This window comes from Paenibacillus sp. Dod16 (assembly GCF_049893405.1).
In the GTDB taxonomy this organism is placed as follows: Bacteria; Bacillota; Bacilli; order Paenibacillales; family Paenibacillaceae; genus Paenibacillus_AQ.
Map to the genome: position 1 here is coordinate 1 of NZ_JBNDYG010000023.1, position 57,671 is coordinate 57,671.

Below are 57,671 nucleotides of genomic sequence, written 5' to 3' on the forward strand. Positions count from 1 at the left end.
CGGCTTCTTTCTTCGTTTCTTCGCTATATCGATTAAAGGTTTGGCCTTTCTTCGCTGACATAACAAAAATCCCCTCCGGTATCCAGTATTTGAGTTCATTGTAACATGTCCTCTTTTTTCACTGTCTACCATGAGGGGATAATACCAGCGTGCTTCCTGTTTTTAGGTTGACACGGAGCAACTTTACTCTGGCGGAGCGAAGGGTTGAGGTGGAATATGAATCATTTATGACTTTACTTGTCATCGCATTTATGTGATAATATTCACAAATGGTGGCGATGTTTAGATGTCGATGTTGTCTTTCCAAGTAAAGGAGCGTTATTCATGAGGAATAATGGGAATTGTGTCAGCTGCGGCGGCGAGGTATACCCTGCCTCTAACAGATGCGCTCAATGCGGAATGCTGCAGACGTCCGGTCCAACCAAGCACACATTCATGCTGCAGGTCGCTTCGATGATTGGTGCCGGGTTGCTTATTTTTGCAGTCCCGGTGATCCTGCTGATGATGTGGAGATATTAGAATCGAAGCGAATCAACATTTGTATAAATCCCCCACTGGAAGACTGATTGAAGCGTTCTACAAGTGATGAGGGGGATTATTTCATTATATTGATCTTGTACCGAGACTCTCATTCAGGATGCATGGTAAAATACCCCTAACTAGAAAAGGATGGGGTTCGCGATGATACATATAATAGAGGAATTTGCTTCCAGTATTCGTTTTTCGGGTACTGTGCTCGTAACCGACGAAAATGACAACATCGTATGGAACGGTGCCTACGGTTATTCAAACCGGGCCGATCAGATCCCGAATCAAGCAGACACCAGGTTTGGCATTGCCTCAGGCTGTAAGCTGTTCACCGCGATTGCGGTTTGTCAGCTTATCGAGCAGGGTAAGCTGTCGCTGGACAGCAAGCTAAGCGATTGTCTGGATATTCCGCTGCCTAATTTTAGCCCGGATATTACCGTTTTTCATTTGTTGAGTCACAGCTCGGGTATCCCGGATTACTTTGATGAAGAGGTTATGGACGACTTTGAGGATCTGTGGAAGACAATTCCTATGTATACACTCCGTAACGGAAGGGATTTCCTTCCTCTGTTCCAGGATGAGCGTATGAAATTTCAGCCCGGTGAAAGATTTCATTACAACAACGCAGGATTTGTGGTGCTTGGCCTGATCGTTGAACAGCAAGCCGGAATGGCGTTTCGCGACTATGTCCAGCAGTTTGTATTGGAGCCGTGCGGCATGCAGCATTCGGGATATTTTCCGCTGGATCGTCTACCCGCGAATACGGCTTACGGGTATATTGATGAGGAAGACGGCACGTGGAGAACGAACCAGTATGCCATTCCGATTCAAGGTTATGCCGATGGCGGGGCTTATGTGACGGCACCGGACATGATCAAGTTATGGAGATCGCTTATGAACAATACGATGCTCACCGCATCCATGACCGAGAAGCTGCTGGCTTCACACATACAAGTCCCGGGTAGTGATCTGCATTATGGACTTGGCGTGTGGATTACCAAGAAAAATGAGAATGTGTTTAAATACCACGTCATGGGCTATGATCCGGGGGTGAATTTTCGGTCTGCTTATTATCCGGCCACCGGTCATACCCTTGTAGTGGCTTCCAATGCCGCTGGTGGCGCTTTTGAAATGATGCAGTTCATCGAAGAAGAATTGCTGAAGTGATCTGATCTATATGAAACAGCCCCGGGCCTTGAATAGGTCAGGGGCTGTTGCTTTGTTGATTCCAAGATCAAGCGGGTGCTGAGACTTACGATTCAGCTTTGAAGTACCGATTCGCCGCGGGTCGGAACATAAACATCAAGGCTGCAACAACGGCGATTATATGAAGGATACGGCTGGAGGCAAACAGGATGGAAATATTGTCTGCATTAGCAAATGCGTCCCAAAGGGAACCGCCATTTATGAGCCATTTGATGGGGTCAATGATAAGGGAGAGAATGCCAAACCCGCCTAAAAACAAAGCGAGTGTGATACGCGCCCAATTCTTACCTCGAAGCATTCTGACCATGATGTAGACAAGGACTGCGAACATCATGGTTCGTGCTGCGACCTGAGTGAGAATACCGACAATTCCAGCATCCGTTTGGCTGGATATCGAATCGATGACAGCCAGAGTCATCTCGAATACCCCTGCACCGATGGCAATGATCCATAACAGAAAGGACTGGAACACCTCAGAGGGGACAGCATCCTTTTTCAAGATTCATCATTCCTTTCGCGCTAGAGTGATACAATAACGCGTTGTTAGGAGAAACGGGCTTAAACGATGGTGCGTCTGGCCGTGAACCACCAGCCTCCTGCAAGCAGAACGAGGGAGATAATCAGCGTGAGCCCAAGCCCTTGTAGCAGCGAATCGTTGAAGAGAAGGGCCAGCAAGCCATCAGCCAGCGTATGCCGGAGTGAAGGAATGGAGGTAAAGATCGGGATTGCTGCAATAAATACCACCCAGATCACCCAGCCCATGATGTGACGCAGACCGGAAAACAATAGATTCAGTAATGAAATAAGAAGCAGGTAAGCGCCAAATTGATAGAAGAACATCCCAACGATTCCAAATTGATTCCACCCAAAGATTTCAAGGATGTTGAAGGTATTCTCATATTGTCGTATAAAGCTGATCTCCACCTGAAACCAGACGATATTGAGGATAGCAAAGATGGCGGACCATATGGAGTAAACCAGAAGCATGCCAATATAATATTCTTTTCGTGTAGCTCCTAAATTCATTACCCGCCGGAACAAGCCTGCAGGGAGCACACTGCCTACAAATATAAGGAACACGGTGAGGAGGTTGGCCGCAGACACCTGCGTATTCTCCGTGCTGTCTCCAAGAGACAGGCTTACGATAATATTTGCAATCATACTTATTGCAACGGTGCCTAGCATTACCAGGAGATAAGACCGAAGCTGAAGAAATGAAGCCCTCATAAGCGCAGTGGTTTTATTCAATGGATTGACCTCCTTCGATCAAATAGGAGAAAAACTTTTGCAGCGGTAAACCATCAATAGCGATACCAAGCTTGTTGGCTTGTGCACGGTCTGCCTCATGGATGGCTCCATATATCGCGGTTAAGGAACCTTTACCGTAAGATTCTTTATAGATCACGTGGCGATCCTTCGTAAGCAGTTCGACTTGCTCCTGGTTCCCGGTCAACAGATGAGAATTGGCACGGATATGGTCAACATCGTCATGCAATAACATAGCGCCGGAATCCATGATGTAAACTTTCTCAACAACGGTTGCGATCTCATCAATCAGATGGGTCGAGAGCAGGATGGTCCGTGGATGATTGGCATAATCCTCAACCAGAACGCGATAAAATCTCTCTCGCATGAGCACATCCAATCCCAGCAACGGTTCATCAAATACGGTAATCGGGGCCCGGCTGGCCAGACCGATAATGTTTCCGACCAAAGACTCCATTCCCCGTGACAGCTGGCGGATTTTTTTGTCCGGGTTCAGCTTGAATGTCTTCAGCAGGCTCTGGGCATAATCCCAGTCCCAGTTCTCGTGAAAGGCCGATGCCAAGCGCAGCACTTCAATCACCTTGGCACCGCCGAAGAACAAATTCTTCTCTCTTACGTAACAGATCCCTTTCAGGGTTTCCCCATGCTTAAGCTTGACACCCGAGACCTGGATGCTGCCATGGTCGGGAAAAGATCCCCCGGTCATCATATTAAGCAGCGTGGTCTTTCCAGCGCCATTGCGGCCCAACAGGCCATAGATCGTATTCTCTTCCAGCTGGAGCTCCAGATTTCGGACCGCTTCCGTACGCCCGTAACTCTTGCTCAGGTTGGAACAGGTAAGTATTGCGTTCATCGTGCTCATCTCCTATCTCTCTGTTTGATCATTTCTATAACGTCGTCGGTGGTCAATTCAAGCTTTTCCGCTTCATCTAGCAGCTTCAATACGAGTTCGTTGTAAAACCGGTCCTGCCGCTTGGTCAATATGATCTGTTTGGCGTCTGCTGCAACAAACATGCCGAGCCCCCTTTTCTTGTACAAGATCCCTTCATTGACAAGCAGGGCAATGCCTTTTACAGCTGTAGCGGGATTGACCTGAAAAGTACTCGCGAACTGCGACATCGAGATAATCTGATCATCCGCTTGGTATGTCCCGTTCAATATGTCATCCTCAATCATATCTGCGATTTGCTGAAAAATCGGCTGTCCTTCGTCAAACCTGGAATTCATGATATCACCCTGTCGGTATGTTAGTCTTGTAACATACTATAATGCCAAGTGGAAAGATGTGTCAACCAAAAAATAAAAAAACAGGCCAACGTAGGCCTGTTTTCGATGTGAAGTACAAAAATCCCCCGTCTTAAAGAGACGGGGGGAGGTGTGTGAGCAAGCCGTGAGGGGCCTATATCCAGCCCTTCTCCTCTGCCATCGAGATGGCCTCGATCCGGTTCTTGGCACTCAGTTTGCTTAAGATCTCGGACATATAGTTGCGGACAGTCCCGTAGGATAAGTGGAGCTTCGACGCAATTTCATTAGAACTGTTACCGTCGGCAGCCAATCGCAGCACTTCCCGTTCGCGTTCGGTCAGCGGATTGGCACCCACACCTGACAGCGTACCGAATACGAGCTCAGGGGAGACCTCCCGCCGTCCATCCATGACTCGGCGGATGGCTTCTGCCAGCCGTTCACTGGGCTCATCCTTAAGCAGGTATCCCTGAACGCCCGCCTGCACGGCCCGCTCGAAATAACCAGGCCTAGCGAAAGTGGTCAGGATGATGACCCGGCTGGGATAACCGCGCAGCTTTACTTCCTCCGCCACTTCGAGACCGCTGCGCGCAGGCATTTCGATATCGAGCAGGCATACATCAGGTTGATGCAAGGCAATCAGGGACAGCGCTTCATCGCCGTCGCCGGCTTGACCAATCACATCAATATCGTCTTCAAAATCAAGCAAGGAAGCCAGAGCGCCGCGCAGCATTCTCTGGTCCTCGGCGATCAGCACTTTGATGCTCATGGGAAGTGTCCTCCTTCCGGTTCTTGATGATGATCGGAACATGAATTACTAATATCGTGCCTTGTTGCTCGGAGCTGGCCTCAACGGTGCCCCCGATAAGGGACAGCCGCTCAGCCATGCCTTTCAAGCCATTACTGTTGGATGAAGCTGATGGATCTTCTTCCTTGCTATGAAGACCAACGCCATCATCGGCCACCTCAAGTCGCCACTCATTGCCCAACGACTCGATGGAAATCCGGCACTGGCTCGCCTGACTGTGCTTCACCACATTGGTTACGGCTTCCCGCAAGCAGAGGCTCAGAATATTGTGGGCCAGGTCGGAAATTCCCTCCAGCTTCGGATTGCCGGCACAGCTAAACTGGATATCGGCGCTCTCCAGAATGATCTGGGCCTCGACCAGTTCCTCGGGCAAGGTGGCGGTCCGCATGTCGGATACCAGCTCACGCACTTGGCGAAGCGCGGCCCGCGAGGTGTTCTGAATCTCCCGGGCCTCCATTTGGGCTTTCTCGGGATCCTTTACCGCCAGCTTCTCCACAAGCTGGCTCTTCAACGTGATGAGAGACAGGGTATGACCCAAGGTGTCGTGAAGATCTCTGGCGATACGCATCCGCTCTTCGCCTTTAATCAGATTGCGGATCTGCTCGTTAGCCTGTGCGAGCTCCTTCTCCAGCTGTTGTCGTCGGTTTAGAGAGCGGATGCCGAAGGGTGAGAACAGCATGATGAGAAAGAAAGGAATCATAAAGACCAGATCCTTCCATCCCAGCATGCTTGCGTTTTTGATTAAGGGAACAACCTCTATGATGCCAAACAGCACAAGGGATATCGTGAATTTGCGCCGGTCGGTATACCAGCCGATGAAATTGGCAGTGAAGAACCCCATATACATATAGGTTGGGTGGTACCACATGCAGAGAATGAAAATGATGGACATCTGAATGCCGAGCCACCAGAAAAAACGAGGCGTGCCAGCAGCGAAGTAAAGCTGGCGGTACGTGAGGAGAAACAAGGCAATCAACGTATATCCAATCCCCATCTTCCAGCCTTCTTCGCTCATCATGTTGATTACGGGCAGAGATATATAAATGAGCCACAGATAGGGGAAAAACCCCAATTGCGTTGGAAAAACCTCAAACCCTGCGGATTTCGCGTCTTTCAATTTTTTCATGAAGCCATCATCCTATCCCCTTAATCGGCTTGTTGTTTTTTCCGAATATAGGTGGATAGTAACATAAATACTGCCAAATATCCTGCTAAAACCATGAAATTATCCAATCCCGGCGCTTCTCCGCGAACGATTGACCAGGCACCTCCGCCAAAATGATAGGAGGGCATCCACTTGCCGATGGCTTGCATGATGGAAGGCATCGCTTCGATCGGGAACCACATCCCGCCCGTAACGGCCAGCCCTAAGTAGATGCCGTTGCTGACGCCGCTTGCCGTGTCGACCCGTTTCATGGATCCAATCAAGGTACCGATGGCAAGAAACGGGACGGATGCGATCAGAATCCACAGTCCGCTGAGCAGCCATTGTCCGTAGGTGAGGGAGACTCCGTTAATCAGGTAGCCGGCTACAAAAATGACGAGGATGCAGAGCAGATGCATAACCGTCTGCACAAACATTTTGCCAAAGAAATACACGCTGCCAGGAAGCGGCGTTACCCGCATATATACAGCCCAGCCTTGGACTCTCTCTTGCACGAGGCGAATGCCGAGCGACATGATGGCGGTGCCCATGACACTGAAGGACGCCATCGACATGAGATAGTGGGCCTGCCATTGTCCGGTATCATCGGCCCCCGTATTCACGACCCGCGTAAAGATGAAATAGAACAGAATTGGCATGGCCAAAGACCAGAAAATATAATACGGATTGCGTACCATCCGGAGTAATTCCATTTTGCACTGCAAGGTTATCAGTTTCCAGGTTGTCATCGTTATACAGCCTCCCCTTGATCCATCGTTAATTGGTCGAATGCTTCGTCCAGGCTTCCCTGATCAATGCGAATGTCGCGTACAGCCAGCCCGGCCCGGAACAGAGCCGCCAGCGCCGTGTCCGTATCATCGGTTACGGCGTTCAGCCGGCCGTTGTGTTCATACACATCGGTTACACCGGGTACTTCATGAAGCAGCTCCTTGACCTGCTGGTGGTCCGCATCCACGATAAAGGAAACCGACCTTCGTGTCAGCTTGGCTTTGATCGCTTCCGGCGTGCCATCGGCGGCAACCTGACCTTGATGGAAGAGCAGAATGCGGTCGGCCATATCGTCCGCCTCTTGCAGATAATGCGTGGTGAACAGAATCGTTTTGCCCTGATCGGCAAGCTTGCGTACCGTCTGCCAAAATAACCGGCGGGCCGAAGTATCCAGGCCGACCGTTGGTTCATCGAAAAACAGCAGCTCGGGGTTGCCCGCAATCGCCAGCGCAAAGCTGAGCTTGCGTTTCTGGCCGCCGGACATTTTGACAGCCCATTTATTCAGTTCTTCAGCGGTAAGTCCGCTCAAGCTCGCGATTTCATCCAGTGTTAGCGGGTTCGGATAATAGCCTCGGATGAGATTGATAATTTCGCGCGTCCGCAATCCGTCCATAACACTGACCTCTTGAAGCATGGCGCCAATCTTCTCACGGACCTTCAAGTCCTTCGGACTGCGTCCGAACAGAAGAACTTCACCTTGGCTGGCGTCTTTAAGGCCGAGCATCATGGAGATGGCGGTTGATTTCCCTGCTCCGTTGGGTCCGAGAATGGCTGTGATCGACCCTTTCTCTATCGTAAACGACACTTGGTTGACGGCTTTTTTGCTTCCGAACATCTTGCTTACCTGCCGCAGCTCTGCAATAGGTTCTTGGATTGGGTTTGTCATGGAATCGCTCCTCCGTAATCGAAATGATCTGAATTCATCATACGAAAGCGAGGGAATCCCCGTTAGTAAAGGATGTCACCACTTCAGAGTGACAATTGTCATGTCGGATCTGCCGTAGAGAGAGGGGAGTTAGATGATGAACAAACTAGGGAGGTTTCGTAGGCGTTTGGATGCGCTTACATAATCGAAATTAAAGGACTGCTTACGGTTTCCTGTCACGTGGTGTTCTCTTGACCGCAGAAGTGCCTTCAATTATAGTGGGTACAGTAGGAGCAATCTATAATATAGAAGGAAAAAGGTGGCTTGAAACATGTCTGAGAACATCTACGTCGGTGTCGATCTGGGCGGAACAGCAATTAAAGTTGGAATTTGCAATGAAGAGGGGCATCTTCTGCATAAGTATGAGGGGCCGACGGAAACAGCCAAAGGCGTTGACACGGTTATTGACAACATTGAGAAATATGTGCGTCACATTGTGGAAGAATCGCCATTCAGCTGGGATCAACTTGCTGGTGTGGGAGCTGGATTCGCCGGCTTTACGAATATTCGTGAAGGTATCATTATTCTGGCACCGAATGTAGGATTTAAAGATGTACCGATTCGCGCACTGCTTGAAGAGCGTCTCGGCAAGCCCGTCAAAATAGACAACGACGCCAATGTGGCTGCATTGGGTGAAGCCTGGAGCGGCTCAGGCCGCGGCGTTGAGAACTGCGTATGCTACACGCTGGGTACTGGTGTTGGCGGAGGCATTATTATTAACGGCAAGATTTATCAAGGCTTCGGCGGCATGGCTGGCGAGCTTGGACATATCTCGGTTGTGCCTGACTTGGAAGCGATTCAATGCGGATGCGGTGAAATGGGCTGTCTGGAGACGGTTTCGTCGGCAACCGGCATTATCCGTATGGCGAAGGATGCCGTAGAGCGTGGGGACCGTACTTCCCTTGCCCATGTAGAGAGCATTGCGGCGAAGGAAGTGTTTGATGCTGCAAAGGCTGGCGATGAAGTTGCCATTCGGATCGTGAATCGCGCAGCTTATTACCTGGGCAAATCTATGGCTGCCGTTGCGGCCGTGCTGAATCCGGAAGCCTTTATTATCGGCGGCGGCGTATCCAAAGCCGGCGACATTCTGTTTGATGAAGTCCGCGCTGTATTTGCGAAGCTGACACCAGAGCCGCTTCAGCGAGGTGTGCGCATCGTTCCGGCTGAGCTCGGCAATGATGCCGGCGTCGTTGGCGCAGCCGGTTTGCACTTGCGTTCGTAGTATTATTCACCATACATCGTATGATCTAAACTTATAAGGGAGGGAAAGCTGATGCTGGAAGCAGCCAACCGTGGCAGCAACACATCATCCATGGCCACCCTGATCATCATCACCGGGATGTCGGGAGCAGGTAAGACCTTGGCCGTACAAAGTCTGGAGGATCTTGGATTCTTTTGCGTCGATAACCTGCCTCCGGTGCTCATTCCCAAATTCGCGGAGCTGATCGATCAATCCAAGGGTAAGATCGGCAAGGTTGCATTGGTCATCGACCTGCGTGGCCGCGAATTTTTCACGGCTCTATCAGAGTCTCTGAGTTACATCAAGGATCACTTTACCATCCATTGCGAGATTCTATTCCTGGATGCAACGGATTCCGTGCTTGTACAACGTTATAAGGAAAGCCGCCGTCGCCATCCGCTCGCTCCGGAAGGCATGCCGCTTGACGGTATAAGGTTGGAGCGCAAAATGCTGGATGAGCTGAAAAATTCGGCTACCCAGGTGATCGATACCAGCAATATGAAGCCTGTGCGATTGAAGGAGAAGATTATCTCACGTTTCACACATCTGGAGAGCAGCACGTTATCGGTAAATATCACATCCTTTGGGTTTAAATACGGGATTCCGATTGACGCTGATCTGGTGTTTGATGTGCGTTTTCTGCCCAACCCGCACTATGTGGAGCAGCTGCGCCCAAATACCGGCCAGAACAGTGATGTATATGAATACGTGATGAAATGGCCGGAGACGCAGGCATTTCTAACCAAACTGCTCGATATGCTGCATTTCTTGATCCCGCAATATCGGAAGGAAGGCAAAAGCCAGGTTATTATCGGCATTGGCTGTACCGGCGGGAAGCATCGCTCCGTTGCGATAGCCGAATACCTTGGCAAAATGCTGGGCGTTAGCGAAACGGAGACGGTATCGGTGAGTCACCGTGATTCCGATCGGGATCGGCATTAATTAAGGGAAGTGATAAATGTGGCTGTGCAAGCTAGAAAGCGTCCCCGCATCGTCGTGATGGGTGGAGGAACCGGGCTGTCCGTTATGCTCCGGGGACTCAAGGAGAAGCCGCTTGATATTACGGCTATCGTTACCGTCGCTGATGATGGGGGAAGCTCCGGCATACTGCGTAGCGAATTGCAGATGCCGCCCCCGGGAGATATTCGAAATGTACTTACAGCGCTCGCCGATGTGGAGCCGCTGTTATCCGATATATTGAAATACCGCTTTAAGAATGGCTCGGGACTGGCCGGGCACAGCCTCGGCAATTTAATCTTGGCTGCCATGACGGATTTGCACGGTGATTTTGTCACGGCAGTCAAGGAGATGAGCCGGGTTTTTGTTGTTCGTGGACAGGTGCTGCCCGCGGCGGGTGAAGCCGTTATTTTGCATGCAGAGATGGAAGACGGTTCCATCGTGACCGGTGAATCCAAAATCCCGGAGGCTGGGCGCCGCATTAAGCGGATCTTTCTGGAGCCGGAGCATGTTGAGCCACTGCCGGAAGCGCTGGAGGCGATTCAGCAGGCCGATGCGATTCTGATCGGTCCGGGAAGCCTATATACCAGTATTTTGCCCAATTTGCTTGTTCCCAAGCTTGCTGAAGCCATCGTATCCTCTGAGGCGATCAAAATGTTCGTGTGCAATGTGATGACGCAGCCTGGAGAAACCGATAATTATACGGTGAGTGATCATTTGCAGGCCGTTTACGATCATATTGGTCTTCATCTGTTCGATTATGTTATTGTAAATGATGGCGAAATCCCGCCGCAGGTTCAGGATAAGTATGCTCAGAAGGGTGCAAAGCCCGTGTTCCTGGATCGTGATGAGGTGACCAGCAGAGGGTACAAACTCATTGCAGATAAGCTTGTGCTATTTAGAACATACTTAAGACATGACGCTGACAAGCTGAGCAATCATATTTTTCAGCTGGTACAGGATTGGATTACACGAAAGGGGTGAGTACCTTGTCCTTTGCGGCACAGACGAAGAAAGAACTGACCATGATCGAAAGCCAGAACTGCTGTGAAAAAGCCGAGCTGTCCGCGCTCATTCGGATGAACGGTTCTGTTCAGCTTTCGAACAAAAAGGTAATCCTGGATATTTCAACGGAAAATGCCGCGATTGCAAGACGTATTTATTCCTTAATTAAGAGGCATTTCCAGGCACATACCGAACTTTTGGTGCGTAAAAAAATGCGTTTGAAGAAGAATAACGTATATATCGTTCGTATTCCCGCCCAGGTTCAGGAGATACTTAAAGAACTGCGCATCGTTTCCGAGGGCTTTCTGTTTCAATCGCGGATTGATGAACAAATCGTTCGCAAAAATTGCTGTAAACGCGCCTATTTGCGCGGTGCCTTTATGGCTGGCGGATCCGTGAACAATCCGGAGGGATCCTCATACCATCTGGAAATTGCCTCAATGTATGAAGAGCACTGCCAGTCCCTGGTGGATCTGGCGAATGAATTTCATCTGAACGCACGCTGCATCGAGCGGAAGAAAGGCTTTATCTTCTACATTAAGGAAGGCGAGAAAATTATCGAGTTCCTTAATCTGATCGGTGCCCACCAGGCATTATTCAAGTTCGAGGATGTCCGGATTATGCGGGATATGCGGAATTCGGTGAACCGGATCGTAAACTGCGAGACCGCCAACCTGAACAAAACGATCGGCGCTGCCGTCCGTCAGATTGAGAACATTAAGCTGCTCCAAAAGGAAATGGGTCTTGAGAATTTGCCCGATAAACTGCGGGAAGTGGCGGAAATTCGACTGGCTCATCCGGACATGAATCTGAAGGAAGTCGGCGAGCTTCTTAAAGGAACCGTCAGCAAATCCGGCGTTAATCACCGCCTGCGCAAAATCGACGAATTGGCCGAAAAGATTCGGAATGGGTAAGAATTTTTTCTTCTAGTGTCCTGTATGGTAAAATGGTATAATATTATAAAATGTCAATCGCGCTTTCAATGCAGCAGATTTATTAGATAGGGGGWAATTTTCATGACAAAGCACCCGGTAGTCGTTCGGTTAAAGACGGGTCTTCACGCCAGACCGGCCGCGCTGTTCGTTCAGGAAGCGAATAAATACTCATCTGAAATCTTCGTTGAAAAAGATGATAAAAAAGTTAATGCCAAAAGTATCATGGGAATTATGAGCCTTGCGATCAGCTCTGGTACGGAAGTTTACATTAGTGCTGAGGGAGCCGACGCGGAGCAAGCGGTTACTTCACTCGTGAACTTGGTGAGCAAAGAGGAACTCGAGAACCAATAAGGATCACCGTGATTGAAGTTTAAGAAAAGTCTTGTTACTGCAAGGCTTTTTTTGCTATCAAGGTCTTCTGTTACTGGATTCTCGCTTGGTTTTCGTGCGTACATATGAATAGATTTCGAGAAGGGGCGGAGAAATCCGCTCTTTTTCAACATATTGGATGTATAAGTTTCAATGGGGTCCCCGCAAAGTATTTGGAATAAGCATGTAGCTTAGGCTCCACTTGGTGGGGTTATTTTCGGTTGTTTCCCTAGAAGTAAGCCTTCGTTTAACTTCAGTTTAACTTGTTGATATATTCTTTCCTTACAGACAATAAACAGGGATGGAAGGGAAGAGAAAACGATGAGAGAAACGGATCATACTTCGATACAGGAAATTGCTCAGGAAAGGCCGGCCGGCAGCAGCAAAGCRGGTTCGCAGGCCTTCTTCCGGCTGTTAAAAGAAACGAAACCGCCGATGATGCTGCTGATTGGAGCCATCTTGCTGAATGTGGTATCAACCCTGGTCGGGCTAGTCATTCCGATGTTTACAAAGAGCCTGGTGGATGGCTTCTCCTTAACGGATATGAACCGCTCCCATATCATCGGACTTGGGATCGCATTTGTGGTGCAGACGATAGCCGCAGGGGTTTCGATCTTCTTGCTGAGTTATACGGGACAGAAGATGGTGGCCGCCCTTAGGGAACGGCTGTGGAAAAAGCTGCTGGTGCTGCCGATCCGCTACTTCGATCATAATCGTTCAGGGGAATCGGTCAGCCGGATGACGAATGATACAGGAGTGATCAAAAGTCTCATATCGGACCATGTGGCCGGATTTTTTAGCGGGATTATTTCTATTGTCGGTTCCATTGGGGTACTACTCTATCTAAACTGGAAGATGACACTGACGATGTTTATCGTCATTCCGATTGCAGCGCTGATTCTTGTGCCGCTTGGCAAGAAAATGTATAAAATCTCGCTTGGCATGCAAGATGAGACGGCTACGTTTACGGCGAATATCAGTCAGGTGCTGTCGGAGATTCGTTTGGTGAAAGCATCAAACGCTGAGGACAGAGAGTATGAGAATGGGCATAAAGGGATCACCAATCTGCTGAATTTCGGGATCAAGGAAGGCGTGGTATCCGCCTGGATCGCACCGCTGATGTCTTTCGTGCTGATGATGCTGCTGGTGGTGGTCATCGGGTATGGCGGACTTCAGGTGTCCACAGGGGCATTGACCGCCGGCGAGCTGGTTGCGTTTATCCTGTATCTGATTCAGATCGTGATGCCGATGACGCAGTTAACGACGTTTTTTACCCAGTTTCAGAAGGCCAAAGGAGCAACCGAGCGAATATTGGAAACACTGGATGCAGAGGAAGAGTCCATTTCGGAAGGTGCCGATGTAGTGAACGCGAATCAGCGGGTGTCCATCGAGAATCTGTCGTTTGGTTATAAACCGGATGAGCTGGTACTGCATGATATCAGCTTTCAAATGGAGCCGGGCACGGTCACGGCAGTGGTTGGACCGAGTGGCGGAGGCAAAACGACACTATTCTCCATGCTGGAGCGTTTTTACCTTCCGCAAAAAGGACAGATCCGATTGGGCAAGGCGGCGATTGATACGTTCTCTCTACGCTCATGGCGCGGGTTGATTGGTTATGTCTCACAGGATAGTCCAATGATCGCGGGAACCATTCGCGATAACTTATGTTATGGGATGGACCGGGAAGTGAGCGATGGGGAGATCCGAAGAGCGGCAGAAATGGCCTATGCAGATGGATTTATCGACGAGCTGCCGCATGGTTTTGATACGGATGTGGGCGAACGGGGCGTGAAGCTCTCCGGCGGTCAGCGGCAGCGGATTGCCATCGCCAGAGCTTTGCTGCGGGATCCGAAGATTCTGATGCTGGACGAAGCCACCTCCAGTCTGGACAGCCGTTCCGAGATTGAAGTGCAGAAGGCGCTCAAGAACCTGATGGCTGGCCGGACGACGATTATTATTGCACACCGGTTATCCACGGTTGTAGGAGCGAATCAGATTATTTTCATTGAAAAAGGAACGGTAACCGGACGGGGAACGCATGATGAATTGATTGTGCAGCATGACATGTACAGAGAGTTTGCCGTGCAGCAGCTGCAGATGAATGAAACGATTGAGGCCTAAGGGCGCCTTGAAATGCTGGGGAAGAAGGGATGGCCACCATGGCAAAAATATTGGTAGTGGACGACGACCCGAACATCCGCGAACTCATAAAGGTGTTTCTGGAGGAAGCGGGGATGGAAGGGGTATTCGAAGCCTCGGATGGCGTCGAGGCCTTGTCCGTCATGGATCAGACATCCGTCGATCTGGTCGTGATGGATATCATGATGCCGAATATGGACGGATGGGAGCTATGCAGGGAGATCCGGAGGAACACCGGTATTCCGGTGCTGATGCTGACGGCAAAAGGGGAAACGAGGCAGATCGTGAAGGGTTTTGAGCTGGGTACCGACGATTATCTGGTGAAGCCCTTCGAACCAGCGGAGCTCGTTGTGCGCGTCAAAGCGCTGCTGAAGCGATATCAGGTAGCCGCATCGCAGACGGTGACCATCGGCAAGCTGCAGATGAACCGTAGAACCTATGAGGTCAAGGCGGGTGATGAGGCGTTTACCCTGCCGCTGAAGGAGTTTGAGCTGCTCTTCAAGCTGGCTAGTTATCCGGGGAGCACGTTGCCGCGCGACCGGCTGATCGAAGATATATGGGGATATGACTTTGAAGGGAACGAACGGACGCTGGACGTCCACGTGAATCGGCTGCGGGAGCGGTTCCCGGAGGAGAAATACCGGTTCAGGATTCGGACGGTGCGCGGTCTAGGTTACCGCCTGGAGGCAGGTGAAGGTTAATGAAGAAAACGCACAAAATATTGTGGAAGATCGTTCGGGAAACGCTTCAGACCATCTTGATCTTTGTGGTCTTGGGCGCGTCATGGACGGCGGCGACCTATGTGACGCGGTTTATTTACACCTGGACGGGAACGCCGCGTTGGGATTATGTCATCCAGCTGATCAACTTGTTTGTTGGCGTCATCATCTTCTTCCTATTCATGCTGGTCGTGGGCATGTTCTTCAAGCATCGGCAAATGGCCATGCTGAATTCCATTACGGATGCCATGCGCCGGATATCGCAGGGAGACTTCAGTGTGAAGATGGACGAACAAGAATGGCGCGGGGAGTTCAAGATGATCGCCAGCAGCATTAACGACATGGCCGACGAATTGGGCCGGATGGAGACGATGCGTCAGGATTTCATCTCCAATGTGTCCCATGAAATTCAATCCCCGCTCACTTCGATTCGGGGATTTGCAAGGGCGCTCCGAAATCCGCGTCTCACGGAGGAGAAAAGGGATCGTTACCTGGAGATCATCGAAGGAGAGGGCCGCCGCCTCTCGCAGCTGAGTGACAATCTGTTGAAGCTGTCGTCCCTGGAAGGAGAGCAGCCTGCATTCGAAATGGCGCGCTACCGGCTCGACGGGCAGCTGCGTGCGGTCGTCTTGGCGCATGAGCCGCAGTGGCTGGCGAAACGGATTCAGGTGGATCTGGATCTCGCTAAGGTAGAGATTGAGGCCACAGAGGATCTGCTGAGTCAAGTGTGGACCAACTTGCTGCACAACAGCATCAAATTCACGCCGGAAGGCGGTATGATCACCATCGTACTGAAAGCAGGGGAGGACGGAGCCGAGGTTACGATGACGGATACGGGGGTCGGGATGTCGGAGTCGGACCAGCTGCATATATTCGAACGCTTCTACAAAGCGGACAAATCGCGTAATCGCGCTGCGGGTGGCAGCGGACTTGGATTATCGATCGTGAAGCGGATCGTCGATATTCATCAAGGGAAGATTACGGTCCAATCCGAGCTTGGAAAGGGCTCTGTTTTTACGGTGATGGTGCCATATAAGCGATCACTGGATATGAAGAAGTGAATTCTGCAGTGAAGGTTGGACATAAAGCATTTCCCTCGGTAATCTTGCGAATGTAACGGACACCAAGGACCTTATTTGCCGTATAAAGCACCGTAAACTAAAATAACGGACACCAGATCCGTTATTTTAGGATTTGTATAGGTAAATGCGGTCTTTTGGAAGGATTAACGGATCCTTAGTCCGATAGTCTTCGGAAAAGCCCCATTTTCCATCAAATAAGGTACTCTCGGTCCGTTAGCTCCACTAAAGCAGGGTGCAATGCAGTCATAGCAACGACCATTGCAGTCGGCTCTAAATAATATATTGCAGATGCCTATAGCCGTAAGAAAAAACTAGCCGGCGATAACGCTGCACGATAAAATGCAGATGCTAATACTAGCTGGCGATAGCGCTGCACGATAACATGCAGATGCCAATACATAGCTGGCGATAGCGCTCTACAACAATATGCAGATGCCAATACTTAGCTGTTCGATGGCATGTACATGCCATTGTTAGCCGTACGATAACCGGTTAGTTTCACCCTAACGGGGCTATTCGGATAATAGGGTCACTGGTTACTGCATGAATATGCTCGACAGCCAAGCACATTCCGAGGCCATGCGCCGTGTTTGCCGCGTGCCTCTCCCGCGCAGTGTAATAATGGCTGCTGCAAGGTAATTCAGCGTCGACGCACTTCGGCCACGCACCGTGCGTATAGGAAGCAGTGCGCACAGGGAGCAACACACAAGGTCCGTGCAGCCATACGGCACGGTTTGCTACAGGTAGGTTAGCTGCACTATTACAGCACCTTCTCCAAAAAGCTGATGGTACGCTCATGCCTCGGTCTGCCGAACACTTCCTCCGGCGGGCCTTCCTCAACGATATACCCGCCATCCATGAAAATCACCCGGTCCGCAACCTCGCGGGCAAAGCCCATCTCATGCGTGACGATCATCATCGTCATGCCTTCGCGGGCCAGATCCTTCATCACGCCGAGCACTTCGCCGACCATCTCGGGGTCCAGCGCCGATGTCGGCTCGTCAAACAGCATGATGTCCGGATTCATTGCCAAGGCCCGGGCGATCGCGACACGCTGTTTCTGACCGCCCGACAGCTGGCTGGGGAAGGCCTCCGCCTTATCGGAGAGGCCTACTTGCTCCAGCAGCTTCAGCCCCGTGGCACGCGCCTCGGACGCGCTCTGCTTGCCCAGCTCGACCGGGGCAAATGTGATGTTCTTCAGCACATTGAAGTGGGGGAACAGATTAAAGTGCTGGAACACCATGCCGATGTTTTCACGTGCCTTGTTGATGTCCGTTTTAGGGTCATTGATATCCTTGTCATGCACGAACACCCTGCCTGCCGTAATGTCCTCCAGTCGGTTGATGCAGCGCAGGAAGGTGCTTTTGCCGGAGCCCGAGGGTCCGATGACACAGACAACCTCGCCTTCCTGAACCTGCATGTCAATGCCCTTCAGCACCTCGTTCGTGCCAAAATTTTTCTTCAGTCCTTCTACGCGGATTTTATCCATGACGCACCTTCCCTTCCAGACGGCCCGAAATTTTGGTCAGAATAGTAATCACAACCAGATACATGATGGCGACCACGAGCCAGATATCAAACGATGCGAATGTTCTTGCGATGATGATTTTCCCGGATTGGGTCAGCTCGACCAGGCCGATTACCGACAGGATCGACGTATCCTTGAGCGTGATCACCAGTTGGTTAATAAAGGTCGGAATCATGACTTTGATTGCCTGGGGAATGATGATTTTCATCATGGCTTTACGGTATGGCAGACCGAGCGAGCGGGCAGCCTCCAGCTGTCCAGGGTCAATGGATTGGATACCGCCCCGGATAATTTCCGTGACATAGGCACCGGCATTCAGGCTAAGTGTCAGGACAGCTGCCACGATCGGCGACATCGTGAACCCGAGCGCTTGCGGAATACCGAAATAGATGAAGAAGGCAAGGACCAGCAGCGGTATGCCGCGGAAAATATCCACGAATACAGTTGCGATGCCTCGGAGCCATTTATTGCGTCCGACCTTCATAAAACCGAATATCAACCCTAGGAAAAAAGCGAAGAACAGCGATACGATGGTCAACAGCAGCGTATTGCCAAGGCCCTTCAGCAACGAAGGCAGCGACTCCACGATCAGCTCCCAGCGGCTTAGATTCGCTGCGCCCACGGCATTTTCGCCAATGTATTTTGCCTTAATGCGATCGTACTCTCCGCTGGCCTTCAGGTTGATCAAGCCGGCATTGAATTTTTCCAGTAGCTCCTGGTTCCGTCCCTTGCCGACCGCAAATCCGTAGGAGGCACCCGGCTCCATTTTCGTGACGATCTTCAGTCCATTGTTCTGTTCGACTCCGTATGCCAGCACGGGGAAATCGTCAAAACAGGCAACGGAATTGCCGGTCCTGACATCGTCATACATCTGGGCGGAATCGTCAAAAGGCACGATGGTGAAGCCGTACTTGGACGAAATGGATTCAGCAAAGCTGTAGCCCTCCGTACCGGTTTTGACGGCGACTTTTTTCCCTTTTAAATCCTCGTACCCTTTAATAGACTCCTGATCCTGGCGGATGGCCATGACCACACCTGAGTCAAAATAAGGATCGGAGAAGTCGAATTTCTGCTTCCGCTCTTCCGTGATGCTCATGCCGGCAATGACGCCGTCCACCTGATTGGCTTCCAGCGCCTGAACCGCCGCATTGAAGCCGAGCGGCTTGATCTCATATTTGAAATTCTGATCTTTTGCGATCGCATCCAGCAGATCCATGTCGATACCGACAAATTTGCCGCTTGCATCCTGGAATTCAAACGGGGCAAACGTAATGTCCGTTCCGATCTGATAGGTTTTACCGGAGGCTGGCTCTGCCGCGGCGCTTGCCGCCCCGTATGGCATGCCCGCTGCCATGAGTATCAGCAGTGACATGAACGCGTATAACATCCGGAATGATTTCATAGTGACCTCCTCTTTTTAAACACCGATGTAAGTTAGTTACCCATTAAGGCTTCCTTATTAAACAGCTGCCGTCTTCTTCATTGGGTATCTTATTTTGCTAATCAACCAATCATGCCTAGATATACCAATTAAATGGGGCGTATCAAAATAAGTTGAAGAAAAATTCAAAACGCTTCAATTCGGATGCAACATTTACCAATGCCCTCACGTTAGAAGGGTAAGGCAAGCATGGTAGCGATGCCAATATAAAGGAGGCTGACAATAATGAAAAGATGGGTCAAACAAGTAGGTTCCATCATGATTGCAGGTGCACTGTTGACTGGAAGTACGGCTGTAGTAGGATTGAGCGGGGCAACCGAGGTGCATGCGGCGGAGGCAGCACAGCAAAACCTTCTGACCGTGCTCGGTAAAGGCGAGATCTCGGTGAAGCCAGATATCGTATATCTTTCCATCGGAGTTGAATCATATGCGGAAACCGCAAAATCTGCACAGAAGAGCAACGCACAGAAAATGGATAAAATTACGAAGCTGTTGAAAGAAACCTGGAAGATCGATGACAAGGATATCAAAACCGAGCAGTTCTATGTACAGCCTAACTATACGTACTCTGATGATAATGGACGTAAAGTGAAAAACTATTCGGCGTATCATTCCCTGGAAGTCACGCTTCGCGACTTGAGCAAAGTCGGTGATGTGCTTGATGCAGCGTCCGATGCCGGCGCCAATTCCATTGGAAACGCACGTTTCTCAGTTGAGAACCGCGATGCGTTTGAGGCCCAAGTGATTGATAAGGCGATGGCGAATGCAGACCTGAAAGCTCAGGCGATGGCAAAAGCCTCCAAGCGCCAGTTAGGCATCGTGCTGAATATTGTGGAAGGTTCCGTTGGTGTAGATACCATCTATGGTCTCGAAAAAATGGCGATGGAAGCACAATCCACTGCAGCGGACGCGGGCGCAAACACATCCGTGAAGCCGGGCGAAATCAAGATCTCGACGCAGCTGTATGTGCAATATGAGCTGAAGTAGTTGTTGTTTTCGACTCAGCATGCAGAAAACCGTTCATCCGGATCTTACCGGGTGGACGGTTTTTTGTGTATCCTTATATGAAAAATGAAATACCATAATCAGGGCCCACATCCGTCCCTTCCCCTGTCGAAATACACAGAAAAGTGTTGTGTATAGGGGGAAAACGAGGTATAGTGAATATGCGAAAAACTGAACTTTGATCTGAACGTTACAGCCATACCCATGGATATGGCTTTTTTTTCTTAGTCGAGACTTCTAGCATCCTCCACCTTTAAGAAACGGATTCTGCCAACCTGAGCACAACAGGCAGTGGGACCGTTTCTTCTTAGTGGGGAACGTTTTTGTGCATACTGGTTAGCAGGAATGTACACATGGAATAGGTCACATCTTGAAGAAGGGGTTGATGCATGTGATTGAACTTGTCCAGATCGAGAAGCATTTTCAGGGACAAGCGGTCGTGCATCCGCTGTCGCTCTCCATTAAAGAAGGGGAATTCCTGACTTTGCTGGGCCCCAGCGGCTGCGGCAAAACGACGATTCTCCGAATGATAGCAGGATTCGAACAGCCGACCAAAGGACAGGTCTGGTTGGCGGGTCAGAATGTGACGGAAATGCCTGCGAACAAGCGGGATTTGAATCTGGTATTCCAACACTATGCTCTGTTTCCGCATATGACCGTAGAAGATAATATCGCTTTTGGGCTGAAAATGAAAAAAATGCCGCGTCAACTCATCAAGGAGCGGGTGGACGAGGCCGTTGCCATGACGCAGCTGACCGCCCTGCGGGAACGCTTCCCGCACCAGCTGTCCGGCGGACAGCAGCAGCGCGTGGCCATCGCCCGCGCCATTGCCAACAAACCGAAGGTGCTGCTGCTGGATGAACCGCTTGGCGCACTGGATCTGCAGCTGCGGAAGAATCTGCAGTCCGAGCTGAAGCATTTGCAGCGGACGCTCGGGATAACGTTTGTATATGTAACGCACGACCAAGAGGAAGCCATGATGCTCTCCGACCGGATCGTCATCATGAACCATGGACGGGTAGAGCAAATCGGTACGCCGCGCGAGATCTATGCAAGACCGCAAACGCTGTTTGCCGCTACGTTTGTAGGGGAGAATAACGTTTTTTCTTCACCAGAGGGTCTCTTTGCTGTACGGCCGGAGAAACTCATTCCCCAGCGGGAATCGGGTGCCAAGAAGAACGGCGTGATTGAGGATGTGCAGTACCTCGGCAGTGTTCATAAACTGCTGGTCCAATTGGATGATGAACCGATGAAGGTCATGATTGCCCTCGATATCTCGGATGATCAGCCATGGGAGGTTGGCGAACGGGTTGGGGTGAACTGGAACGCCAAAGATGAGGTGATCATCGGATCATGAGGAAATCAAGGTTCCTGTTGACTCCGGTCCTGCTGTGGTTATCCCTGTTCCTGATCGTTCCGATGCTAATCGTGGTCGGCATCTCCTTTCTCTCGCGGGATTCGCTGGGGAATATCGTGTTTTCCTTCAGTTTGGAAGGATACAAGACCTTCTTTGATCCATTATATTTAGGGATCTACTGGGATACCTTGGTACTGTCGCTGCTGACTACGGTGATTTGCTTGTTAGTCAGCTATCCTTTGGCCTATTATATAGCCAACGCTTCCCCGCGTATCCAAACCTGGGGATTAATTCTGATCACGGTCCCGTTCTGGATCAACTTTTTAATCCGCACCTATGCCTGGGTTCTGCTGCTTCGGACCCAAGGCGTGGTGAACAGCCTGCTGCTGTGGATGGGATGGATCGACGAGCCGATTCAGATGCTGTATACGTACGGCGCCGTACTGCTCGGAATGGTGTATAACTTCATTCCGTTCATGGTGCTGCCGATTTACGTGGCTCTGGAACAGATGGATAAGCGTCTGCTGGATGCGGCCAGCGATCTGGGCGCTTCCAGGTGGAAAGCATTCCGGCACATTACCTTGCCGCAGAGCAAATCCGGCATCATGACAGGAGCGGTTCTGGTCTATGTCTCGACATCCGGAATGTTTGTAGTTACGGATATTTTGGGAGGCGCGAAGTCCTCCATGATCAGTAATATCATTCAGCAGCAGTTCCTGGGTGCACGCAACTGGCCCTTTGGAGCGGCGTTGTCGGTGATCTTCGTGATTACGTCCCTGGTGCTGATCCTGCTCTTTAACCGGGCGATGCAAGCCCGCCATCAACGCGTAGGGGAGGGGAGATAAGTGAAGAAGAAGAATCACCCGCTGCTTGGGATTCACTCTTTCCTTATGATGGCTTTCATCTATGTACCGATCATCATGATCATCATCTATTCCTTTAACAACACGCGGCTTAGCGGCAACTGGGAAGGATTTACATTGGATTGGTATGTGTCGCTATTCGAGAACCGGCACGTGATGGAAGCGCTGATGAACAGTTTAACGGTGGCGGTCATATCGACGATCGTTTCTACCCTGCTCGGAACTGCGGCGGCGCTCTCGCTTCGGAATCTGGGACGCCGAGGTCGCAGCGGCATGAACGGGCTGCTGTATCTGCCGGTCATTATCCCGGATATTATTATGGGGCTGTCGCTGCTGGTATTGTTCAGTCAACTGAATATGCCGCTTGGCAAGACGACGGTGATCATCGCCCATATTACGTTCAGCCTGTCGTATGTGTATGTCGTAGTGACGGCCAGACTGTCGGGCATGGGCAAACAGCTGGATGAGGCGGCCCAGGATTTGGGCGCTACGCCTTGGCAGACGTTTCGGCATGTTACATTGCCGCAGATTGCACCGGGCATTATCTCCGGCGCCTTGATTGCTTTTACGCTGTCATTGGATGACTTTATGGTCAGCTTTTTTGTTGCCGGCCCCAGCTCAACGACGCTGCCGATCTATATTTACGCTCAAGTGAAGCGCGGCATCTCGCCAGAGATTAACGCGCTGTGTACGCTGCTCATTCTGGTCAGCATCACGCTGATTCTGTTAGCGCAATATATTCTTAACCGCGGCAACGGGGAAAAGAAACATAAAACATTACCGATCTAAGCATAGGTACTACTGCTGCTTTTTTCGAAATAAAACATGGAAGTGGAAAGAGAGGAGATATTGAATTGAAAAAATCAAGATGGACCCGCCTGCTGACGGCAGGCATGGTTGCGGTATTGTCTGTAGGACTCTTGGCCGGTTGCGGATCGGATAAGGAGACGCTTCACATTTACAGCTGGGCGGATAACTTTGATCCCGAGGTGCTGAAGGACTTCGAAGAGAAGTTCGACGTAAAGGTAACCTACGACAATTACGCAAACAATGAAGACCTGCTGGCTAAAATCAAGGCTGGCGGCAGTGGGTATGACCTCATTCAGCCGTCCGATTATATGGTCAAAACGATGATTGAATCGGAGCTGCTTGAGCCGCTTGACATGAATAATATCCCGAACTTCGTCAATCTTACGGATACTTTCAAAGATCCTTCTTATGACCCGGGCAATAAATATTCAATTGTCTACACGTCCGGTGTAACGGGAATTGCATATAACAAGAAGTATGTGAAGGATGAGATCAACAGCTGGGAAGATCTCTGGAACCCGGAATACAAGGGTAAAGTCCTGCTTCTGGACGACAACCGTGAAATGATCGGCATGGCGCTTAAGAAGCAAGGAAAGTCCAACAGCAGCACAGATGAAGCGGAAATCACCGCAGCTGCGGATGAGCTGAAGACCCTGCTGCCGAATGTGCTAGCGTTTGATACGGATAACATCAAGCAGAAGATGATCCAAGAAGAAGGCTGGATTGCTACGGTATGGTCCGGAGATGCCGCCTTTATTGCTGCGGAGAATCCGGATGTGGCGTATGTCGTGCCAGAAGAAGGGGCTACCATCTTCTCTGATAACTACGCGATTCCTAAGGGTGCCAAGAATAAAGAGCTGGCCGAGAAATTCATCAATTTCATGATGGAGCCTGAGGTCAGCGCCAAAAACTATGAATTTATCGGATACAGCAATCCGAACACCAAAGCGATGGAATTCCATAGCGAGGAATACCGCGCCAATACGATGATCAACCTGACAGATGAAGAGCTGGGCCGTACCGAATGGCTAGATAATGTCGGTGACTCGCTCTCGATCTATGATCGTTTATGGACCGAACTGAAGAGCGGTCGTTAATTATAGGGCTTGCATTTTCATATTTTTGTAATAAAAAGAGTCTGTCCCATTGGGGGCAGGCTCTTTTTTGTTTGTAAAGAATAGGCCCTTAGTCCCGGAATAGGAAGAAATAGCCGATTTATACGAATCGAACCACAACTTCGTGGCCCGTTTCGTTGTTATATATAAAGGAGGACGCAAATAACTTAAACCAGATTTCTATACGTTTAATCAGGAAAAGGAGAAAGCGGCTTGAGTGATGTAATGGGCATGTTTTTGATTGCATTGGTAGTTGCGGGGGTTGCAGCCGTTTTATTTCTGAACATCTTCAGGAAAAGCGCGCTGCATCTGCTGTTATTGAGTATTCACAGTGCCCTTGTCGGTATCGGATTATTTCTATTAAGTTATGCAGTCCAGGAAAGCGAAGTCTTGTTGATTATGGGTACATGCGCTCTCTTGTTCGGTGTATTCCTAAGCGTAAAAGCACTCATGCAGAAAGATTAGACGAAATGTATAGGTCCTACGGCCTGGAATCAAAATTGTCATTGACTTTGTTACCAATACATTGAAAGCTTTCCTTATAATGATTAAGGGTAATAGATTAACAACTAACGGAAACTTAATTTAACAAAGGTGGAATTCTGATATGAATCCTAAATTACGTGTATGTGCATCATTAATTGCAACTAGCGTCCTGCTTGGCGGTCTGGGTTTGAGCGGACAGGTCATCGATGCAAGCGCCGCTAAGGCACCCGTTTCCGCCAGCCAAAAATCGTCGAAGAATGAAGTCGTACTGAAATGGAATGGCAAGACCCTGTCACAGAAAGGTCTCGTGCTGCACGGGGTAACTTATGTGCCGGCAACCGCTTTGCGGGACGGCCTGGGAATGCCTCTTAAATATGATGCAAAAAAACGTACGTATACACTGGGTAACGGTTATAACAAACTGAGTGCCATCGTATATGATTCAACTGAAATTGGTATTCTGGTGAACGGTTCGTATGCCGGGGAGCCTGGGGGACAGATCATTAATGGTCGTCTGTATGTGCCATTCAAAACGGTCAGCGAATACATGGGTGTTCAGGGACAATGGAACCCTTCCTTGAAAACACTCAGCATGACGCAGAAGAAACAGAACGAAATTACGATCAAATCGGCTACGCTGAAGAAAAAGATACAGGGCGTGGATGCCGTTGTGAACTATCCTGTAATCAGTGGACTCGCAAATGCGGAGGCGCAAGCCGAGATCAATAAAGTACTGAAAGAAAATGCGTCCGGCGTAATCACCAGTGCCGAAGGGGGGAATGCTGAGGAATTCCCGCCATCGGAATCCAGTTTCCCTTACGAATTCAGTGGGGACTTCGTGGTCCATTATAACCAGAATGATATCCTGAGCATCACGGCATACGATTATTCCTACACGGGTGGCGCTCATGGCATGACCTTCCGTAAAAGCTTCACGTTCTCCTTGAAGGATGGCAAGCAAATGCAGCTGGGCGATTTCATCAACATGCAGGGCAAGAACAAACAGAAGCTGAACAACCTTGTGCTGAACAAGCTGAAGAAAGAGGGGGGCTACCTCGGCGGATTTGAAGGCGTGCCTGCCGATGCGGACTTCTACGTGAAGGATAATGCTGCGGTGCTGTACTTCCAACTTTATGAGTACACCGCATATGCTTATGGATTTCCGGAGTTTGAGCTGAAGCTGAAAGAGTGGAAGTAAGAGTATACGGTAGCGGTTTGTGTAACTACAATCAATTATTTTCATACTATAGCTTGTCTAGAAACATGATGTTGTCCTGATGTAACACTGTACTGGAACGAGTTACGAAAATCCCTTGATCATGGAACGTGGAGAGTGTATTCTCCTTTCCTGCGGTCAGGGGGTTTTTCGTTTACCTAGAGGCTTGCCTGGATGATAACTTGCATGTCTTGTACATCTTGCACACTGCTTCTGCTCACTGTGCACGCGTGGTCGGTGGCAAGCAAGTCGTTCGTTGAAATGGCCACCCTGCACGGGTCTTCTTTTATTTTCCCTCCCCTCAAGTTTAGGCAGGCCTTTTAGGAGGGGGATGCTCTTGAGCTAGTCTTTAAGTTTTTATAGATAAGGTCAGGTCGTACCAAAGTGAGAGTATCCTCGGAGGAGCATAGCGTTCGCCTTTGAACTCGGGAAACCTCAGTTAACCATATTCATTCCAGTTTCCCGAGTTCAACAGCGACCGGAGGGGATACTCTCACTACCCTAAATCAAAGTTTTCTAAGAATTCCACTTCGGAGGATAAGAAAGGGCAGGCACCGGATAACGGCGCCTGCCCTTTACTTCATTTCTTTTATAAGCCTTGCGGTGGTGTATTCTCTAATACTTGATCAATCAGACCGTATTCTTTGGCTTCGTCAGCCGTCATGAAGTAGTCACGATCAGTATCCTTCTCAATGCGCTCCAACGGTTGGCCAGTGCGATCGGACAGGATGCGGTTCAGCTTGTCGCGCATTTTGAGGATGCGGCGAGCACGGATCTCAATATCCGTGGCTTGACCTTGTGCGCCGCCGAGCGGCTGGTGAATCATGATCTCGCTGTTAGGCAGACCGTAACGTTTGCCTTTAGCGCCAGCGTTGAGCAGGAATGCGCCCATGGAAGCAGCCATGCCGACACAGATCGTCGAAACGTCCGGCTTAATGAACTGCATCGTATCGAATATCGCCATACCTGCGGTAATGGAACCGCCAGGACTGTTGATGTAAAGATGAATATCCTTCTCAGGATCCTCAGCCGACAAGAACAGCATTTGGGCAATGATGGAATTGGCGACCACGTCATTTACGTCGGAGCCGAGGAAGATAATGCGGTCTTTCAGCAATCTGGAATAGATGTCGTACGCCCGCTCACCGCGGTTGCTTTGTTCAACGACCATAGGTATAAAACTCACGTGGAAAACCTCCTCTTAAGTACCTCATATAAATACTGTTACCGTATTACCCACATGATAAACAATTTAAATCAAAAAGTCAAAGATAGTCAAACTATTGGGTAAAAAAAAGAGCCGTCATGGGCGCTTTAGGGTAATCAGTATAGAGAATAAAAGTTATAATGGCGCGCCCGCGAGGAATCGAACCTCGATCTCAGGCTCCGGAGGCCTACGTCATATCCATTGGACCACGGGCGCAAAAAAAATTAGCAACGAAGTTGATTATACCGCATCTATTTAAAAAATACAATAGCAGACAAAACTTTGTTCCTATTATATAGACGAGCCAGTACTTGGCCATAATGTATAAGAATGCCCGGGGCAGAGAAATATACTTTCGGACACTTGCAACCGGCATAATTATTGGTTAGAATAAAGGTGGGACTTAAAAAGTTTAACTGGGACATTTTACGACCAGGTAGAGGAGAGCCGAGACGAAGTTTGCAGGAGTGGAATGCATGCGTAACCTATTAGAAATACAAGAGCAGCTTCTGCCGGATCTGATGGACACTCTTAAACGAAGGTATACCATCCTTCATCAGATCAAGTTGTCCGGAATTGTTGGCCGAAGAACATTGGCTTCATCACTCTCGATGACCGAGCGTGTTCTCAGAGCAGAGACTGATCTTCTGAAAGCGCAGGGGCTGATCGAGATTGAAACGCTTGGCATGCGCATCAGCAGCTCAGGGATATGCTTGCTGGAGGAGCTGGAGCCGGTCATGAATGAGTTGTTCGGACTGGTTGAACTGGAAGAGAAGATTCGTCAGGCTTACGGGCTTCGTAAAGTGGTCATTATTCCCGGTGACAGCGAGTCATCTCCGGAAGTCAAACGTGAGCTTGGCCGGGCCGGAGCAAGAACGCTGCTAAGCTTTGTCCAAGATGGAGATACGATTGCCGTAACCGGCGGCTCCACGCTCGCCGAAGTGGCCGAGCAGATGTCCTCTTTGCCAGGCGGCGAACCGCTGACAAGCACTTGGTTTGTGCCGGCGCGGGGCGGTCTTGGGGAGAGCATGGAGATTCAAGCGAACACCATTGCTTCCAAGATGGCAAAGCGCGTTGGGGCTGAGTACCGATTGCTTCACGTACCGGATCTGCTAAGCGAGGATGCCTATCAGTCACTGGTGCAGGATCAGCATATCCAGGAGATCGTGGATGTGATCAGGCGCTGCCGAGTCATTATTCACGGCATCGGAGATGCCATGGAGATGGCAAGAAGGCGCAAGCTGGATGAAAACTCTATTCAGAACTTGCAGGCAGATGGCGCGATTGCGGAATCCTTCGGCTACTACTTCAGTGAAGATGGTGAAGTTGTCCACAAAATGCTTACTCTCGGGCTGCGGCTTGAGGATATTATGCGGACAGAGACGATCATCGGCATTGCTGGGGGTCAAGGCAAGGGCAAGGCGATTCATGCGATGCTGAAATTCGGACATGAGGATATTCTCGTTACTGATGAAGCCGCGGCACTGGAAGTCGAGAAGGAGATTGACGCCGGGATTTGAACCCACGAGCGTACACACCGATTTTTCCTTATTGTTGTCTTGATTGGCTTAACGGCCAATCTTGAATATATAAATTTTACAAATATGGAGGGAACTACTCATGGTTAAAGTAGGTATTAACGGTTTTGGACGTATTGGACGTAACGTGTTCCGCGCTGCGCTGAACAACAGCGAAGTTGAAATCGTGGCAATCAACGATTTGACGGACGTAAGCACGCTGGCACACCTTTTGAAATATGACACAACTCACGGAAGACTTAATGCAACAGTTGAAGCTAAAGAAGGCGCACTCGTTGTAAACGGCCGTGAAGTGAAAGTATTCGCTGAGCGTAACCCTGAAGCATTGCCTTGGGCTGAGCACGGCGTTGAAATCGTTGTAGAATCCACTGGTATTTTCACAGCGAAAGACAAAGCTTCCGCTCACTTGAAAGGCGGCGCTAAGAAAGTTATCATCTCCGCTCCAGCAACTGACGAAGATATCACGATCGTTATGGGCGTTAACGAAGACAAATACGATGCAGCTAACCATACTGTAATCTCCAATGCTTCTTGTACAACAAACTGCTTGGCTCCTTTTGCTAAAGTTCTTGACGAGAAATTCGGTATCGTTAAGGGTATGATGACTACGGTTCACTCCTACACGAATGACCAGCAAGTGCTTGATCTTCCGCACAAAGATCTGCGTCGTGCTCGTGCAGCTGCTGAAAACATCATTCCATCCACAACTGGTGCTGCTAAAGCGGTTAGCCTCGTTCTGCCACAATTGAAAGGCAAATTGAACGGTATGGCAATGCGTGTACCTACGAAGAACGTTTCTGTAACGGACCTCGTAGTTGAGCTGTCCCAAAATGTAACCCTTGAAGATGTAAACGGAGCTCTGAAAGCAGCTGCTGAAGGCCCGCTGAAAGGCATCTTGAACTACTCCGAAGAGCCGCTTGTATCCAGCGACTACAATGGCGACCCAGCTTCTTCCACTATCGATTCGCTCTCCACTATGGTAGTTGGCGACAACATGGTGAAAGTTGTTTCTTGGTATGACAACGAGTGGGGCTACTCCAACCGTGTCGTTGACCTCGCTGCTTACATCGCAAGCAAAGGTCTGTAATTGATCTAGCCATACAATCGAAGAGGAGTTCCGTTTCACGGGTCTCCTCTTTGGTTCATGGTTTTTCCTTGTTTTCATGCCAGAGCACTGGGAAGAATAGACAAGATCCGGGCGCTGGTTAGCGATAGAGAGAGAAACGAGAGCAACTGCATGCTGTCGGTGAGGAGAATAGTTTTCTTAGGAGGAACGTGGAGATGAACAAGAAAAGTGTACGTGATGTAGAAGTAAGCGGCAAACGGGTGTTTGTCCGCGTCGATTTCAATGTACCGCTCGAAGATGGTAAAATTACAGACGACACTCGTATTCGCGAGACTTTGCCGACCATTAAGTATCTGGTAGAGCAAGGAGCGAAAGTCATCCTGGCCAGCCACATGGGTCGTCCAAAAGGAGAGGTCGTTGAATCGTTGCGCCTGACTCCGGCAAGTCAGCGTCTGTCCGAGCTGCTCGGCAAACCGGTAGCCAAAGCGGATGAAGCGGTAGGAGAAGCTGTTAAAGCTCAAGTCGAGAAGCTGCAAAACGGCGATGTGCTCGTGCTTGAAAATGTTCGTTTTTACGCTGGTGAAGAGAAGAATGATCCGGAACTTGCGAAGCAATTCGCCGAACTGGCCGATCTGTTCGTGAATGACGCGTTTGGTGCTGCTCACCGTGCGCACGCTTCGACAGAAGGTATCGCTCATCATCTTCCGGCTGTATCGGGATTGTTGATGGAGAAAGAGCTGTCCGTTCTCGGCAAAGCCCTTTCGAATCCGGACCGTCCTTTTACCGCCATCATCGGTGGATCGAAGGTTAAGGACAAAATCGACGTGATCGACAACCTGCTTACGCTTGCTGACAATGTCATCATCGGCGGTGGACTTGCTTACACGTTCTTCAAAGCTCAAGGCCATGAAATCGGCCAATCTCTGCTTGATAAAGAGAAGCTTGATGTTGCACTCGGTTTCATCGAGAAAGCTAAAGAGCTGGGCAAAAACTTCTACCTGCCGGAAGATATCGTCGTTACGGACGAGTTCAGCGCAGACGCGAATACCAAGGTCGTTGATATCGATGGCATTCCTGCCGATTGGGAAGGCGTTGACATCGGTCCTAAGACTCGCGCCAAGTATGCAGAAGTGATCAAGAACTCCAAACTTGTCGTGTGGAACGGTCCTATGGGCGTATTCGAAATCGCTCCGTTCAGCAACGGTACTCGTGAAGTGGCACAAGCTTGTGCGGATACGGAAGCTTACACGATTATCGGCGGCGGCGACTCGGCTGCAGCTGCAGAGAAATTCGGCCTTGCCGACAAGATGAATCACATCTCGACAGGCGGCGGTGCATCTCTTGAGTTCATGGAAGGCAAAGCACTTCCTGGTGTTGTGGCACTGAACGACAAATAGAAATAGGCACTATATTGGATAGCAAGTGGATGAAGTTTGGACCCCGATTCTTCGGGGGAATAAAGGAGTGAATCGTGTGAGAACACCTATCATAGCTGGTAACTGGAAAATGTTCAAAACCGTTCCGGAAGCAACTTCATTTGTTGAAGATGTGAAAGGCAAAGCGGAAGTAGAAGGCGTGGAAAGCGTGATTTGCGCGCCATTTACCAATCTTCCTGCATTGGTTGAAGCGGTCAAGGGCACGAACATCAAAATCGGTGCACAAAATCTTCATTTTGAAGACAATGGCGCATTTACGGGTGAAATCAGCGGTTTGATGCTGAAGGATCTGGGCGTAGACTATGTCATTATTGGACACTCCGAGCGTCGCCAGTATTTTGCTGAAACCGATGAGATCGTGAACAAGAAGGTACATGCGGCATTCCGTCATGGACTTCTTCCGATCGTATGCGTCGGCGAGAAGCTGGAAGAACGGGAAGCTGGCCAAACCAAAGACGTGTGTAAAGTACAAACGGAAGCTGCGTTCGCAGGTGTTCCGGCTGATCAAGCGGTTCATGTTGTTATTGCTTATGAGCCAATCTGGGCGATTGGAACGGGCAAATCCTCTACGGCAGAGGATGCGAACGAAGTCATCGCTTATATTCGTGAACTCGTTAAAGGCCTGTACGGCGAAACCGTTGCAGAGCAAGTTCGTATTCAATACGGCGGTAGCGTGAAGCCTGAAAATGTAGCGGAGTATATGGGACAAAGCGACATCGACGGCGCGCTCGTTGGTGGTGCAAGTCTACAACCGGCTTCCTACATCGCACTCGTTGAGGGGGCGAAGTAAATGTCTGCTCCAAAACCCGTAGCTCTGATCATCATGGACGGTTTCGGGCTTCGCAACACCCAGGTGGGCAATGCGGTCGCTCAAGCGAACAAGCCTAACTACGACCGGTATTTGAAGCAATACCCGAACACCACGTTGACTGCTTGCGGTGAAGCCGTAGGCTTGCCGGAAGGTCAAATGGGGAACTCTGAAGTGGGTCACTTGAACATCGGCGCAGGCCGGATCGTGTATCAGGACTTGACCCGTATCACGAAGTCGATTCGTGAAGGAGAATTCTTCGAGAACGAAACGCTGGTGGAAGCCGTTTGCGCTGCGAAGAACAACAACAAGAAGCTGCATCTGTACGGGCTGGTATCCGACGGCGGCGTTCACAGTCATATTGAGCATATGTTTGCCATGCTGGATCTTTGCAAGAAGGAAGATTTCCATGACGTATACATCCATGGCTTCATGGATGGACGCGACGTGGCACCGGACAGCGGCAAGCAGTTCGTTAAGGATCTGATTGCGAAGATTGAAGAGGTGGGCGTTGGCCAAATCGCTACGCTTTCCGGTCGTTATTATGCGATGGACCGCGACAAGCGTTGGGATCGCGTCGAGAAGGCTTACCGGGCCATGGTGTATGGCGAAGGACCTAAATATACGGATCCGCTGAAAGCCATCATCGAATCTTACGAGAAATCGGTTTACGATGAATTCGTAGAACCGACCGTAATTGTGAATGGTGAAGGCGAGCCGGTTAGTCTGGTGGAGAGCGGAGATTCCGTTATCTTCCTGAACTACCGCCCTGACCGTGCGATTCAGTTGTCCCAGGTGTTTACGAATAATGATTTCCGTGGCTTTGAACGTGGACCGAAGTTCCCGCAAAACCTGCATTTTGTATGCTTGACGCTATTCAGCGAGACGGTGGAAGGTTTCGTTGCCTACAAACCTAAGAATCTCGATAACACGCTCGGGGAAGTGCTGGTACAGCACAACAAGAAACAGCTGCGGATTGCGGAAACCGAAAAGTACCCCCACGTGACATTCTTCTTCAGCGGTGGACGCGATGTTGAGCTTCCTGGCGAAACGCGCGTACTGATCAACTCGCCGAAAGTGGCGACCTACGATCTGAAGCCGGAGATGAGCGCCTATGAAGTGGCGGATGCTTGCGTGAGGGAAATCGAAGCAGATAAGCATGATGCGATCATTTTGAACTTCGCTAACCCGGACATGGTAGGTCATTCCGGTATGCTGGAGCCGACGATTAAAGCCGTTGAGACGACGGATGAGTGTGTCGGCAAGGTCGTTGAGGCTGTTTTGGCAAAAGGCGGGGTAGTTCTGATCACCGCTGACCACGGGAACGCGGACATGGTATTTGACGAGAATGGACGTCCGTTCACCGCACATACTACGAACCCGGTTCCGTTCATCGTAACGGATGAGAATGTAACACTGCGTGAAGGCGGTATTCTTGCCGACATCGCGCCAACGATTCTCGATCTGATGGAGCTGCCGAAGCCTGACGAAATGACGGGAACCTCCATGATTGCAGCACGTAAATAAGTAGTTCATAATGGAACATAAACATAACATTTCAAAGGAGACTATACACATGACTATTATTTCTGATGTATATGCACGCGAAGTCCTTGACTCCCGCGGGAATCCAACCGTAGAGGTTGAAGTATACCTGGAATCCGGTGCGATCGGTCGCGCAATCGTTCCATCCGGTGCTTCCACTGGCGTTCACGAAGCCGTTGAGCTTCGCGACGACGACAAATCCCGTTACCTGGGCAAAGGCGTTCTGAAAGCCGTTGAGAACGTGAACGAAATTATCGCTCCTGAAGTGATCGGCATGGACGCTCTGGACCAACTCGGCATCGACAAGCTGATGATCGCTTTGGACGGTACGCCGAACAAAGGCAAACTGGGTGCGAACGCAATTCTGGCCGTATCGATGGCTGTAGCTCGCGCTGCTGCTGATGCATTGGATCTTCCGCTGTATGTTTACCTTGGCGGATTCAACGCAAAACAACTTCCAGTACCAATGATGAACATCGTTAACGGTGGCGCTCACGCGGACAACAACGTTGACGTTCAAGAGTTCATGGTATTGCCTGTTGGCGCACCTAGCTTCAAAGAAGCGCTTCGCATGGGCGCTGAAATCTTCCACAACCTGAAATCCGTTCTGAAAGGCAAAGGCCTGAACACAGCGGTTGGTGACGAGGGCGGTTTCGCTCCTAACTTCACGTCCAACGAAGATGCGTTGTCTTCCATCATCGAAGCGATCGAAAAAGCCGGCTACAAGCCAGGTGAAGATGTATTGCTGGGTATGGACGTTGCTTCCACCGAGTTCTTCAAAGATGGCAAGTATGTTCTGGAAGGCGAAGGCAAATCCTTCACGCCGGCAGAATTCGTGGACTTGCTCGCTTCTTGGGTAGACAAATACCCAATCGTAACCATCGAAGACGGATGCTCCGAGGACGATTGGGAAGGTTGGAAATTGCTTACCGAGAAATTGGGTAACAAAATTCAACTCGTGGGTGACGACCTGTTCGTTACCAACACCGAGCGTCTGGAAAAAGGTATCAACGAAGGCATCGGTAACTCCATCCTGATCAAAGTAAACCAAATCGGTACATTGACGGAAACGTTCGATGCGATCGAAATGGCAAAACGCGCAGGATATACGGCTGTCATCTCCCACCGTTCCGGTGAGTCCGAGGACAGCACGATCGCTGATATCGCAGTAGCTACCAACGCGGGTCAGATCAAAACGGGTGCTCCTTCCCGTACGGACCGTGTGGCCAAATACAACCAATTGCTTCGCATCGAAGATCAATTGGGCGAGCTTGCTCAATACAACGGCTTGAAGTCGTTCTACAACTTGAAGCGCAAATAATTGAAATAAGAGAAAGCCCGGCTCCTGCTTTTGAGGGAGCTGGGTTTTTTTGCATTTATTTGAGAGAGCGAAGGGCTGCACACTCTGTTATCGTGCTGTGGGATGGTGCGTATATCGGTTCCGGTCGCTGTTAAAATCGGGAAGCTGGATGGAGTAGGCTGAGGAAGCTTCCCGATTTTAAAGGCGAACGCGTTGCTCCTCCACCGATACACGCACCTGAGCAAGGGGAGGTGTGCAGCCTATTGTGGGCAACTCGTAGGAGTGCAAAGAAGAAAGCCCGCTCTGTGAAGTCACATGAGCCGGGCTTTTGGGCGTGGGAGGGGGAGAGAGTGAATTGGCTGCACACTCTGTATCATGCCGTGGGGTGGTGCGTATATCAGCTCCGGTCGTTGTTAAAATCGGGAAGCTGGAATGGAATAAGCTGAGGAGGCTTCCCGCTTTTAAAGGCGAACGCATGGCTCCTCAGCCGATATACGCACCTCAGCAACAAAATAGAACAAATCTACGCATTCCCAGTGCAGCTCCGAACCTCGACCGCACATATCCATGCAATTTCAGGCATTGCCATTCTCAAGCGAACCGGTGCTGATATAATTGAAGAACAAGCGAGCGAAAAGGAGAGTGCGGGAGGGTGCTGAACCGAATACGATCCCTGTTTCCACATAAGCTGAAATACCGTCTGTTTGCCGCGTTCGTTCTGGTTATACTACTGCCTTTTGGCATTTTGAATTTGTACAACTACCAGCGGATCGAGACCTTGGTCCAGGAGAAAATTAGCCAGCAGAGCCACAGTCAGCTGGAGCAGATGTATCGAACGCTGGAGGATCAGTTGAGCGTAGCCTTCAAAACGCTGATATTTCTGGAGCAGGATTCAACGGTGGCCTCCGTGCTGACCCATCCAGGTCAGCGGCAGGGACTCGAAAACAAAAACCTGATGGAGGAAAAGTTTAAAAATTTAAACAACAGCTTTTTCCTGTATAATCCGTCGGTCTACTTCACGATTCTCGATTTTCATGGTAACGCTTACACTTCATACTCTCCCAGGGAAGCGCTTGATTACAGGAAGCTGCGGAACAACCCTGGCTTTGATCGGGAACAGATGGAGGGCGTGTCGTATCACTGGGTTTCGAGCGACGCGAATTACGTATTGAGGGATATCTCCACGAGCCCTTACCTGCTGTCGCTGTACGCTTACATGGAAACGCCTCGCAACAAGCCGTACGGCATGGCCCGGATCAGCATCGATTACTCCTTCTGGTTTCAATCCGTACTGAAGCAGTCGACGCTGCGTCAGGAGTATTTTTTGATTACGAGCGCCGGCGAGAATGTATCTCAATCGATCTTGAACAGCAGTCTGACCGGCGAGGTGAAAGCCAGGATTGCGGCCGAGCCCAGGCAGAAGTATTTTATCGACAAAACCTCCAATACCCTGGTGAATTACATTTACGTGGAATCGCTGGATTGGTATATCGTGAACCGGATTCCGCTGACGGTGCTCTTTAACGAGATCGAGGAGCTGAAGCGTCAATATTTCATGACCTTTTTCCTGCTGACCGGCGCTTTTCTCATCATGACCTTCATTATTGCCGCCACGATTACCCGGCCGTTATCCCATTTACAGAATAAGATGAAGGCGGTTGTTCGCAACAATCTGAAAATCCGGCTGCCGGAGCACAAGTTCCGAGGCGAGATTCTGGAGCTGACGCAGACGTTCAATTCCATGCTCAACGACATGGATGTGCTGATTCAGCGATTGAAGGCCGAGGAAAGGCAGAAGGAAGCGGTGCATTTTCATATGCTGCTGGCTCAGATGAACCCGCATTTTCTGCTCAACACGCTAAATACGGTCAAGTGGAGTGCCATACGCCACGGGAATGAGGATATCACGAATATCACCCTGTCTCTCGGCAAGCTGCTGGAGGCGAGCCTGAATACGGAGAAGGATCTGGTGCATCTGAAGGATGAAATCGAGCTGGTGCAGGCCTACGTTCATATTCAGCAGGTGCGTTATAATCACCGTTTTGACGTGACCTTTGCGTATGATGAGGACATCCTCTATGCGCTTGTGCCCAAGCTCTGCCTGCAGCCGCTCGTGGAGAATGCCATCCTACACGGAATCGGACCGCTGCCGGAGCAGGAGGGTCTCATTGAAATTACGGTCACCCTGGAAGGGCCGAATCGATTGGCGGTGGAGATCAAGGACAACGGCGTCGGCATGGAGCAGTCCCGGCAGGCGAGCGGGATGCGTAAACGTCCGGGTATCGGACTCAGCAATGTGCAAGAGCTGCTGCGGCTGCTATTTAAAGAAGAGGGCCGCATAGAGATTATATCCTCGGAGCGGGGAACGCGGATTCGATTTTCTATCCCGTTGTTAATCTCAACGCCCTATCAGAACGATCACTTGATTTCATCATAACGGGCAGATTTTTCGTCTCAGGCCTGTGTAGGCTTGGAAACCGGATTATAAAAAACTTCGAGGAGGGGAGACCTATGTGGAAGGTGCTGCTGGTTGAGGATGAGGTGTTTGTGCGAGAGTCCGTGCGGGAGATCATCGCGTGGGAGGAGCTTGGGTTCAAGGTGGCAGGAGAGGCAGGAAACGGCGCCGAGGCGCTGGAGATGATCCGGAGCAATCCGCCCGATCTTGTGCTGACCGATATCGTAATGCCGGAGATGGACGGCGTGGAGCTCCTCCGCAGAACCCGGGAAGAAGGGTACGCCTCGAAGTTCGTGATGCTGACCTGCATGAGTGAATTCGAGTATGTCCGGCAAGCGATGGAATACGGGGCATCCAACTATATCCTGAAGCTGTCGATGAGCGTGAATACGCTGCGGGAAACGCTGCACAAAATGAATGCCGAGCTGATGAAGAATAACCCGCATCCGAGCCCGAGCCAACCTGTTTCGCGGGTCGCGTCCACGGAGACGATGCCGTCACAGCCGGCGCATCATGCCTCCCCCAGGGAAATCACGTCGCACCCGGAAGTACAGAAAATATTGCAGTACATCCATGAGCACTACGAGCAGGACATTACGGTAAAATCGATGTCGGGCTACGTGATGATGGGCGAAAATTACGTCAGCGCCCTCTTCAAGAAAAAGACCGGACGCACCTTGATTCATTATCTGCACCAGATCCGGGTGGACAAAGCCATCGCGTATTTGCTTCAAACCGACCTCCCTGTTCATGAGATCGGCCTCCGCGTGGGATTCGTGAACGACAATTATTTTATTAAAATCTTCAAACGGTTGACCGGCTTCACCCCGAGTAAATACAGACAACACACCAAAGACTTCAAATAGAACGATTCGATGCAGGACATAGGATCGCCGAGTCAGGAATTCCATCGTTTTGTTCCATCATCTGAATGGATATGTAGCTTAAAAGCGGCTCCCGTTCCCTGCTACGATGAGAGGGCATCACACCAATATAATTCTCGGGGAGGTCTCTAATGTGAGAAATAAAAAAGGATGGACGATGCTTCTCATCGGCATATTGCTTCTAGGTCTTCTTGCGGGCTGCGGCGGCAAAGCAGCCTCATCAGCAACTGAGGGACAAGGAACGGATAATTCGAAAGCGCCTTCATCCGGCGAGCCGGTCAAACTAACCATGTGGGGCGGTGTGCCGCCAGAGGCGGGACCGCAAGAGGTCATCGATGCGTGGAACGCCGAGCATCCTGATATTCAAGTCGAGTATGTCCGCTACGTCAATGACGATGACGGGAACCTGAAGCTTGATACGGCGATGATTACCGGTCAGGATGTCGACCTGTACGTGAATTACACGCTTTCCCAGACTTCCAAACGGGTGGAATCCAACTTGGCCCTGGATCTGAGCCAATTCGATGATTACAATATCGATGAGAAGATGGGTCCTGACGCCGAAGGCTGGAAAATCAACGGGAAGTATTACGGAATGCCGACCACGAAGAGCGCCTTTTTCGTCGCGCTGAACAAGGATGCCCTTGATGCGGCGGGCCTGCCCGTTCCGAAGGACTGGACGTGGGATGAGCTGCGCGAATATGCCAAGAAGCTCAAAGTCGGCAATAACTATGGATTTATTCAAAATATGGAGCCGTTCGTCGATCCGATTGATTCGGTGTTATCGCAAGAGGGATATACCAAGGCGGATGGAACTTCGAATCTGGACCACCCGCTGGTCAAAAAATGGCTGGAAACCCTGAATGTCATGATGAAGGAAGACAAGACCACGCCGCCGCTCGGAGAGCAGCTGACTTCCAAAATGCCGGTGGAGCAAGTGTTCCTTAGCGGGGAAGTGCCCATGCTGAATATCGGAGCTTGGCTGCTGCGAAGCTCGAATAACTTTACCGATTTTCCCCGCGACTTCACCATCGCGTTCGCCCAGGTGCCGAGACTAACGGACAGTGCGGACAGCTACGTGACAAGGGGCGGTCTTGGGGATTACATCTCCATTAATGCCAAGTCTAAAAAACAAGCGGAAGCTTGGGAATTCCTGAAGTGGTATGCGGACGGAGGTATGGCTCCTATGGCTGCGGGTGGAAGATTGCCTGCTTCAAAGGACGCCGATCAGGAAGAGGCGTTAGACAACCTGCTCGGCGATAAGAAAGACACGTATGACCTGGATTCCCTGATGCACGTCATGTTCGAAGACAAAACGCCTACGTACGTAAGGAGCTTGCCGCAAGAGGTGATGGATATGCGCTCCCAGGAGTATGAAAAGTATTTCCTTGACGCCCAATCGCTCGATCAAACGCTGGAGGCCATGGTGAACCGGCATAACACGTTTTTAAAAGAAGGCAAATAAGGGGCTGTCGGCACCAATAGAAGGGGACTATCGCTTCGGCGGCGAGTCCCCTTTTTGATCGGTTTCGAAACGGCTATCCCGCAGTTGTGGTCATCTTGAAGCGGGATAGCGCTTTTTTGCACGTACTGATAGAACAAATCTACGAAGCGGCCGAAATTCGCGGCCCTGTAATTGCATACTTCTGTAGCATAAAGTCGAAGGTTTTGTTCCTTATCCCCGCTCGGTCCCGACTGCTATGCTTGAGATGAAAAAGACCAAGAGGAGTGGGGCTATGTGAAAACATCCTGGATGAAACGGCAACAGTATCTCGGCTATCTGTTTATCGGTCCGAACATGGTCGGCGTGATGCTGTTTTTTATTGTGCCAGCCTTGTATTCGTTCTATCTCATGTTTACGGACTACAAATTTATGAGCTCGGACACGAAGTTCGTGGGTCTGGCCAACATTCAAAAAATGCTGGGCGACGAGGTCTTCTACATTTCGATCAAAAATACGCTGTTCTTTCTGTTATCCGTTCCTATATCGATCGGACTGGCTTTCATCGTCGCCGTGGTTTTGAACCGCTCGGTGTATTTAAAAAAGCTGCTCCGCGCCTTATACTTCATGCCTTACATCACCAGTGGCGTCGCCGTCGCCTTCGTATGGATGCTGCTGTTCCATCCGAATAACGGCCCGATCAACGGTATCCTCAAGTCGTTCGGCATTACCAATCCCCCGGGATGGCTGTCCACGATGGATTCCTCCATGTATGCCATCGACATCATCTGGATTTGGTTTATGCTCGGCTATAACATGATCATCTATCTGGCGGCGCTGCAAGAGGTTTCGACCGAACTGCTTGAGGCTGCCAAAATCGACGGGGCCCGCGCTTGGCAAACGGTTCGCAGCATCCTGTGGCCGCTCGTCAGCCCCACGACCTTCCTGCTGCTCATTACCGGACTCATCATGACCATCAAGCAGTTCGGGATCATTCAAGCCATTACGCAGGGAGGCCCAGGCAACAGCACCACAGTGTTGTCCCTGTTCATTTATCAGAACGCTTTCCGCTACTACGAAATGGGTTATGCATCCGCGATCTCCTGGGCGCTGTTCTTCATCATTATGATCTTCACTGTCATTCAATGGATCGGTCAGAAGCGCTGGGTTCACTATTAAGGAGGAAGGACAATGACCAAAGCCTTATATACTACAATAATCATCACGCTCATTATGCTGTTCTTCAGCGTGGTTATGATCGTTCCCTTCCTCTGGATGATTAGTACCTCGTTCAAGATGCCGGCGGAAGTGTTCCAATACCCGATTAAGTGGATTCCTGCCCAATTCATATGGGAACATCATGTGAAAGTGTGGACCGGCACGAACAGCTTCGGCCACTATTATCTAAACTCGCTTAAAGTTGCCTTGATCAGCACCGTCGGTGCTGTATTGCTGTCCGCTTTAGCCGCTTACGGCTTTGCCCGGATCGAGTTCAAGGGGCGGAATGCCATGTTCATGATCTATCTGTCGATGATGATGGTCCCTCCCCAGGTTCTGTTTGTGCCGAAGTTCATCATGTTCGACTGGGTCGGTATTTACAACACGCATTGGGCTCTTATACTGCCGGGCGTTTTCACGATTTTCGGGGTGTTCATGATGCGGCAGTTTTTCCTCTCCGTACCGCATGAAATTTCGGAGGCAGCCTTTATCGACGGAGCAGGCCATTTCCGCATTTTTTCGCGGATCATTCTGCCAATGGCGAAGCCTTCGTTGGCCACGCTGGCCATTATCGATTTCTCTTGGCACTGGAACGATTACGAGAATGCCTTGGTGTTTTTGATCGATCAGGATCTGTATACCGTTCCGCTGGGGCTGCAAAATTTCATTCTGGAAAATACCGTGGATTATAACGGCATGATGGCGGCGGCGACCGCAGGCATTATTCCGATGATTCTCGTGTTCCTGATCGGTCAGAAATATATCATTCAGGGCGTGGCGAGCTCGGCCGTAAAAGGGTAGCCCATAATCCAGGTTCATACATGAGCTGGATGAACATGAAAGGAGTCGGATCATTCATGAGAAATGAAACAGTAGTAAGCGACATAACGGTGGTTGGCGGCGGTTTAGCAGGGGTATGCGCGGCGGTGGCGGCCGCGAGGCTCGGACAAAAGATAGCACTTGTGCAGAACCGCCCCATGCTGGGAGGTAACTCCAGCAGCGAGGTGCGCGTATGGGTATGCGGCGCGACGGCTCACGGGATCAACCGTTATGCTCGGGAAACCGGCATTATGGGCGAGATGTTCGTGGAGAACCAGTACCGGAATCCGGACGGCAACCCGTATTTATGGGATTTGATCGTATTGGAAACCGTGCGGGCCGAGTCGAATATAACTCTGTTCTTGAACACGGACGTGCATGAGGTTGAAGCAGATGGCGACCCTGACGCCCGGCAGATCCGATCGGTCACCGGTTGGATGATGGGCTCGGAGCGACGCATCCGGTTTGAGAGTCCCGTGTTTCTGGATTGCACGGGGGACGGGCTGGTCGGATTCCTGGCGGGAGCGAAATACCGGCTTGGGCGGGAAGCCCGGGATGAATACGGGGAAGAATGGGCGCCGGATACGGCGGACGATGTTACGCTCGGCAGCACGCTGCTGTTCTATACGAAGGATGCCGGACATCCGGTGAAATTCGTGCCGCCCTCCTTTGCCAAGGATATTACGCAGACGCCGATCCCGATCAAGCGGGTCATCCGCAGCGGCGATTCCGGCTGCCATTACTGGTGGATCGAATGGGGCGGGGAGCTCGACACCGTGCATGACAACGAGCGGATCCGTGACGAGCTGTGGTCGGTCATCTACGGCATTTGGGACTATATCAAGAACTCCGGCAATTTCGATGCGGCCAATATGACGCTGGAGTGGGTCGGCGCCCAGCCGGGCAAGCGGGAGTACCGGCGCTTTGTCGGCGACTATGTGCTGACGCAGAACGACATTATGGCTCAGGAGCCGTTCGAGGACCGGGTGGCCTTCGGCGGCTGGTCGATCGATCTGCATCCGCCGCAGGGCATGTACGCCGAAGAGAGCGGCTCGAAGCATATGCATGCGGACGGGAACTACCATATTCCGTACCGCAGCCTGTATTCGGCGAACGTGACCAATCTGTTGTTCGCCGGGCGCAACATCAGCGCCACCCACGTGACTTTCGGTACCACGCGGGTCATGGCGACTTGCGCCGTCCTGGGCGAAGCGGCCGGCACGGCTGCGGCGCTGTGCGTCCAGCACGGCCTCACGCCGCGCGAGCTGTCCCGCAGCCGGAGCGGTGAGCTTCAGCAGACGCTGCTGAAGCAGGATGCCTCCGTGATCGGGGCGGTAAACCGTGATCCACTGGATCTGGCCCGAAGCGCCAAGGTCAGCGCATCGTCCCACCTGTCCAGGATCGCGATCGAGGAGGCGGAGGCGCCATATCCGCTGGAGCGGGACATCGCTGTGCTGATGCCTGCCGATCCGGGGCTGAGCGGGGAACTGGAATGGCTGATCGATGCGAAGCGGGAGACCGATATGACGGTAGAGGTTTGGAGCACGGGACGTCCGGAGAATTACGTTCCGGCCGTGTTGGAATTTCGCACCTCTGTCCGCATCATGCCGGGGCAGGGACAGTGGGTCCCGGTCCAGCTGGATTGGCAACCGGCGGAGCCGCAAAACGCATTTATCATCGTGCGCAAAAATCCGGATCTGACGCTGTATCTGTCATCCAAGCCGATGAGCGGGCTGCTTGCCTTCGAACGGGGGACGGCGGTCCGCGTCTCCAAGGAGCTGGAAGACCATGATGACAGCCAGCCGGTGGTGGAGTGGAGCATGAAGGGACTGGTCAGGAGGCCGTTCTGCCTGCGGTCGGTGATCGGCTCGAGAGCTTATCATCCCGAGCATGTCATTGACGGCTATAAACGTCCGTTCGGCGGTCCGAATATGTGGGTATCGGAGCGAATCGCAGACGGGGAGACGCCGTGGTTAAAGCTGGAATGGGAAGAGGCGAGAATGATTCGTGAGATTCATCTTATTTTCAACGATGACGTTAATGAAGATCTGATCAATCTGCACCATCATCGTACGCCGTTCGATATCATCCCTGAGCTGGTCTGTACCTACAGAGTAGAGGCGCTGGATTCGGAAGGGAATTGGGTTACGCTTGCGTCGGAGGCGTTTAACCGCCGCCGCAAAAGAGTCCACCGTTTAGAGGAGCCTATTCAGAGCACGGCGCTCCAGTTGGTGGTCGAGAGCACGAACGGCTCGGACTATGCCGAGGTTATTGAAGTGAGGGCTTACGGTTAGTTTTTCAAAGCTAAAAGCTGCTTATCTATTCAACAGGTGACAGCCTGGACAGGATTTAATGAGGTTCTAACATATATCTGCTGAACTGATAGTCGATCAAAAACGAAGTAAAGGCAGCCGTTCATCCAGCTGCCTTGTTCAGTTGGGGAATATAGGGCGGAAGATCATCAATTCTGCTGCAGCATCTCCAAAAATGCTCCTGCCGCCAGCGAGGGCGACACCTGCTTCCGAACGGCGACTCCGATATATCGATCGGGTAATGGCGTTTCGGTTCGAAGCTCCAGCAAGGAACCGCCCGAGATGCGGGACGCGACAAAGGCTCGCGGTAAGAATGCTGTACCATAACCGCGCTCGGCAAATTCCGCTAACATGTCCAGGCTGTTTAACTCGAAGTCGGCTTCCGCTTCCACTCCTTGTGATCGGAACCACCCTTCGATGAAGGAACGCGTCGAGCTGCCGGGGGACAGCATCAAGAGGGGGAGCTCCGTCAAATGTTCTGTCGGAAGGGGTTCTCGCGCCCAATCTGCGAAGGCCGTTCCGACAACGGCGCAATAAGGCGAGGTACGGGAGTCGATGATATGGATTTCCTCGTCCGATACGGGAAGGTGAACAAAGCCGAGATCCAACGATCCTTTCTTTAAGCGCTCCACGATGCTGCTTGTTCGCTCCTGTGACAGCTGAATGCGGATGTCGGGATAGCGGGCATGGAATCGGTCGAGCAAGGAGAGGAGAAAGTCCTTAACGATAGCCCCGTTCGCGCCAATCCTCAGCCTGCCTTCGCTAAACTGCTTTAGCTTCTTCAATCGCCGCTCGGCTGAATCGAGTTCGTCGAATGCTTGCCTTACATGCTGATACAAGGCCTCTCCTTCTGTTGTTAAGCGGACGCCCTTGGATAACCGGTCGAACAGCCCCACGCCGAGGGCTTCTTCCAACTGCTTGATGGCATAACTCACAGAGGGCTGTGTCATATGGAGGTTATGCGCAGCTTTCGTGAGATTGGAAGTCTCTGCAGCATGCAGGAACACTCGATACCATTCCGTGTTGGCGATCATTTGTTATCAACCCTCTCTATGGCAACTGTTAATTATTACGATTTCATTTATTTCAAATATACCTCTAAACTGAAGGATAAGGAATCGAAATGTTTACGGGAGGTATAAAACATGGCAGGAAGTACGTTTGGAGAGCGGTTAAAAATGACTACGTTCGGAGAATCACACGGGGAAGCAGTGGGCGTCATTTTAGAAGGTGTCACACCGGGCGTTGAGCTGGACGAGGCCTACATTCAGATTCAGATGGATCGAAGAAGGCCGGGGCAATCCTCCGTTACAACGCCCCGCAAGGAATACGATAAGATTCGCATTTTATCTGGACTTTTCGAGGGGAGAACGACGGGGACGCCACTGTGCATCATGCTTAACAACACCGACATGCGCCCGTCGGCTTACGATACAATTAAATCGACCTACCGGCCCGGGCATGCGGATTTCACATATGAGAAAAAATACAAGATTCGCGACTATCGAGGAAGCGGAAGAGCTTCGGGAAGGGAGACGGCTGCGCGAGTGGCTGCTGGAGCCGTGGCGCGGAAGCTTCTGGAACGTCGGGGTGTCTCCATCCTAGCGTATACGACCGAGATCGGAGGTATCCGATGCGAGCAATTTGACGCCGATGCTATCGAACGGAATGCAGTTCGTGCGTGTGATCCGGAAGCAGCCGTTCGCATGATTGAGAGGATAGAACGACTGGCCGAAGAGGGGGACAGCTGCGGGGGGATTGTCGAATGCCGAATTAGCGGCATTGCCGCGGGACTGGGGGAACCCGTATTCGACAAGCTTGACGCTGAGTTAGCGAAGGCTATGTTGTCCGTCGGCGCGATTAAGGGCATTGAATTCGGGGCAGGCTTTCAAGCGGCCACTATGCGGGGAAGCGAGCACAACGATCAGATGGACGCGGGAGGGTTCCGGACGAACCATGCCGGCGGAATCATCGGTGGTATCAGCACCGGGGCGGATATCGTGTTCCGAGTCGTCGTAAAGCCGACTTCATCCATTTCTACCCCTCAACAGACTGTCGATGTAGACGGCAATGAACGGGAGATTGCGACGATCGGCAGGCACGATCCATGCATCTGTCCCCGCGTCGTACCGGTGATCGAAGCGATGGCTTGTATGGTAATCGAAGATCATTACAAGCGTCAAGCCGCCTTGCAGGACGAATAGCAGGGAACAATCTGGATGAAGCCGACCCGAGAGCGGCAGCTGTGCCTCATATCAGCCATCAGGTAATTCTGGAAGTATGCTTCGCCACGTCAATTCTTCGGGAAACAATCCGTTGAATGGAGCTGGAAGCGGGTGTGCCATTAGAGCGGCCGGCTGTCCAGGTGAGCGGTAAAAGCAAGCAAGTTCATATACAGCAAAAAAACCGGAAGGAGACTGAAGTCTTTCTTCCGGTTTTTGATTTATTTAAAGATTCAATGCGGCTTTAAGTCTAGGGGGAGGACTGAAATCGCATTAAACCAGAGTTTGCAAGGAATCCGGCTTGAATGGTGCCAGCTCGTCGAAACGTCCGTCTCGAACCTTAGCGGCCCATTGCGGATCAGCCAACAGGGCACGGCCTACAGCAACCAGGTCAAATTCATGTTCCTCAAGGCGGCTAAGCAGCTCCTCAAGGTCCCTCTGACCGGCACCCTTGCCTTGGGTGAAGAGGCTGGTAAACACTTCGTCGAGGCCAACAGAACCGACGGTGATGACTGTTTTTCCTGTCAGTTTCTTGGCCCATCCAGCAAAGTTCAGGTCAGAACCTTCGAATTCAGGCTCCCAGAAGCGGCGGGTCGAGCAGTGGAATATATCGACCCCGGCGTCAGACAGCGCGGTTAACAGCTGACCCAGCTTTTCAGGCGTATCCGCCAGCTTAGCTTCATATTGGGTCGTCTTCCATTGGGATAGGCGGATGGCAACAGGGAAGTCAGGACCCACCGCCTCACGTACGGCTTTCACCACTTCGACCGCAAAGCGGGCACGCTTCAGCATGTCACCTCCGTATTCATCGGTACGCTGGTTCGTTCTCTCCCAGAGAAATTGGTCGATGAGGTATCCGTGGGCCCCATGGATTTCGACTCCGTCAAAGCCAATGCGCTTGGCATTCGCGGCTGCATCGGCATAAGCTTGAATAACCTGCTGGATTTCATCCTTGGTCATGGGTTTTGTGACGACGTTGCCGTCCAGGTCAAGTCCGGATGGTCCGATCGGAAGTGCTTCTGGGTTAGGCTCGGCACCTATTGGTCTAGTCATGCCGATGTGCCAAATTTGCGGCATGATCTTACCGCCGGCTTCGTGGACCTGACGGACCACCTCGGCCCAGCCGTTCAATGCGGCTTCACCATGGAAGTTAGGTATATTGGGGTTATCGGTTGCAGCCGGGTGATTTATCAGTGTTCCCTCGGTAATGATCAATCCGACGCCATTCTCCGCACGCCGACGGTAGTAAGCGGCCACATCTGGGCCTGGAACGCCGTTCGGAGAGAACCCGCGCGTCATAGGGGCCATCACCACGCGGGATGGAAGAGTAAGGTTACCGATGGTATATGGCTCGAATAGGGATGCTGTAGATCGGACACTTTGATTTTGATTGCTCATGTATGGAATCCTCCAATATGTTTAATATGCTTTTCTGCATTTTCATAAAAATAGATATATATGATAAAAAGAAAGAGCTTTTAAGCTTAATCTTCAATTTGAATTTGCTTTTTAAGCCTAAAGCTCTTCCTTGAGTTGTTCGATAAAACGCTTAATGCCCTCCTCATTGCGTCTGTAATATGTCCACTGGCCCGCTCGATGGGATTCCAGTAAACCGGCCTTTTGCAATTTTACCAGATAGCCAGAAACGACCGACTGAGCGAGTCCTGTTTTTTCTGAAATGGAGCCCACGCAGATACCGCCATGAAAATCACATTTGGAAGGCATGTGATCCTGCGGATCAAAATGTTCCTCCGGATGCTTCAGCCACTCCAGGATTTTAAACCGGGACTCGTTTGATAGTGCTTTGATGGTTTGTAAGGTATCCATGTGTTTCATTATATCTATTTTTATAGAAATGTAAATATGGTTTTTGAAAATATGGAAAAAAATAAACACGATAGATCCCTGGTCCTTATGGCTTCAGGAGACCTATCGTGATTATTTATTCTTTGAAGGCTAGGCCCTTCTCGGCGAGAGCTTCGCGCAGTATTCTGACCGCTTTGGGGCCTACCCCGTGAAGCGCCAGCAGTTCTTTCTGGGATGCTTGGGTGAGGTCAGCAAGCTGATGATAGCCTGCGACGATAAGGGCTTGGCGTGCAGGTTTGCCGGCCTTAACGGGAAAGTCGCTTTCTGCAGCCGGATTGGGGGTTTTGTCATGCATAGAGATCCCTCTCTTTTCGATTGTTTTGTTCAATGGGCACAAGGCACAGGAATGAATGGTAGAGGCTAAGTTTGTAGGAATCATCAGTTCAGTAAGATTATGTTATACATCTAATGTTCTGTAAAGAACGAAGTCTATAATCATGGAAGAAGGACAGATTCATGGATCGTTTAGGCAATCTTCATAAATTCTATTGACAATCTTAATGAGAATAATTATCATTGTGCTGAGTGTTGATAATGATAATTGTTCTCAATAATTATTATTAATAAACAATATCTACAATACATAGAGGGTAAGAGGGGGAGAAATTCGATGCGCAGTATGAAGGGTCTCGTGTTTATCGTATTGATATTTGCTTTGGCTTTAGCCGGTTGCGGCGGGGGCGCGGCATCCAATGAAGGAGGCAGCTCCACGGCAGCGAAGAATTCGGATCAAGGGGCCGCACAGGGCGGGGATAACACCGAAACCACGCCGGAGACCCGAACCATCAAGCACGCTCTGGGCGAGACGAAAATTACGGGCGTTCCAAAGCGTATTGTCGCGCTGGAATGGCTTTACGCAGAGGATGTCCTTGCACTTGGTGTTCAGCCTGTGGGCATTGCAGACATTGAAGGGATGAACCAATGGGTGAACATCCCGGTAGAGATCGGGGCGGACGTTACCGATGTCGGCACCCGTCAAGAGCCGAATCTGGAGCTGATCGCTTCCTTGAAGCCGGACCTGATCATCGGTTTGAAATCGAATCTTGAAGCCGGCTATGATACGTACAACAGCATTGCGCCTACCTTGGTGTTTGATCCTTATCCGACTGAGGGACAAGGGGATCAATATGAAGAGATGGTTAATACCTTCAATACGATTGCTGACGTGCTTGGCAAAAAAGACGAAGCCGCAAAAGTGCTTAGCGATCTGGATCAAACCTATGCCGATGCCAAATCCAAGCTTGAAGCAGCCGGCATGACGGAAAAACCGTTTGCGCTCGCCATGGGATACAGTAACCAGAATGCGGTGATATTCCGGATTTCGACGGATAATTCCTTGGCCGTCAAAATTCTGGAGCACATCGGGCTGACCAATGCTCATAAGCCCGATCAATTTGAGGTTTATGGCTTTACCACCACAGACGTAGAGGCATTGCCTGCCCTTCAGGATGCGAATTTCCTGCATATTATCCAGGAGAGCGATAACATCATCGAGAACCAATTGAAGGACAATCCGGTGTGGAAAGGTCTGAACTTTGTTAAAGAAGACCGCGTGTACGCACTTGGCGGTGACATGTGGCCATACGGCGGCCCATTGTCTGCCCAAACCATGGCCCAGAAGACAGCTGATCTGCTCACAAAATGAGTCTCGGCAACAAACTGGCACAAGGCTCCGCGCCGGTGAGCATTCATCCAGCCCCACCCGTTTCCTCAGGTAGGGGCTGGAAGCCGTTATGGATGCTGGTTGGAGGCCTGGTGGCTCTGCTATTTCTCACGTTTATCAGCTTGACGCAAGGGCTAGCCGATATATCCGTCAATACGGTCGTGCAGGCCCTGGTGTCTCCGCAGGATATCGCGGATCACCATCTCATCCGCAGCGTGCGCCTTCCGCGTACGGTCATGGGCCTGTTGGCTGGCGCCGCCTTGGCGGTGTCGGGCGTGCTTATGCAGACCGTCACGCGCAACCCGCTGGCCTCGGAGACGACGCTTGGCGTAAATGCCGGCGCTTATTTGGCCGTCGTGGCGGGGATGATCTTCTGGCCGGGACTGCTGCATCAGTATGCCCTTCCACTGGCAGTGGCAGGCGGAACGCTGGCGGCCGTCGCCGTCTATGCGCTGGCAGGAAAAACGCAGGGCTCTCCTCTGCGGATTGCATTATCCGGGATGATTGTTACCCTGGTTTTATCCTCCGTTACGAGTGCGCTGGTGCTTCTGAACCAGCAAACGACGCAGGGGATTTTTCTGTGGGGCTCCGGCTCGCTTATTCAGAATGACTGGGATGGCGTAGCTTTTTCATGGCCATGGATCATTGGCGGACTGATCGTGCTGTGTTTGGCGGTACGACAGTGGGACATTCTGACCCTCAATGAGGAGTCGGCACGTTCCCTTGGCCAAAAAGTCGGCACCACCCGCTTGCTAGCGATGGGGGCAGCCATTGTGCTGGCCTGCGTGACCGTGAGCGTGGTCGGCCCGATCGGCTTTATCGGGCTGGTCGCTCCCCATCTGGTCCGCCTGTCCGGCGTGGTCCGGCATGCGGGGTTAATTCCGCTGGCTGCCTTATGGGGCTCGGCACTGCTTGTTGGTGCCGACACGGTGGCCAGGATGTTCATAAACGCCTACGGTGAGCTTCCGGTCGGAGCCATTACGGCCATGATCGGAGCCCCGTGCCTCATCTGGCTTGCGATGCGGGTATCCCGCTCGTTGATCGGAGGGCGCGGGTCTTCCGGCGGATCGATCATGGCGGGCACGAGCCTGCGCCGGATACCTTATCCGGCCTTGGTAACACTGTTCAGCGTGCTGCTGGTGCTGGTATGGGTATTCAGCCTGATGAGCGGCAGTCTGCGCATTCCCTTCACGGAAGTGCTAGCCGTGCTTACGGGAGGCGGCGAGTCGATGTATCGCCAGATTCTGCTGGAGTTCCGCCTGCCCAGGCTGTTAACTGCCGGGTTGTCCGGCATGGCGCTGGCCGTCAGCGGCAGTCTTCTGCAGAATGCGGTCCGCAATCCGCTGGGGGATCCCCAGGTGATCGGAGTGACCAGCGGAGCCGGTGCTGGCGCACTGCTCCTGATGATCGGTTTTCCGCAATTGTCGGCAGGCTGGGTCCCGGTCGGCGCGGTTCTTGGGGGGATGGCTGCAGCCGCTTTGGTATATGCGGTGTCCTGGAAAAGAGGACTTCATCCGACGATTCTTACGCTGGTCGGCATTGCCGTTGCCGCGCTTGGTTCCGCCATCATCAATCTGATGATCATTCATGCCAAGGTGGACGTAGCCCCCGCATTATCCTGGATGGCGGGCAGCACATATAACCGGGGCTGGACGGAGGTGCAGCGGATTGTTCCCGCTATTCTGATCCTGCTTCCTCTGGCTGCGTGGCTCGGGCGGAAGGTGGATCTGCTGACGTTCAGCGAAGAAAGCTCAACCGGCCTCGGTCTCCATGTGCGGAATACCCGGGTGTATGTCGCCATCATTGCGGTGCTGTTGGCTTCGATTGCCGCAGCCAATGTCGGCTCGGTCGGCTTTATCGGACTGCTTGCGCCGCATGCCGCCAGAATGCTGGTTGGGGCTCGCCATCGGCAATCGATGGTCATCGCGGCGCTGCTCGGCGGAATTTTGCTGGCTGGGGCAGACTGGATCGGGAGGGTGGTCATGATTCCGAAGGAATTGCCTTCGGGTATCGTTACCGCGCTTCTGGGTGCGCCGTATCTGTTATATCTGATGGGAAAAACCAATAAGCTGAAGAAGAAATAACCGTCGTGATGATTAAATATTCAAAAAGGCTAATCCATAGTCGCCAAGAGAGGTGGCATGGGATAGCCTTTTTTTGACTTCATTCGGTTGATTATTAGATTTGCTTCTTTTTCTTCTTCTGGCTGCGGTCGGCTGTTAGGCTTCCGTGTACCGTACAAAAGACAGGATGATATCCTGCGGATGATCTCCGAAACCCGAACCATATAGATTCAGGCCGTTCGGGTGCTCGGCGTCTTTCTTCACTTCGAAGCGGACGCGGATTGGCCGGTTAAAGGCAAGCTCCAGCGAATCGATGGTCGTGGCGCTGGACTCGTGGCCATTGAGCTTGCTGCCTTGTTTGGTTACGCGCCATTCCGTCAGCAAACCGTACTCACTGCCGCTTCTCCATTTATCCGGGGTGAGTTTCCCCTTGCGATCACCAAAATCACCGGGACTCCTCCAAGTGCCTACAGGTTGGTCGTTGATGCTAACCGTGATGTCGGATGGCCAATCCTGCTGGAAGGAAGGCGCTTCGGAGCTAAGCTCCGCGCGGATGCGCAGCTCATCAAGGGCCGCTCCGGGCGGCATAGGGTTCGCAAAATAATATTCGATATATCCTGATCCCGAGAACCAGAGCAGCGCAGCCTCCGTTCGTTCCGGCATGTAAAAGGCGCGCGGATCGTCAGGGGATCCGATCAGAGATCCGTCCCGAGCTGCCATCCCGCAGGTTGGCTCGATATAGCAGTGGGAGAACATGCCGATGGGCATGTGGATTTCTTCCGTGCGCTGCAGCCCCTCGCCCGGCTTCGATGGCAGCTCGAGAAAAATGGAACGGCAGGTGACGGCGCAGATTTTTTCCCGGTTCGCTCCTTGCGAAGAGACGATCAGATCCGCTTGCTCCAGCATCTGGACATTAATGGACACCGTAGGCTGCGCAATCCCTAGCGCCTCTGCTAGCTGACCGACACTCATCGGTTTATCGCCAAGCGCTTCAAGGATGCGGACACGGACATCACTGGATAGGGCCTTGGCCACTTCCACGATCCGGGATGCCGGATAACGGTTGGTTTCCAGCTTCGATTCGTTCATAATCCCCTTCCTTTACTGAAGAGTTGTAGTAGCTCCAAGTGTACAATACATTTGGCATATTGTAAAAGTATAATGTACATTGCATTTATTATATACAGGTGCTAGAATAGGGGCAAATTCAGAAAAAGGAAAGGTTGTGTACGCTTCATGAAGACTTCTGTAGCACCCTCCATTCACACGGAAATTCCGCGCGCGGAGTACCCCAGACCGGATTTTGAGCGAAAAGACTGGTTGAATTTGAACGGCCAGTGGTCGTTCCGGCTCGACACGCAAGGATCAGATGATGTACAACAACAAGCGGGTACGGGTGCCGAAGGATACGCTGCTGCCCTGGAGGGTGGAGACGCCAGCCTTTTTACTTCAGAGATTACGGTGCCCTTCTCTTGGGTTAGTCCCCTGTCCGGCATTGAGCGTAACGAGAAGGGGGTAGGCTGGTATCGTCGATCCGTGAAGTGGGAGCCAACCGGGAGCCAGTCCCGGATCTTTCTGCGGTTTGGTGCCGTCGATTATCTGTGTGATGTATGGGTTAACGGCAAACATGTCGGCTCGCATCAAGGCGGCTACGGAACCTTCGAATTTGACGTGACAACGGTGTGGGATTTGGTAAAAGACAATACGATCGTTGTGCGTGCAGAGGACTTCGACCACAATTACCAGGCCCGAGGGAAGCAGGGGTACGGCGAGATCAGGGGCATTTGGCAGCCGGTTTGGCTGGAGGCCCGGCCGCAAACCTACTTGGAGCAAGCCATCTTTACGACCTCCATTGACGGTCGGATCGAATTGAAATCCAAGATCCAGGCTCAAGAAGCAGGGACAGTGAAACTCCAACTCTCGTTTGCGGAGGGCTCGGTTACGCATCAGGTGGAGTGGGAACTACAAGAAGGCGCGAATGAACGGACAACGGTGTTCCAAGTCCACGACCCGCGGTTGTGGAGTCCTGAAACCCCTCATTTATACGAAGGGGAGCTGCGACTGGCCGGTTCATCCGGCGAAGATGTCGTCCATACTTATTTTGGCATACGCGAGATCGGAACGGCGAAGTTTGACGGACGGGATTACCGCTGGATCACGTTGAACGGGAAGCCGGTTTATTTAAACGGGACGCTGGACCAATCCTACCATCAGACGGGATTCTTCACTTACCCGACGGATACGGAGATGCGGGACGAGATCTATCTGATGAAACGGCTTGGACTGAACTTCGTGCGGATTCATATCAAGCCGGAGGAGCCCCGCAAGCTGTATTGGGCGGATAAACTCGGAATTCTGGTGATGGAGGATATGCCGTGCTTCTGGGGCAATCCGGATGAAACGGCGCGTTCCGCCTATGAGCGCGAGGCGCTGGAAGTGATTGAGCGGGACCGGAATCATCCGTCAATCTTTTCATGGGTCATGTTTAACGAGACTTGGGGACTCCGTACGGATAGCGAGTCTGCCGGCCTGACGGGCGGCGAAGGACAGCATCGGTATTATCTTCCGGAGATCCAGGAGTGGGTAAGGGAGAAATACAGATGGGCCAAGGAGCTGGACCCGACCCGGATTGTGGAAGACAATTCTCCATGCGCCTACGATCATGTGGAGACGGATATTAACACCTGGCATTTTTACATCAACGGTTATGAACCGCTGCGGAATCATATCGAGGAGATTGTCCAGAAGACCTATCCAGGGTCCGAACATAACTATATCGGCGGCAATCAGCAAGGCGACGCTCCGCTCATGAACAGTGAATGCGGAAACGTGTGGGGAATTGACGGAGGAGCCGGGGACAGCGATCTCGCGTGGCATTACCGTTACATGCTGAACGAATTCCGGCGTCATGATAAGCTGTGCGGCTTCGTATTTACGGAGTTCCGTGACGTGACAAACGAATTCAACGGCTACTACCGTCTGGACGGGACGGACAAAAAATTCGGGTATGAGGATTTTGTGCCGGGCATGTCGATCGCCGATCTGCACACGCCGGATTTCATCGTTATTGACGCACCGCCTTGCCAGACGCTGGAGCAAGGGGCTGAGGCTGTCATTCCGCTGCTGAGCTCCAGTTATTCGGATCAATACCATGGACAGAAGCTTATTCTGGCTTGGGAATTATCCTATGATCAGCTCGGAACGAAGGTTGTCGCTGATCAAGGCACCCTGGATGTGGCCTGGGGCGGCTACGGCGTTGCGCCACTAACGGAACTCAAGCTTCGCATGCCGAAGGCCGATGCGGTTGCGATCCTCGGAGTTCGTCTCTTGAATGAAGGAAGCGGTGTGGTAACGCGCAACTTTACGACGTTTGATGTGCGTGGCGGAGAAGGTCAGGGGAAAGATGGAGCGGAAGGCAGCACCGTAAGCATCCCGGTTAACACATTCCGTGATCAGAGCTTCGCTTACATGTGGGAGGCGCTTCAAGGCTCTAAAGTGAATGGCGGCGGAGAGGGACGATTCATCTATGAGGTGCAGCTGCCGAATTACGACGAACAGCCGCTGATCCGCGATATCGAGATATTCTTCGAGGCTGGCGCGAAACGTTTATTGGTCAGAAATATCGAGGGTGCGCGGCATCGGACCCACGGAATCGATTTTATGCACGGGGCGTCGGCGGACGTGGAGTATAACCCGAGCACGTATTATATGACAGATGAAGAGCTGCATGAATCCCGTGTATCGGTGTGGGTGGACGATGTCCAAATCGGCGAGGCTGTGCTCGCAGATGATCCGGCCGATAGCCGAGGCGTGCTGTCGTGGCACTATCAGGCGGTCCATAACCTGCTGGAAGAGGCCGGTTCGTACGGGTACCTGTGCCAGGCGCAGGTACCGGGAAGACTCGCAGCAGAGCTTGACCGCAAGCGCAGCTTCCGACTAGAGCTGCGGGCCGAGGAAGGCGGCATGAGTCTGTATGGTCGGAATGCAGGCCGCTATCCGATCGATTTGCTGGTGCGGTGTCGGTGAGGATAAATAAATGAAATGGGCTGCCCGTTAGTAGTGAATAACTACGTGCCGGGCAGCCCATTTTTTATGGTGATTTTTATAGAGAGTTCTTGTATTCACGAATCCTCACAGGCTTTAGACGAATCACCTTAGGGTTCAAGACCGGCCGCGATGCAACAAATACTTCCATTGGATACTTATAATCGATTGGTTTGTAAATGAACTTAATCTAGAAGAGTCATTCATAAACCAAGGATCGGCCCAAATCGATACGCAGAATGAATAATATGTTAAGTGAAATTTTAGCTAAAGCTTATAAACTCAATAAATGATACAATATAATAAAAACGTTTGGAGGGATCAAACGTGAAGTGGCAAGAAGTACAACAAATCTTCCCAAATCAATTTGTAAAGTTCGAAATTCTTCATTCTGAAGAGAAAGATAATCAAGAAATTATAGATGATGTGGCTGTAATTGGGCCAGTAAGAGATGAAGAAGCGACACAAGAATTATTAAATAGTAAAGATAAGACCTTAGTTTACCACACTTCTAAGGACCAGGTTATTGTAAAAGTTCGAAAGAATGTTGGCCTGAGGAGATATCTTTAATGAAAATTGAATATAGAGATGGGTTATTATTTACGGAAGTAACTATTCTTTTTAATGGGCAAAAGAAAACAATAAATAATATAGTTATTGACACAGGAGCAAGTCATACCTTGATTTAACAGGATGAAGTAGATGATATTGGTATTCGAGTCACCCTAGAAGATGATATTATAACTAGTTATGGAATCGGCGGAAAAGAACATGCATTTACCAAGATGATAGAGGCGATCCAGGTAGGATTCAATATTGATTTAGACAACCTTGAATTACTACGTCTGCAATGAAGTGAGTTTTTTCAAATAAGAATGGACTTCACTAAACAACATATTCACGAAACCGAGAGCATAACACAGCATGGTTCTTATTGCGTCTAGTGTAGTATGTATATCCCTCATGTAACATCATCACTGCTCCAACTATCATCTTCGTTAATTAAACTAGCTAATCTAGTAACTGAATATTTTTGCTATCCTCATTTTTATCAACACCGTTTAAAATTAGAATCCTTTATGAGAATCGGGTCCTTATAAAAAAGCCAGCGTCATCCCAAAGATTGGATAACGCTGGCTTCTTTTGCCTGTCTTGCAATTAACCTGTTTCACCGCTTCTTCCAGAACAGCTGGAGCGCCATCCTCGCGCACCATAGGGAGAACAGCAGGAACAGCAGCGCCCAGACGAAGGCCGGGAGCACGGTCATGTTGGCCAGGTTGGAGGCGTCGCCTGCTTGTTTGGGCTGGGTCAGCGCCATGGACAGGAGGGTTAGCGGACCGACCACGGACTCTTCCAGCACGAGAAAGGCAAGCAGCAGGTAGTAGAAATTACGTATTTTTTCGCCGAGGAAATAGAAGATCAAATTCACGATCATAAAAATAATGAGCCACCATAATCCATAGCCGGCACGAACGAAGAAGATGATCATAATGAGGGCAAGCACGGTAATGGTGATCAGGCCGGTGGCCTGTTTTTTCTTGGCATAGCCGTAGAACATCAGAATGGCGAACAGGGACGCCGACATATAACCTGCAAGCGAGACGACAAT

Annotated in this window: 52 protein-coding genes and 1 tRNA gene (1 of these 53 running past the window's edge); 35 read left to right on the forward strand and 18 right to left on the reverse strand. The window is 51.1% G+C overall.

Features of this window, described 5'->3' with window-relative positions:
• Positions 1-324 precede the first annotated feature (324 nt).
• Positions 325-519, forward strand: coding sequence for a hypothetical protein (locus tag ACPV3A_RS17130; RefSeq protein WP_071219472.1), 195 nt, complete (start codon positions 325-327; stop codon positions 517-519).
• 162 nt (positions 520-681) lie between these two features.
• Complete coding sequence (locus ACPV3A_RS17135; RefSeq protein WP_426200419.1) at positions 682-1,695, forward strand: serine hydrolase domain-containing protein; 1,014 nt, start codon at positions 682-684, stop codon at positions 1,693-1,695.
• Positions 1,696-1,780: 85 nt separating this feature from the next.
• Here ACPV3A_RS17135 and ACPV3A_RS17140 read toward each other — a convergent pair whose 3' ends face one another.
• The 8 genes from ACPV3A_RS17140 to ACPV3A_RS17175 all read right to left on the reverse strand — a co-directional run bounded on the left by ACPV3A_RS17140 (position 1,781) and on the right by ACPV3A_RS17175 (position 7,869).
• Positions 1,781-2,233: a hypothetical protein gene (locus ACPV3A_RS17140; protein ID WP_426200420.1), complete on the reverse strand. Its 453-nt coding sequence runs from the start codon at positions 2,231-2,233 to the stop codon at positions 1,781-1,783.
• A gap of 59 nt (positions 2,234-2,292) precedes the next feature.
• Positions 2,293-2,982, reverse strand: coding sequence for a hypothetical protein (locus tag ACPV3A_RS17145; protein WP_426200421.1), 690 nt, complete (start codon positions 2,980-2,982; stop codon positions 2,293-2,295).
• A complete protein-coding gene (locus tag ACPV3A_RS17150) occupies positions 2,975-3,853 on the reverse strand; it encodes an ATP-binding cassette domain-containing protein (RefSeq protein WP_426200422.1) in 879 nt (292 codons plus the stop codon). Before ACPV3A_RS17150 ends, ACPV3A_RS17145 begins: the two co-directional genes overlap by 8 nt.
• Before the next feature lie 5 nt (positions 3,854-3,858).
• Entirely contained in the window at positions 3,859-4,227 is a 369-nt protein-coding gene (locus ACPV3A_RS17155) for a GntR family transcriptional regulator (protein WP_071219476.1), read from the reverse strand.
• 172 nt (positions 4,228-4,399) lie between these two features.
• Positions 4,400-5,011, reverse strand: coding sequence for a response regulator transcription factor (locus ACPV3A_RS17160; protein WP_426200423.1), 612 nt, complete (start codon positions 5,009-5,011; stop codon positions 4,400-4,402).
• On the reverse strand, positions 4,944-6,176 hold the full coding sequence (locus ACPV3A_RS17165) for a histidine kinase (RefSeq protein WP_426200424.1): 1,233 nt from the start codon (positions 6,174-6,176) through the stop codon (positions 4,944-4,946). The genes ACPV3A_RS17160 and ACPV3A_RS17165 overlap by 68 nt, the downstream gene beginning before the upstream one ends.
• A gap of 20 nt (positions 6,177-6,196) precedes the next feature.
• The gene (locus ACPV3A_RS17170; RefSeq protein ID WP_071219478.1) at positions 6,197-6,943 is read right to left on the reverse strand and encodes an ABC transporter permease; all 747 of its coding nucleotides are present in this window, start codon (positions 6,941-6,943) and stop codon (positions 6,197-6,199) included.
• A gap of 2 nt (positions 6,944-6,945) precedes the next feature.
• Positions 6,946-7,869 (reverse strand): ABC transporter ATP-binding protein, encoded by a 924-nt coding sequence (locus ACPV3A_RS17175; protein WP_426200425.1) that lies wholly within the window; start codon positions 7,867-7,869, stop codon positions 6,946-6,948.
• A 310-nt stretch (positions 7,870-8,179) separates the two neighbouring features.
• Between ACPV3A_RS17175 and ACPV3A_RS17180 the strand changes: the two genes are divergently transcribed.
• The 8 genes from ACPV3A_RS17180 to ACPV3A_RS17215 all read left to right on the forward strand — a co-directional run bounded on the left by ACPV3A_RS17180 (position 8,180) and on the right by ACPV3A_RS17215 (position 16,333).
• A complete protein-coding gene (locus tag ACPV3A_RS17180) occupies positions 8,180-9,130 on the forward strand; it encodes an ROK family glucokinase (protein WP_071219480.1) in 951 nt (316 codons plus the stop codon).
• A 51-nt stretch (positions 9,131-9,181) separates the two neighbouring features.
• Positions 9,182-10,090 carry an RNase adapter RapZ gene (rapZ, locus tag ACPV3A_RS17185; RefSeq protein ID WP_071219481.1) on the forward strand — a complete coding sequence of 303 codons (909 nt, stop codon included), beginning with the start codon at positions 9,182-9,184 and terminating at the stop codon, positions 10,088-10,090.
• Positions 10,091-10,147: 57 nt separating this feature from the next.
• Complete coding sequence (locus tag ACPV3A_RS17190) at positions 10,148-11,089, forward strand: gluconeogenesis factor YvcK family protein (RefSeq protein ID WP_181469905.1); 942 nt, start codon at positions 10,148-10,150, stop codon at positions 11,087-11,089.
• A gap of 5 nt (positions 11,090-11,094) precedes the next feature.
• Positions 11,095-12,024: a DNA-binding protein WhiA gene (gene whiA, locus ACPV3A_RS17195; protein WP_071219483.1), complete on the forward strand. Its 930-nt coding sequence runs from the start codon at positions 11,095-11,097 to the stop codon at positions 12,022-12,024.
• 102 nt (positions 12,025-12,126) lie between these two features.
• On the forward strand, positions 12,127-12,396 hold the full coding sequence (locus tag ACPV3A_RS17200; protein ID WP_006207570.1) for an HPr family phosphocarrier protein: 270 nt from the start codon (positions 12,127-12,129) through the stop codon (positions 12,394-12,396).
• A gap of 339 nt (positions 12,397-12,735) precedes the next feature.
• Positions 12,736-14,535: an ABC transporter ATP-binding protein gene (locus tag ACPV3A_RS17205; RefSeq protein WP_426200426.1), complete on the forward strand. Its 1,800-nt coding sequence runs from the start codon at positions 12,736-12,738 to the stop codon at positions 14,533-14,535.
• Between the two features lie 38 nt (positions 14,536-14,573).
• Positions 14,574-15,254: a response regulator transcription factor gene (locus tag ACPV3A_RS17210; RefSeq protein ID WP_113060556.1), complete on the forward strand. Its 681-nt coding sequence runs from the start codon at positions 14,574-14,576 to the stop codon at positions 15,252-15,254.
• On the forward strand, positions 15,254-16,333 hold the full coding sequence (locus ACPV3A_RS17215; RefSeq protein ID WP_426200427.1) for an ATP-binding protein: 1,080 nt from the start codon (positions 15,254-15,256) through the stop codon (positions 16,331-16,333). Before ACPV3A_RS17210 ends, ACPV3A_RS17215 begins: the two co-directional genes overlap by 1 nt.
• A 781-nt stretch (positions 16,334-17,114) precedes the next feature.
• On the opposite strand, the gene ACPV3A_RS17220 is transcribed toward ACPV3A_RS17215, so the two are convergent.
• Both ACPV3A_RS17220 and ACPV3A_RS17225 read right to left on the reverse strand, forming a co-directional pair.
• A complete protein-coding gene (locus tag ACPV3A_RS17220; RefSeq protein WP_426200428.1) occupies positions 17,115-17,843 on the reverse strand; it encodes an amino acid ABC transporter ATP-binding protein in 729 nt (242 codons plus the stop codon).
• Positions 17,836-19,224: an amino acid ABC transporter substrate-binding protein/permease gene (locus ACPV3A_RS17225; RefSeq protein ID WP_253300924.1), complete on the reverse strand. Its 1,389-nt coding sequence runs from the start codon at positions 19,222-19,224 to the stop codon at positions 17,836-17,838. The genes ACPV3A_RS17220 and ACPV3A_RS17225 overlap by 8 nt, the downstream gene beginning before the upstream one ends.
• A 324-nt stretch (positions 19,225-19,548) precedes the next feature.
• Between ACPV3A_RS17225 and ACPV3A_RS17230 the strand changes: the two genes are divergently transcribed.
• The 7 genes from ACPV3A_RS17230 to ACPV3A_RS17260 all read left to right on the forward strand — a co-directional run bounded on the left by ACPV3A_RS17230 (position 19,549) and on the right by ACPV3A_RS17260 (position 26,157).
• Positions 19,549-20,310 (forward strand): SIMPL domain-containing protein, encoded by a 762-nt coding sequence (locus tag ACPV3A_RS17230; RefSeq protein ID WP_426200429.1) that lies wholly within the window; start codon positions 19,549-19,551, stop codon positions 20,308-20,310.
• A gap of 403 nt (positions 20,311-20,713) precedes the next feature.
• On the forward strand, positions 20,714-21,685 hold the full coding sequence (locus tag ACPV3A_RS17235) for an ABC transporter ATP-binding protein (RefSeq protein ID WP_071219490.1): 972 nt from the start codon (positions 20,714-20,716) through the stop codon (positions 21,683-21,685).
• The gene (locus ACPV3A_RS17240; protein ID WP_071219491.1) at positions 21,682-22,530 is read left to right on the forward strand and encodes an ABC transporter permease; all 849 of its coding nucleotides are present in this window, start codon (positions 21,682-21,684) and stop codon (positions 22,528-22,530) included. Before ACPV3A_RS17235 ends, ACPV3A_RS17240 begins: the two co-directional genes overlap by 4 nt.
• A 45-nt stretch (positions 22,531-22,575) precedes the next feature.
• Positions 22,576-23,337, forward strand: a complete 762-nt coding sequence (locus ACPV3A_RS17245) for an ABC transporter permease (protein WP_201259369.1) — start codon at positions 22,576-22,578, stop codon at positions 23,335-23,337.
• Between the two features lie 65 nt (positions 23,338-23,402).
• A complete protein-coding gene (locus tag ACPV3A_RS17250) occupies positions 23,403-24,455 on the forward strand; it encodes an ABC transporter substrate-binding protein (protein ID WP_071219493.1) in 1,053 nt (350 codons plus the stop codon).
• Positions 24,456-24,686: 231 nt separating this feature from the next.
• Positions 24,687-24,938 (forward strand): hypothetical protein, encoded by a 252-nt coding sequence (locus tag ACPV3A_RS17255; RefSeq protein ID WP_426200430.1) that lies wholly within the window; start codon positions 24,687-24,689, stop codon positions 24,936-24,938.
• Between the two features lie 142 nt (positions 24,939-25,080).
• Positions 25,081-26,157: a PdaC/SigV domain-containing protein gene (locus tag ACPV3A_RS17260; protein WP_426200431.1), complete on the forward strand. Its 1,077-nt coding sequence runs from the start codon at positions 25,081-25,083 to the stop codon at positions 26,155-26,157.
• 607 nt (positions 26,158-26,764) lie between these two features.
• Here the strand turns inward: ACPV3A_RS17260 and clpP are convergent.
• Both clpP and ACPV3A_RS17270 read right to left on the reverse strand, forming a co-directional pair.
• A complete protein-coding gene (gene clpP, locus ACPV3A_RS17265) occupies positions 26,765-27,361 on the reverse strand; it encodes an ATP-dependent Clp endopeptidase proteolytic subunit ClpP (RefSeq protein WP_006207581.1) in 597 nt (198 codons plus the stop codon).
• Positions 27,362-27,523: 162 nt separating this feature from the next.
• Positions 27,524-27,598, reverse strand: a tRNA-Arg gene (locus tag ACPV3A_RS17270).
• A gap of 260 nt (positions 27,599-27,858) precedes the next feature.
• On the opposite strand from ACPV3A_RS17270, the gene ACPV3A_RS17275 reads away from it, so the two are divergent.
• The 12 genes from ACPV3A_RS17275 to ACPV3A_RS17330 all read left to right on the forward strand — a co-directional run bounded on the left by ACPV3A_RS17275 (position 27,859) and on the right by ACPV3A_RS17330 (position 44,186).
• Positions 27,859-28,902 (forward strand): sugar-binding transcriptional regulator, encoded by a 1,044-nt coding sequence (locus ACPV3A_RS17275; protein WP_426200432.1) that lies wholly within the window; start codon positions 27,859-27,861, stop codon positions 28,900-28,902.
• 100 nt (positions 28,903-29,002) lie between these two features.
• Positions 29,003-30,007: a type I glyceraldehyde-3-phosphate dehydrogenase gene (gene gap / locus ACPV3A_RS17280; protein ID WP_071219497.1), complete on the forward strand. Its 1,005-nt coding sequence runs from the start codon at positions 29,003-29,005 to the stop codon at positions 30,005-30,007.
• 194 nt (positions 30,008-30,201) lie between these two features.
• On the forward strand, positions 30,202-31,383 hold the full coding sequence (locus tag ACPV3A_RS17285) for a phosphoglycerate kinase (protein ID WP_194540401.1): 1,182 nt from the start codon (positions 30,202-30,204) through the stop codon (positions 31,381-31,383).
• Between the two features lie 76 nt (positions 31,384-31,459).
• Positions 31,460-32,212: a triose-phosphate isomerase gene (gene tpiA, locus ACPV3A_RS17290; protein ID WP_426200433.1), complete on the forward strand. Its 753-nt coding sequence runs from the start codon at positions 31,460-31,462 to the stop codon at positions 32,210-32,212.
• Positions 32,213-33,757 (forward strand): 2,3-bisphosphoglycerate-independent phosphoglycerate mutase, encoded by a 1,545-nt coding sequence (gene gpmI / locus ACPV3A_RS17295; RefSeq protein WP_426200434.1) that lies wholly within the window; start codon positions 32,213-32,215, stop codon positions 33,755-33,757.
• 49 nt (positions 33,758-33,806) lie between these two features.
• Positions 33,807-35,096 carry a phosphopyruvate hydratase gene (gene eno / locus ACPV3A_RS17300; RefSeq protein WP_071219501.1) on the forward strand — a complete coding sequence of 430 codons (1,290 nt, stop codon included), beginning with the start codon at positions 33,807-33,809 and terminating at the stop codon, positions 35,094-35,096.
• A 631-nt stretch (positions 35,097-35,727) separates the two neighbouring features.
• Complete coding sequence (locus ACPV3A_RS17305) at positions 35,728-37,512, forward strand: sensor histidine kinase (protein ID WP_426200435.1); 1,785 nt, start codon at positions 35,728-35,730, stop codon at positions 37,510-37,512.
• A 74-nt stretch (positions 37,513-37,586) separates the two neighbouring features.
• On the forward strand, positions 37,587-38,396 hold the full coding sequence (locus ACPV3A_RS17310; RefSeq protein WP_426200436.1) for a response regulator: 810 nt from the start codon (positions 37,587-37,589) through the stop codon (positions 38,394-38,396).
• A gap of 151 nt (positions 38,397-38,547) precedes the next feature.
• Positions 38,548-39,879 carry an ABC transporter substrate-binding protein gene (locus ACPV3A_RS17315; RefSeq protein WP_426200437.1) on the forward strand — a complete coding sequence of 444 codons (1,332 nt, stop codon included), beginning with the start codon at positions 38,548-38,550 and terminating at the stop codon, positions 39,877-39,879.
• Positions 39,880-40,152: 273 nt separating this feature from the next.
• The gene (locus ACPV3A_RS17320; RefSeq protein ID WP_426200438.1) at positions 40,153-41,034 is read left to right on the forward strand and encodes a carbohydrate ABC transporter permease; all 882 of its coding nucleotides are present in this window, start codon (positions 40,153-40,155) and stop codon (positions 41,032-41,034) included.
• 12 nt (positions 41,035-41,046) lie between these two features.
• Positions 41,047-41,874 (forward strand): carbohydrate ABC transporter permease, encoded by an 828-nt coding sequence (locus ACPV3A_RS17325; protein WP_426200439.1) that lies wholly within the window; start codon positions 41,047-41,049, stop codon positions 41,872-41,874.
• Between the two features lie 56 nt (positions 41,875-41,930).
• Positions 41,931-44,186 (forward strand): FAD-dependent oxidoreductase, encoded by a 2,256-nt coding sequence (locus tag ACPV3A_RS17330; RefSeq protein ID WP_426200440.1) that lies wholly within the window; start codon positions 41,931-41,933, stop codon positions 44,184-44,186.
• A gap of 167 nt (positions 44,187-44,353) precedes the next feature.
• Here the strand turns inward: ACPV3A_RS17330 and ACPV3A_RS17335 are convergent, their stop codons facing one another.
• Entirely contained in the window at positions 44,354-45,238 is an 885-nt protein-coding gene (locus tag ACPV3A_RS17335) for a LysR family transcriptional regulator (protein ID WP_426200441.1), read from the reverse strand.
• A 111-nt stretch (positions 45,239-45,349) separates the two neighbouring features.
• Here ACPV3A_RS17335 and aroC point away from each other — a divergent pair, with 111 nt between their 5' ends.
• Both aroC and ACPV3A_RS17345 read left to right on the forward strand, forming a co-directional pair.
• Complete coding sequence (aroC, locus tag ACPV3A_RS17340; protein ID WP_426200442.1) at positions 45,350-46,408, forward strand: chorismate synthase; 1,059 nt, start codon at positions 45,350-45,352, stop codon at positions 46,406-46,408.
• A 116-nt stretch (positions 46,409-46,524) separates the two neighbouring features.
• A complete protein-coding gene (locus tag ACPV3A_RS17345; RefSeq protein WP_426200443.1) occupies positions 46,525-46,674 on the forward strand; it encodes a hypothetical protein in 150 nt (49 codons plus the stop codon).
• A gap of 25 nt (positions 46,675-46,699) precedes the next feature.
• On the opposite strand, the gene ACPV3A_RS17350 is transcribed toward ACPV3A_RS17345, so the two are convergent.
• From ACPV3A_RS17350 to ACPV3A_RS17360, 3 genes are all read right to left on the reverse strand, one after another.
• Positions 46,700-47,824, reverse strand: coding sequence for an NADH:flavin oxidoreductase (locus tag ACPV3A_RS17350; protein WP_426200444.1), 1,125 nt, complete (start codon positions 47,822-47,824; stop codon positions 46,700-46,702).
• Between the two features lie 117 nt (positions 47,825-47,941).
• Positions 47,942-48,253 carry an ArsR/SmtB family transcription factor gene (locus ACPV3A_RS17355; protein WP_009590170.1) on the reverse strand — a complete coding sequence of 104 codons (312 nt, stop codon included), beginning with the start codon at positions 48,251-48,253 and terminating at the stop codon, positions 47,942-47,944.
• Positions 48,254-48,368: 115 nt separating this feature from the next.
• Positions 48,369-48,587: a DNA-binding protein gene (locus tag ACPV3A_RS17360; RefSeq protein ID WP_426200445.1), complete on the reverse strand. Its 219-nt coding sequence runs from the start codon at positions 48,585-48,587 to the stop codon at positions 48,369-48,371.
• 315 nt (positions 48,588-48,902) lie between these two features.
• Between ACPV3A_RS17360 and ACPV3A_RS17365 the strand changes: the two genes are divergently transcribed.
• Together ACPV3A_RS17365 and fhuB are read left to right on the forward strand one after the other, a co-directional pair.
• Positions 48,903-49,937 (forward strand): ABC transporter substrate-binding protein, encoded by a 1,035-nt coding sequence (locus ACPV3A_RS17365; RefSeq protein ID WP_426200446.1) that lies wholly within the window; start codon positions 48,903-48,905, stop codon positions 49,935-49,937.
• Complete coding sequence (fhuB, locus tag ACPV3A_RS17370; protein WP_426200447.1) at positions 49,934-52,039, forward strand: Fe(3+)-hydroxamate ABC transporter permease FhuB; 2,106 nt, start codon at positions 49,934-49,936, stop codon at positions 52,037-52,039. The genes ACPV3A_RS17365 and fhuB overlap by 4 nt, the downstream gene beginning before the upstream one ends.
• A 135-nt stretch (positions 52,040-52,174) precedes the next feature.
• Here the strand turns inward: fhuB and ACPV3A_RS17375 are convergent, their stop codons facing one another.
• Positions 52,175-53,107 (reverse strand): ArsR/SmtB family transcription factor, encoded by a 933-nt coding sequence (locus ACPV3A_RS17375; protein ID WP_426200448.1) that lies wholly within the window; start codon positions 53,105-53,107, stop codon positions 52,175-52,177.
• 147 nt (positions 53,108-53,254) lie between these two features.
• On the opposite strand from ACPV3A_RS17375, the gene ACPV3A_RS17380 reads away from it, so the two are divergent.
• Positions 53,255-56,044, forward strand: coding sequence for a glycoside hydrolase family 2 protein (locus ACPV3A_RS17380; protein WP_426200449.1), 2,790 nt, complete (start codon positions 53,255-53,257; stop codon positions 56,042-56,044).
• Positions 56,045-56,389: 345 nt separating this feature from the next.
• Positions 56,390-56,632, forward strand: coding sequence for a hypothetical protein (locus tag ACPV3A_RS17385; protein WP_426200450.1), 243 nt, complete (start codon positions 56,390-56,392; stop codon positions 56,630-56,632).
• Positions 56,633-57,230: 598 nt separating this feature from the next.
• Here the strand turns inward: ACPV3A_RS17385 and ACPV3A_RS17390 are convergent.
• Positions 57,231-57,671 carry the 3' portion of a M50 family metallopeptidase gene (locus tag ACPV3A_RS17390; protein WP_426200451.1) on the reverse strand. 222 nt of this gene lie beyond the right edge of the window, so only the last 441 of its 663 coding nucleotides appear in the window; the start codon falls outside the window, past its right edge; the stop codon is at positions 57,231-57,233.

Excerpts from the sequence above, each read along its gene's own strand:
- ACPV3A_RS17130 (WP_071219472.1), top strand. The coding sequence starts at position 325 with ATGAGGAATAATGGGAATTGTGTCAGCTGCGGCGGCGAGGTATACCCT.
- ACPV3A_RS17135 (WP_426200419.1), top strand. The coding sequence starts at position 682 with ATGATACATATAATAGAGGAATTTGCTTCCAGTATTCGTTTTTCGGGT.
- ACPV3A_RS17150 (WP_426200422.1), bottom strand. The coding sequence starts at position 3,853 with ATGAACGCAATACTTACCTGTTCCAACCTGAGCAAGAGTTACGGGCGT.
- ACPV3A_RS17155 (WP_071219476.1), bottom strand. The coding sequence starts at position 4,227 with ATGAATTCCAGGTTTGACGAAGGACAGCCGATTTTTCAGCAAATCGCA.
- ACPV3A_RS17160 (WP_426200423.1), bottom strand. The coding sequence starts at position 5,011 with ATGAGCATCAAAGTGCTGATCGCCGAGGACCAGAGAATGCTGCGCGGC.
- ACPV3A_RS17165 (WP_426200424.1), bottom strand. The coding sequence starts at position 6,176 with ATGAAAAAATTGAAAGACGCGAAATCCGCAGGGTTTGAGGTTTTTCCA.
- ACPV3A_RS17170 (WP_071219478.1), bottom strand. The coding sequence starts at position 6,943 with ATGACAACCTGGAAACTGATAACCTTGCAGTGCAAAATGGAATTACTC.
- ACPV3A_RS17175 (WP_426200425.1), bottom strand. The coding sequence starts at position 7,869 with ATGACAAACCCAATCCAAGAACCTATTGCAGAGCTGCGGCAGGTAAGC.
- ACPV3A_RS17180 (WP_071219480.1), top strand. The coding sequence starts at position 8,180 with ATGTCTGAGAACATCTACGTCGGTGTCGATCTGGGCGGAACAGCAATT.
- rapZ (WP_071219481.1), top strand. The coding sequence starts at position 9,182 with ATGCTGGAAGCAGCCAACCGTGGCAGCAACACATCATCCATGGCCACC.
- ACPV3A_RS17190 (WP_181469905.1), top strand. The coding sequence starts at position 10,148 with ATGGGTGGAGGAACCGGGCTGTCCGTTATGCTCCGGGGACTCAAGGAG.
- ACPV3A_RS17200 (WP_006207570.1), top strand. The coding sequence starts at position 12,127 with ATGACAAAGCACCCGGTAGTCGTTCGGTTAAAGACGGGTCTTCACGCC.
- ACPV3A_RS17210 (WP_113060556.1), top strand. The coding sequence starts at position 14,574 with ATGGCAAAAATATTGGTAGTGGACGACGACCCGAACATCCGCGAACTC.
- ACPV3A_RS17215 (WP_426200427.1), top strand. The coding sequence starts at position 15,254 with ATGAAGAAAACGCACAAAATATTGTGGAAGATCGTTCGGGAAACGCTT.
- ACPV3A_RS17220 (WP_426200428.1), bottom strand. The coding sequence starts at position 17,843 with ATGGATAAAATCCGCGTAGAAGGACTGAAGAAAAATTTTGGCACGAAC.
- ACPV3A_RS17225 (WP_253300924.1), bottom strand. The coding sequence starts at position 19,224 with ATGCCATACGGGGCGGCAAGCGCCGCGGCAGAGCCAGCCTCCGGTAAA.
- ACPV3A_RS17230 (WP_426200429.1), top strand. The coding sequence starts at position 19,549 with ATGAAAAGATGGGTCAAACAAGTAGGTTCCATCATGATTGCAGGTGCA.
- ACPV3A_RS17235 (WP_071219490.1), top strand. The coding sequence starts at position 20,714 with ATGCATGTGATTGAACTTGTCCAGATCGAGAAGCATTTTCAGGGACAA.
- ACPV3A_RS17240 (WP_071219491.1), top strand. The coding sequence starts at position 21,682 with ATGAGGAAATCAAGGTTCCTGTTGACTCCGGTCCTGCTGTGGTTATCC.
- ACPV3A_RS17245 (WP_201259369.1), top strand. The coding sequence starts at position 22,576 with ATGATGGCTTTCATCTATGTACCGATCATCATGATCATCATCTATTCC.
- ACPV3A_RS17260 (WP_426200431.1), top strand. The coding sequence starts at position 25,081 with ATGAATCCTAAATTACGTGTATGTGCATCATTAATTGCAACTAGCGTC.
- ACPV3A_RS17275 (WP_426200432.1), top strand. The coding sequence starts at position 27,859 with ATGCGTAACCTATTAGAAATACAAGAGCAGCTTCTGCCGGATCTGATG.
- gap (WP_071219497.1), top strand. The coding sequence starts at position 29,003 with ATGGTTAAAGTAGGTATTAACGGTTTTGGACGTATTGGACGTAACGTG.
- ACPV3A_RS17285 (WP_194540401.1), top strand. The coding sequence starts at position 30,202 with ATGAACAAGAAAAGTGTACGTGATGTAGAAGTAAGCGGCAAACGGGTG.
- gpmI (WP_426200434.1), top strand. The coding sequence starts at position 32,213 with ATGTCTGCTCCAAAACCCGTAGCTCTGATCATCATGGACGGTTTCGGG.
- eno (WP_071219501.1), top strand. The coding sequence starts at position 33,807 with ATGACTATTATTTCTGATGTATATGCACGCGAAGTCCTTGACTCCCGC.
- ACPV3A_RS17310 (WP_426200436.1), top strand. The coding sequence starts at position 37,587 with ATGTGGAAGGTGCTGCTGGTTGAGGATGAGGTGTTTGTGCGAGAGTCC.
- ACPV3A_RS17325 (WP_426200439.1), top strand. The coding sequence starts at position 41,047 with ATGACCAAAGCCTTATATACTACAATAATCATCACGCTCATTATGCTG.
- ACPV3A_RS17330 (WP_426200440.1), top strand. The coding sequence starts at position 41,931 with ATGAGAAATGAAACAGTAGTAAGCGACATAACGGTGGTTGGCGGCGGT.
- ACPV3A_RS17335 (WP_426200441.1), bottom strand. The coding sequence starts at position 45,238 with ATGATCGCCAACACGGAATGGTATCGAGTGTTCCTGCATGCTGCAGAG.
- aroC (WP_426200442.1), top strand. The coding sequence starts at position 45,350 with ATGGCAGGAAGTACGTTTGGAGAGCGGTTAAAAATGACTACGTTCGGA.
- ACPV3A_RS17345 (WP_426200443.1), top strand. The coding sequence starts at position 46,525 with ATGGAGCTGGAAGCGGGTGTGCCATTAGAGCGGCCGGCTGTCCAGGTG.
- ACPV3A_RS17350 (WP_426200444.1), bottom strand. The coding sequence starts at position 47,824 with ATGAGCAATCAAAATCAAAGTGTCCGATCTACAGCATCCCTATTCGAG.
- ACPV3A_RS17355 (WP_009590170.1), bottom strand. The coding sequence starts at position 48,253 with ATGGATACCTTACAAACCATCAAAGCACTATCAAACGAGTCCCGGTTT.
- ACPV3A_RS17360 (WP_426200445.1), bottom strand. The coding sequence starts at position 48,587 with ATGCATGACAAAACCCCCAATCCGGCTGCAGAAAGCGACTTTCCCGTT.
- ACPV3A_RS17365 (WP_426200446.1), top strand. The coding sequence starts at position 48,903 with ATGCGCAGTATGAAGGGTCTCGTGTTTATCGTATTGATATTTGCTTTG.
- fhuB (WP_426200447.1), top strand. The coding sequence starts at position 49,934 with ATGAGTCTCGGCAACAAACTGGCACAAGGCTCCGCGCCGGTGAGCATT.
- ACPV3A_RS17375 (WP_426200448.1), bottom strand. The coding sequence starts at position 53,107 with ATGAACGAATCGAAGCTGGAAACCAACCGTTATCCGGCATCCCGGATC.
- ACPV3A_RS17380 (WP_426200449.1), top strand. The coding sequence starts at position 53,255 with ATGAAGACTTCTGTAGCACCCTCCATTCACACGGAAATTCCGCGCGCG.